The 57,671-nt window shown below is 73.1% G+C and carries 47 protein-coding genes and 1 pseudogene (2 of these 48 only partly in view); 13 read left to right on the top strand and 35 right to left on the bottom strand.

The annotated features are described in order from the left end of the window. The 3 genes in view from ASF78_RS15410 to ASF78_RS15400 are tightly spaced (at most 22 nt apart) and all read right to left on the bottom strand, a layout consistent with a single transcriptional unit that may run on beyond the window. Positions 1–1,690: the 5' portion of a [protein-PII] uridylyltransferase gene (locus ASF78_RS15410; RefSeq protein WP_056591294.1), read on the bottom strand. It extends 107 nt beyond the left edge of the window; only the first 1,690 of its 1,797 coding nucleotides appear in the window; it begins with the start codon at positions 1,688–1,690; its stop codon lies beyond the left edge, outside the window. A gap of 22 nt (positions 1,691–1,712) precedes the next feature. Next, complete coding sequence (locus ASF78_RS15405; protein WP_055922297.1) at positions 1,713–2,054, bottom strand: P-II family nitrogen regulator; 342 nt, start codon at positions 2,052–2,054, stop codon at positions 1,713–1,715. Beyond that, the gene (locus tag ASF78_RS15400; RefSeq protein WP_056591291.1) at positions 2,054–3,364 is read right to left on the bottom strand and encodes an ammonium transporter; all 1,311 of its coding nucleotides are present in this window, start codon (positions 3,362–3,364) and stop codon (positions 2,054–2,056) included. The genes ASF78_RS15405 and ASF78_RS15400 overlap by 1 nt, the downstream gene beginning before the upstream one ends. 224 nt (positions 3,365–3,588) lie before the next feature. On the opposite strand from ASF78_RS15400, the gene ASF78_RS22820 reads away from it, so the two are divergent. Beyond that, a complete protein-coding gene (locus ASF78_RS22820; protein WP_056591288.1) occupies positions 3,589–5,115 on the top strand; it encodes a hypothetical protein in 1,527 nt (508 codons plus the stop codon). A 16-nt stretch (positions 5,116–5,131) separates the two neighbouring features. Here ASF78_RS22820 and ftsY read toward each other — a convergent pair whose 3' ends face one another. From ftsY to pnuC, 20 genes are all read right to left on the bottom strand, one after another. Then, positions 5,132–6,295, bottom strand: a complete 1,164-nt coding sequence (ftsY, locus tag ASF78_RS15390) for a signal recognition particle-docking protein FtsY (RefSeq protein ID WP_056591286.1) — start codon at positions 6,293–6,295, stop codon at positions 5,132–5,134. 59 nt (positions 6,296–6,354) lie between these two features. Next, the gene (locus tag ASF78_RS15385; RefSeq protein WP_056591283.1) at positions 6,355–6,684 is read right to left on the bottom strand and encodes a hypothetical protein; all 330 of its coding nucleotides are present in this window, start codon (positions 6,682–6,684) and stop codon (positions 6,355–6,357) included. A 99-nt stretch (positions 6,685–6,783) separates the two neighbouring features. After that, positions 6,784–10,350, bottom strand: coding sequence for a chromosome segregation protein SMC (smc, locus tag ASF78_RS15380; protein WP_056591282.1), 3,567 nt, complete (start codon positions 10,348–10,350; stop codon positions 6,784–6,786). A 268-nt stretch (positions 10,351–10,618) separates the two neighbouring features. Next, positions 10,619–11,053: a nucleoside-diphosphate kinase gene (gene ndk / locus ASF78_RS15375; RefSeq protein WP_056591280.1), complete on the bottom strand. Its 435-nt coding sequence runs from the start codon at positions 11,051–11,053 to the stop codon at positions 10,619–10,621. Between the two features lie 20 nt (positions 11,054–11,073). Then, a complete protein-coding gene (locus ASF78_RS15370) occupies positions 11,074–11,478 on the bottom strand; it encodes a DUF4233 domain-containing protein (protein ID WP_056591277.1) in 405 nt (134 codons plus the stop codon). 10 nt (positions 11,479–11,488) lie between these two features. Further along, on the bottom strand, positions 11,489–13,189 hold the full coding sequence (locus tag ASF78_RS15365; protein ID WP_056591275.1) for an MDR family MFS transporter: 1,701 nt from the start codon (positions 13,187–13,189) through the stop codon (positions 11,489–11,491). Between the two features lie 50 nt (positions 13,190–13,239). Continuing rightward, positions 13,240–13,863: a TetR/AcrR family transcriptional regulator gene (locus ASF78_RS15360; RefSeq protein ID WP_056591272.1), complete on the bottom strand. Its 624-nt coding sequence runs from the start codon at positions 13,861–13,863 to the stop codon at positions 13,240–13,242. Between the two features lie 71 nt (positions 13,864–13,934). Beyond that, positions 13,935–14,642, bottom strand: coding sequence for a dihydroxyacetone kinase phosphoryl donor subunit DhaM (gene dhaM, locus ASF78_RS15355; protein WP_056591269.1), 708 nt, complete (start codon positions 14,640–14,642; stop codon positions 13,935–13,937). Then, positions 14,639–15,271 carry a dihydroxyacetone kinase subunit DhaL gene (gene dhaL, locus ASF78_RS15350; protein ID WP_056591264.1) on the bottom strand — a complete coding sequence of 211 codons (633 nt, stop codon included), beginning with the start codon at positions 15,269–15,271 and terminating at the stop codon, positions 14,639–14,641. Before dhaL ends, dhaM begins: the two co-directional genes overlap by 4 nt. Positions 15,272–15,323: 52 nt before the next feature. After that, positions 15,324–16,313 carry a dihydroxyacetone kinase subunit DhaK gene (gene dhaK, locus ASF78_RS15345; RefSeq protein ID WP_056591751.1) on the bottom strand — a complete coding sequence of 330 codons (990 nt, stop codon included), beginning with the start codon at positions 16,311–16,313 and terminating at the stop codon, positions 15,324–15,326. A gap of 177 nt (positions 16,314–16,490) precedes the next feature. Beyond that, positions 16,491–17,879: a folylpolyglutamate synthase/dihydrofolate synthase family protein gene (locus ASF78_RS15340; protein WP_056591261.1), complete on the bottom strand. Its 1,389-nt coding sequence runs from the start codon at positions 17,877–17,879 to the stop codon at positions 16,491–16,493. Beyond that, the gene (gene ileS, locus ASF78_RS15335) at positions 17,876–21,109 is read right to left on the bottom strand and encodes an isoleucine--tRNA ligase (protein ID WP_056591258.1); all 3,234 of its coding nucleotides are present in this window, start codon (positions 21,107–21,109) and stop codon (positions 17,876–17,878) included. The genes ASF78_RS15340 and ileS overlap by 4 nt, the downstream gene beginning before the upstream one ends. 245 nt (positions 21,110–21,354) lie before the next feature. Continuing rightward, a complete protein-coding gene (locus ASF78_RS15330; protein WP_235518616.1) occupies positions 21,355–23,091 on the bottom strand; it encodes a glycoside hydrolase family 9 protein in 1,737 nt (578 codons plus the stop codon). Further along, positions 23,088–24,542, bottom strand: a complete 1,455-nt coding sequence (locus ASF78_RS15325) for an AMP-binding protein (protein ID WP_056591252.1) — start codon at positions 24,540–24,542, stop codon at positions 23,088–23,090. Before ASF78_RS15325 ends, ASF78_RS15330 begins: the two co-directional genes overlap by 4 nt. Further along, entirely contained in the window at positions 24,529–25,158 is a 630-nt protein-coding gene (locus ASF78_RS15320) for a hypothetical protein (protein ID WP_156374189.1), read from the bottom strand. Before ASF78_RS15320 ends, ASF78_RS15325 begins: the two co-directional genes overlap by 14 nt. After that, on the bottom strand, positions 25,139–26,857 hold the full coding sequence (locus ASF78_RS15315; RefSeq protein WP_056591246.1) for a hypothetical protein: 1,719 nt from the start codon (positions 26,855–26,857) through the stop codon (positions 25,139–25,141). The genes ASF78_RS15320 and ASF78_RS15315 overlap by 20 nt, the downstream gene beginning before the upstream one ends. Next, positions 26,854–27,798, bottom strand: coding sequence for a hypothetical protein (locus tag ASF78_RS15310; protein ID WP_056591243.1), 945 nt, complete (start codon positions 27,796–27,798; stop codon positions 26,854–26,856). Before ASF78_RS15310 ends, ASF78_RS15315 begins: the two co-directional genes overlap by 4 nt. Further along, positions 27,795–29,390, bottom strand: a complete 1,596-nt coding sequence (locus tag ASF78_RS15305) for an AAA family ATPase (RefSeq protein ID WP_056591240.1) — start codon at positions 29,388–29,390, stop codon at positions 27,795–27,797. The genes ASF78_RS15310 and ASF78_RS15305 overlap by 4 nt, the downstream gene beginning before the upstream one ends. Beyond that, positions 29,387–30,454, bottom strand: coding sequence for an AAA family ATPase (locus tag ASF78_RS15300; protein WP_056591237.1), 1,068 nt, complete (start codon positions 30,452–30,454; stop codon positions 29,387–29,389). The genes ASF78_RS15305 and ASF78_RS15300 overlap by 4 nt, the downstream gene beginning before the upstream one ends. Then, positions 30,451–31,035: a nicotinamide riboside transporter PnuC gene (gene pnuC / locus ASF78_RS15295; protein ID WP_056591234.1), complete on the bottom strand. Its 585-nt coding sequence runs from the start codon at positions 31,033–31,035 to the stop codon at positions 30,451–30,453. Before pnuC ends, ASF78_RS15300 begins: the two co-directional genes overlap by 4 nt. Before the next feature lie 38 nt (positions 31,036–31,073). On the opposite strand from pnuC, the gene ASF78_RS15290 reads away from it, so the two are divergent. From ASF78_RS15290 to ASF78_RS15265, 6 genes are all read left to right on the top strand, one after another. Then, a complete protein-coding gene (locus ASF78_RS15290) occupies positions 31,074–31,745 on the top strand; it encodes an HAD hydrolase-like protein (protein ID WP_056591231.1) in 672 nt (223 codons plus the stop codon). Positions 31,746–31,799: 54 nt separating this feature from the next. Then, entirely contained in the window at positions 31,800–32,543 is a 744-nt protein-coding gene (locus tag ASF78_RS15285; protein WP_056591228.1) for a MerR family transcriptional regulator, read from the top strand. Positions 32,544–32,672: 129 nt separating this feature from the next. Then, positions 32,673–34,736 carry a PQQ-dependent sugar dehydrogenase gene (locus ASF78_RS15280; RefSeq protein WP_056591225.1) on the top strand — a complete coding sequence of 688 codons (2,064 nt, stop codon included), beginning with the start codon at positions 32,673–32,675 and terminating at the stop codon, positions 34,734–34,736. Positions 34,737–34,849: 113 nt separating this feature from the next. Beyond that, positions 34,850–35,533 carry a hypothetical protein gene (locus ASF78_RS15275; RefSeq protein WP_056591224.1) on the top strand — a complete coding sequence of 228 codons (684 nt, stop codon included), beginning with the start codon at positions 34,850–34,852 and terminating at the stop codon, positions 35,531–35,533. A gap of 82 nt (positions 35,534–35,615) precedes the next feature. Then, complete coding sequence (locus tag ASF78_RS15270) at positions 35,616–37,574, top strand: sensor histidine kinase (protein WP_056591748.1); 1,959 nt, start codon at positions 35,616–35,618, stop codon at positions 37,572–37,574. Continuing rightward, positions 37,571–38,221 (top strand): response regulator transcription factor, encoded by a 651-nt coding sequence (locus tag ASF78_RS15265; protein ID WP_056591217.1) that lies wholly within the window; start codon positions 37,571–37,573, stop codon positions 38,219–38,221. The genes ASF78_RS15270 and ASF78_RS15265 overlap by 4 nt, the downstream gene beginning before the upstream one ends. A 5-nt stretch (positions 38,222–38,226) precedes the next feature. On the opposite strand, the gene ASF78_RS15260 is transcribed toward ASF78_RS15265, so the two are convergent. From ASF78_RS15260 to ASF78_RS15210, 11 genes are all read right to left on the bottom strand, one after another. Further along, complete coding sequence (locus ASF78_RS15260) at positions 38,227–40,050, bottom strand: ABC transporter ATP-binding protein (protein ID WP_056591214.1); 1,824 nt, start codon at positions 40,048–40,050, stop codon at positions 38,227–38,229. Further along, the gene (locus tag ASF78_RS15255) at positions 40,047–41,888 is read right to left on the bottom strand and encodes an ABC transporter ATP-binding protein (RefSeq protein WP_056591211.1); all 1,842 of its coding nucleotides are present in this window, start codon (positions 41,886–41,888) and stop codon (positions 40,047–40,049) included. The genes ASF78_RS15260 and ASF78_RS15255 overlap by 4 nt, the downstream gene beginning before the upstream one ends. Before the next feature lie 43 nt (positions 41,889–41,931). Further along, positions 41,932–42,684 carry an SDR family oxidoreductase gene (locus tag ASF78_RS15250; RefSeq protein ID WP_056591208.1) on the bottom strand — a complete coding sequence of 251 codons (753 nt, stop codon included), beginning with the start codon at positions 42,682–42,684 and terminating at the stop codon, positions 41,932–41,934. A 42-nt stretch (positions 42,685–42,726) separates the two neighbouring features. After that, a complete protein-coding gene (locus tag ASF78_RS15245; protein WP_056591205.1) occupies positions 42,727–44,031 on the bottom strand; it encodes an aspartate aminotransferase family protein in 1,305 nt (434 codons plus the stop codon). A gap of 66 nt (positions 44,032–44,097) precedes the next feature. Then, complete coding sequence (locus tag ASF78_RS15240; RefSeq protein WP_056591204.1) at positions 44,098–45,252, bottom strand: ABC transporter substrate-binding protein; 1,155 nt, start codon at positions 45,250–45,252, stop codon at positions 44,098–44,100. Between the two features lie 71 nt (positions 45,253–45,323). After that, positions 45,324–46,085 carry an ABC transporter permease gene (locus ASF78_RS15235; protein WP_056591202.1) on the bottom strand — a complete coding sequence of 254 codons (762 nt, stop codon included), beginning with the start codon at positions 46,083–46,085 and terminating at the stop codon, positions 45,324–45,326. Then, positions 46,082–46,885 carry an ABC transporter ATP-binding protein gene (locus ASF78_RS15230; RefSeq protein WP_056591199.1) on the bottom strand — a complete coding sequence of 268 codons (804 nt, stop codon included), beginning with the start codon at positions 46,883–46,885 and terminating at the stop codon, positions 46,082–46,084. The genes ASF78_RS15235 and ASF78_RS15230 overlap by 4 nt, the downstream gene beginning before the upstream one ends. Continuing rightward, complete coding sequence (locus ASF78_RS15225; RefSeq protein ID WP_082495115.1) at positions 46,882–47,817, bottom strand: ABC transporter permease; 936 nt, start codon at positions 47,815–47,817, stop codon at positions 46,882–46,884. The genes ASF78_RS15230 and ASF78_RS15225 overlap by 4 nt, the downstream gene beginning before the upstream one ends. After that, positions 47,814–48,830, bottom strand: a complete 1,017-nt coding sequence (locus ASF78_RS15220) for a TIGR03842 family LLM class F420-dependent oxidoreductase (protein WP_056591198.1) — start codon at positions 48,828–48,830, stop codon at positions 47,814–47,816. The genes ASF78_RS15225 and ASF78_RS15220 overlap by 4 nt, the downstream gene beginning before the upstream one ends. A gap of 11 nt (positions 48,831–48,841) precedes the next feature. Continuing rightward, on the bottom strand, positions 48,842–50,260 hold the full coding sequence (gene hydA, locus ASF78_RS15215) for a dihydropyrimidinase (protein WP_056591197.1): 1,419 nt from the start codon (positions 50,258–50,260) through the stop codon (positions 48,842–48,844). 16 nt (positions 50,261–50,276) lie between these two features. Further along, positions 50,277–51,125 carry a nitrilase-related carbon-nitrogen hydrolase gene (locus ASF78_RS15210; RefSeq protein ID WP_056591196.1) on the bottom strand — a complete coding sequence of 283 codons (849 nt, stop codon included), beginning with the start codon at positions 51,123–51,125 and terminating at the stop codon, positions 50,277–50,279. A gap of 224 nt (positions 51,126–51,349) precedes the next feature. Between ASF78_RS15210 and ASF78_RS23110 the strand changes: the two are divergent. The 6 genes and pseudogenes from ASF78_RS23110 to cofD all read left to right on the top strand — a co-directional run. Next, a pseudogene (locus tag ASF78_RS23110) lies at positions 51,350–51,511 on the top strand (GntR family transcriptional regulator); the annotation flags it as partial. 262 nt (positions 51,512–51,773) lie between these two features. Continuing rightward, positions 51,774–52,766 (top strand): aminotransferase class I/II-fold pyridoxal phosphate-dependent enzyme, encoded by a 993-nt coding sequence (locus ASF78_RS15205; RefSeq protein WP_235518614.1) that lies wholly within the window; start codon positions 51,774–51,776, stop codon positions 52,764–52,766. Between the two features lie 365 nt (positions 52,767–53,131). Beyond that, positions 53,132–54,115, top strand: a complete 984-nt coding sequence (locus ASF78_RS15200; RefSeq protein ID WP_056591743.1) for a putative F420-0 ABC transporter substrate-binding protein — start codon at positions 53,132–53,134, stop codon at positions 54,113–54,115. Further along, the gene (locus ASF78_RS15195) at positions 54,112–55,131 is read left to right on the top strand and encodes a putative F420-0 ABC transporter permease subunit (RefSeq protein WP_056591193.1); all 1,020 of its coding nucleotides are present in this window, start codon (positions 54,112–54,114) and stop codon (positions 55,129–55,131) included. Before ASF78_RS15200 ends, ASF78_RS15195 begins: the two co-directional genes overlap by 4 nt. Beyond that, positions 55,122–55,892: a putative F420-0 ABC transporter ATP-binding protein gene (locus tag ASF78_RS15190; protein WP_056591190.1), complete on the top strand. Its 771-nt coding sequence runs from the start codon at positions 55,122–55,124 to the stop codon at positions 55,890–55,892. The genes ASF78_RS15195 and ASF78_RS15190 overlap by 10 nt, the downstream gene beginning before the upstream one ends. Continuing rightward, positions 55,889–56,845 carry a 2-phospho-L-lactate transferase gene (gene cofD / locus ASF78_RS15185; RefSeq protein ID WP_056591186.1) on the top strand — a complete coding sequence of 319 codons (957 nt, stop codon included), beginning with the start codon at positions 55,889–55,891 and terminating at the stop codon, positions 56,843–56,845. Before ASF78_RS15190 ends, cofD begins: the two co-directional genes overlap by 4 nt. Here the strand turns inward: cofD and ASF78_RS15180 are convergent. Continuing rightward, on the bottom strand, positions 56,842–57,671 hold the 3' portion of the coding sequence (locus ASF78_RS15180) for a putative zinc-binding metallopeptidase (protein WP_082495114.1). The gene runs 220 nt beyond the window's last position; 830 of the gene's 1,050 nt are visible here — the last part of the coding sequence; its start codon lies off the right edge, out of view; it ends in the stop codon at positions 56,842–56,844. The genes cofD and ASF78_RS15180 overlap by 4 nt on opposite strands.

Below are 57,671 nucleotides of genomic sequence, written 5' to 3'. Positions count from 1 at the left end.
CGTCGGCCTCGGTCAGCGCCCGGAGCAGCCCGAGCAGGTCCGGACGGTGGTCGACGGCGTCGAGCAGCCGGACCATCGTCTCCGGGTCCTCGTGGTCGGCCGTCGTGGCCAGGTCCGCGAGCGTCAGGTGCTCCCGGACGAGGCGGGTGACGTCCGCCGCCACCTGCTCGTCGAAACCCATGCGCAGCACGATCGGACCGGCCAGCCGTGCACCCTCGGTCGAGTGGTCACCGGCACCGGCCCGCTTGCCGATGTCGTGCAGGAGCGCGGCGAGCAGGAGCGTCTCCCCGTGCTCGACGACGCGCTTGTCCCGTCCGGCGCGTGCGACGGTCTCGACGAGGTGGCGGTCGACGGTGTGCCGATGGATCGCCGAGCGCTGCGGCCGGTTGCGGACGCCCGCCCACTCCGGGATCCACGTGGTCACCACACCGGCGAGGTCGAGCGCCTCCCAGATCGGCACCTGCGCAGGGCCGGAGCCCAGCAGCTGCAGCAGGTAGCCGCGGGCCGCCTTCGGCCACGGCGTCGGGAGGGACGGGGTGGCCGTCAGGCTCGCGACCGTGACGGGCGAGAGCGTCAACCCGGTCCGGGCGGCGGTGGCCGCGGCGCGCAGGGAGAGCAAGGGGTCCTCCGCCGGGCGCGCCTCGACGGCGAGCACGATCTCGCCGTCGTGCTCGACCAGGTCCTCGGCGATGGTCCGCAGACGGGGGGCCGTGCGTCGCCCGCGCACGAGCATCGACTTCATCGCCGGTCGCTGCAGCGCCTGGCGAGCGTTCCGGACGGTGGTGTCGAGCGCGTAGGAGATGACGCGTGCAGCCTCGGCGATGCTCGCCAGCAGGTCGTCGCGGTCGTCGAAGCCGACCAGGGCGGCGACCTCGTCCTGGTCCGCGAGCAGCAGCCGGTTGGTGTGCCGCCGCGTCACCACCTGGACCGTGTCGCGCACGTCGAGCAGGTGGGCGTACGCCATGTCGACCGCGCCGTGGGGCCGGTCGGTGAGCCAGGTCGCGGCGAGCGCGCTCAGCACGACGGCGTCGCGGATGCCGCCGCGCGACTCCTTGAGCTCCGGCTCGATGAGGTAGGCCAGCTCACCGTGGCGCTCGGCACGCTGCCGGGTGGAGGCCAGCAGCTCCGGCAGGCGCCGGCGCGCGGCCGACCGCCAGTCCTCCAGCAGCGCGGACTTGGCCCGGGCGATGACGAGGGCGTCACCCGAGACGGGCTGCAGGTCCAGGAGCCCGACGGCCGCCGGGAGGTCCTTCGACGCGACCTGGCGGCACTGCGCGAGCGACCGGACGGAGTGGTCCAGGTCGAGGCCCGCGTCCCAGATGGGGTACCAGAGCTTCTGCGCGAGGGCCGACAGTGCCTCGGTCGAGTGGCCGCGACCCTCGTGCACGAGCAGCAGGTCGAGGTCGCTGACCGGGCTCGCGTCGCCGCGCCCGACGCTGCCGACCGCCCCGAGCGCGATGCCCGACACGTCCTCACCGTCGGTCGCGAGCTCCCACTGCTCCCGGAGCCGGCCCACGACGAGCTCGACGATCGCGGCACGTCGGGCGATGCCGTCGGATCCCGGACCGGTCAGGCCGGCGGCGAGCTCGAGCCGCTCAGAGCGGAGGTCCCGCACCCCGATCGCGGGGTGCGGGACCTCGGGCGACCCGTTCGCGGCCGCGCCCCCCGCGGGCGGCCGTTCCTGTGTCATGTGTGTCTGGTGACCGTCCTGATCAGAGGGCGTCGTCGCCGTGCTCACCGGTGCGGACGCGAGCCACGTCCTCGACCGGGACGACCCAGACCTTGCCGTCGCCGATCTTGCCGGTCTGTGCCGCGCGCACGATGACCTCGGTCACGCTGGCCGCGTCCTCGTCGCTCACGAGCACGTCGATCTTGACCTTGGGAACCAGGTCGACCGTGTACTCCGCACCGCGGTAGACCTCGGTGTGACCGCGCTGACGGCCGTAGCCGCTGGCCTCGCTCACGGTCAGCCCACGGACACCCGCGGCCTCGAGGGCCGACTTCACGTCGTCCAGCCGGTGCGGCTGGATGACCGCCGTCACGAGCTTCGTCATCACTTCACCTCCGTCACGACGCGGGCGCCGACGCCCAGCGTCTCGTATGCGGTCTCAGCGTGGACAGCCAGGTCGATACCGCCGATCTCGGCCTCGTCGGAGACCCGCAGACCGATGGTCGCCTTGAGGATGAGCGCGATGACGTACGTCGCCGTGAAGCTGAACAGGATCGCGGCGAGCGCCACGATCGTCTGCGTGGCCAGCTGAGTGACGCCTCCACCGTAGAACAGACCGTTCTGCGCTCCGTCCGGGTACCAGGTGCTGTTGGTGTCCGTGGCGAAGAAGCCGATGAGGATGGTGCCGACCAGACCACCGACGAGGTGGACGCCGACGACGTCGAGCGAGTCGTCGTAGCCGAACTTGAACTTGAGGCCGACGGCGAGGGCGCAGAGCACACCCGCCACGATGCCGATCGCGATCGCGCCCCACGTGTCGACCGCAGCAGCGGCCGGGGTGATGGCGACGAGGCCCGCGACGATGCCGGACGCGGCACCGAGCGAGGTGGCGTGACCGTCACGCACCTTCTCCGTGGCGAGCCAGGCGAGCATCGCGATGCCCGTGGCGAGGAGCGTGTTGAGCCAGGCGCGACCGGCCACGTTGTCCGCGGCGAACTCCGACCCGGCGTTGAAGCCGAACCAGCCGAACCACAGGAGTGCGGCACCGAGCATGACGAACGGCAGGTTGTGGGGCCGCATGGCCTCCTTGCCGAAGCCGCGACGCGCACCGAGCACGATCGCCAGCACCAGGCCGGCCGTACCGGCGTTGATGTGGACGACCGTCCCACCGGCGAAGTCGATGGGGGTCGACAACCCTTCGGTGAGGCCGGTCGCGCTGAGCAGACCGCCGCCCCACACCCAGTGGGCGAGCGGCAGGTAGACGACCGAGACCCAGACGGCCGTGAAGACCAGCCAGGCACCGAACTTCATGCGGTCCGCGACCGCACCAGAGATGAGCGCGACCGTGATGATCGCGAAGGTCGCCTGGTAGCCCGCGGCCACCAGGAACGGCACACCCGACCCGGCCATCAGGCTCTGGTCGTCGGTGGCGCCCTGCAGGCCGAAGAACTCGAACGGGTTGCCGAGCCACCCGCCGCCGAGGTCCGAGCCGAAGACGGCCGAGTAGCCGTAGAGCACCCAGATGAGCCCGGCGACGCCGATCGCGCCGAAGCTCATCATCATCATGTTCAGCACGCTCTTGCCGCGCACCATGCCGCCGTAGAAGAACGCCAGCCCCGGCGTCATCAGCAGCACGAGGGACGCGGCGGTCAGCATGAACGCCGTGTTCCCGCTGTCCAAAGCGAATTCTTCCATCGAGATCGCCTCTCCACTCGCCAGCCGGGGGTGGCTGGTCGGGGATCACAGTTGACGAACGGGGTTTCCGTCAGAGGCGAAGGACGTTACGTCGGTGTGACAAGCCTCACCCGTAGGTAAACGTCTCGTTTCGTGGTGAGCAGACGTCCAGCAACCGGGGCGCTCCGGACGACCCGCGGAGCGTCCCGATCAAGGTCCGCGCCGGGTCTGTCGATGACCTCGGGGTGGCCCTCCCCGACGCGCGCGTCGCCTCTCCGTCCGTCGCCGTGCTCGCGTGGCTGACCCACTGGAGCACGTGCGCCGCCCTCGTCCTCCTGGTGGTCAACGACCACGTGCTCAAGGCCGCGTACGGCACCTGGTGGACCGGCAAGGTCTCCGACGTCGCGTGGCTGCTGGTCGCGCCGCCGCTGCTGGCCACCGCGCTGGGCGGTGCCGCGCACGTCGCCGGCGTCCGCCGAGCGACCGCGCGTGCGTGCGCGCTCGCCGGCCTCGTCCTGGCCGGCGCTGCCTTCGTGGTCGTGAAGTCGTCGGTGGCGGGTGCGGAGGCGGCGTCGTCGGTGCTCAGCGCCCTGGCCGGCCCGAGCGTCGTCCTCGCCGACGCGACCGACCTGCTCGTCCTGCCGGCGCTGGCGGTCGCCTGGGCGGTCGCGCGCGGAACCCGGACCAGCCGGGGTCGCGCACCCCGGGCCGCCCTGGTCCTCGTCCTGATCCCGGCGACCGTGCTCGCGACCGCCGCCACCAGCCAGACGCCTCCGGACGAGGCCATGCACGTCGTCGTCCTCGGTGACGTCGTCGCCGTCGGCGACTCCTCGTCGTACGACCCCGAGGGCGCGACCTGGCACCTGACGGACGACGGCGGGGCGCACTGGCAGAGGATCGCCGGAAGCTCGGACGAGGCCGGCCTGATCACCAGCCAGGTCGAGCGCGCCGGCGGCACCCAGCAGTCCGTGTGCGTACCGCCGGACGACACCCCGTGCTTCCGGGCCGCGGACCAGGGCCTCGGCGTCGACCGCAGCGACGACGCCGGCGAGACGTGGCAGGAGGACTGGGCCGTCACGGGCGACACGCTCGCCGGGCTGGAGCAGCGCTACGGGACGGAGCACCCCACCCTGCAGACCGTCGGCGTGGCGGTCCAGACGACGCCGGACGGCTACCGCGTGTACGCCGCCAACGCGGCCGACGGCGTCGCCGTCCGCGACGAGGACGGCACCTGGACCCGTATCGGGTTCACCTACCGGTCCGGCGACGAGGTGGTCGTGCCGCTCCCGGGCGAGCCGACCACCCTGCACCACCCGGTACCCGTGGGCATCGTGCTCCTCGCCCCGGCCGGACTGCTCACGCTCGCGCTGAGCCGGCGTCGCCTCCCCCGCTCGAGGCGGACCCACACCCGGTCCGGTGTCGGCGTCGTCGCCGCGGTCGTCTCCGCGCTCGCGGTGCTCGCGAACCAGTCGTGGGCAACCGTCGACGGCGTGGACGTCGGCGCGAACCTGATCTTCGGGTCCCTGATCCCGACCGCTGTCGTCGGCAGTCTCACCGTCGTGTCCGCGACGCTCATGGTCGCGGCGGCCACCGCGCGGGGCAGGCGCGTCGCCTGGCTGGTCGTCGCCACGTCGACGGGCGTCGCCGTCGCGATGTCGCTCGTGGCGCCGCTCGTCCTGGCCGGTCTCGTGTCCGCTGCGCTCGTGGCGGCCGGCGTCGTCGCGATCGCGAGGGTCGACGACGCGTCACCGGTCGAACCCCCGGCCACCTGACCGGGCTCGCTCCGGCTCAGCCCCCGAGCAGCGCGTCCACGAACGCCTGCGGGTCGAACGGGGCCAGGTCGTCCGGACCCTCGCCGAGGCCGACCAGCTTGACCGGGACACCCAGCTCACGCTGCACGGCGACCACGATCCCGCCCTTGGCGGTGCCGTCGAGCTTGGTGAGCACGATGCCCGTCACACCGGCCACCTCGCTGAACACCCGCGCCTGGTTCAGACCGTTCTGGCCCGTGGTCGCGTCGAGGACCAGGAGGACCTCGGACAGCGGCGCCTCCCGCGTGATGACACGGGTGATCTTGCCCAGCTCGTCCATCAGCCCGGCTTTGTTCTGCAGGCGGCCCGCCGTGTCGACGAGCACCACGTCGATCCCGTCGGCCTTGCCCGTGCGGACGGCGTCGAAGGCCACTGCGGCCGGGTCGGCGCCGTCGCGGTCGGACCGGACCGTGTGCACGCCGACGCGGGAGCCCCAGGTCTGCAGCTGGTCGGCGGCGGCGGCGCGGAACGTGTCCGCGGCACCGAGGACGACGGTCCGGCCGTCGGCCACGAGCACGCGGGCGAGCTTGCCGACGGTGGTCGTCTTGCCGGTCCCGTTGACGCCGACGACGAGCACGACCGCAGGGACGCGCGAGCCGTCGGCTGCCTCGCCGGGTGCGGTGTGGAGGCTGCGGTCCAGGGTCGGGTCGACGAGCGCGATCAGCTGCTCACGCAGGAGCGCGCGGACCTGTGCCGGGTCCTTGAGACCCTCGACCCGGACGCGGGTGCGCAGCGCGTCGATGAGCTCCCCCGTCGGGCCCGCGCCCACGTCGGCGAGCAGGAGCGTCTCCTCGAGCTCGTCCCAGTCGTCCTCCGTGAGGTGGTCCTTGGACAGGACCGCGAGCAGCCGGGCGCCGAGCGGGGACCCTGACCGCGAGAGCCGGTCGCGCAGCCGCGAGAGGCGTCCGGCGACGGGTGCGGGCACCTCGAGGACCGGCGGTGCCTCGACCTCCTCCGGGGGCGCCTCGACCGGGGGCGCCGTCGACTCGACCTCGGGGGCGGGAGTCGGCAGGTCGACCGGGGGCGGGGCCTCGTCCACGGCAGAACCGCGGCGCCGGCGGACGAGCAGAGTCGTCAGCGCGACGACGATGGCCGTCGGGATGCCGGCCGCCAGGAGGATCTCGAGCGTCTCGTTGGTCACCGGGACAGTGTGTCTGGCGGCGGGCTCAGGACGCGAACCGACGCGTCACGCGCGCGGGTTCAGCGGTCACGGTGGCCCGGCAGGACGCCGGTGGCCTTCTCCTTGGCACGCTGGAGGGTGGCCGCCAGGTCGTCGACCTGGAGGTACGCCTCGCCCTCGTCGACCGTCTCGCGCAGGAACTGCGCGAGCGAGAGGTCGACGGGCTCGACCGCGGCTGCGGCGGCCGCGGCCCGCTGCTCGGCGTCGGGGTTCTTGCGGCCCGCCAGGCCGCTGCGGAACGTGGCCAGGGGTGACTCCCGCTTGTCCTTCGCCGACGAGAAGATGCTCGCAGCGACCAGGACGGCTGCGGCGACGAGGACGGCAAGAAGGATCGCGACGAGGACAGCCATGGCACCAGTGTCCGCGCCGCGCGGCGGTCCGTCACCGCACGACGCACAGCGGGAGCCAAACGGCACACAATCTCCACAGGCCGACCGGGAGGGACCAGGTCAGACCGCGACATCCTCCCGCATGCGCTGGCTGATGACCGTGGTGACGCCGTCGCCACGCATCGTCACGCCGTACAGGGCGTCGGCGATCTCCATGGTCCGCTTCTGGTGCGTGACGACGATGAGCTGCGAGTCCTCCTGGAGCTCGCGGAAGATCTCGAGCAGCCGGCCGAGGTTGGCGTCGTCCAGGGCCGCCTCGACCTCGTCCATGACGTAGAACGGGCTGGGGCGCGCCTTGAAGATCGCCACCAGCAGCGCGACGGCCGTGAGCGAGCGCTCCCCGCCCGACAGCAGCGAGAGCCGCTTGACCTTCTTGCCGGCCGGTCGCGCCTCGACGTCGATGCCGGTGGTGAGCATGTTGTCGGGGTCCGTCAGGACGAGCCGACCCTCCCCGCCGGGGAACAGCCGCGGGAACACGACGTCGAACGCCGCGGCGGTGTCGCGGTACGCCTCCGCGAACACCTGCTCCACGCGCTCGTCGATCTCCTTGACGATCTCGAGGAGGTCCGCGCGGGACTTCTTCAGGTCGGCGAGCTGCTCCACGAGGAACTGGTGGCGCTCCTCCAGGGCGGCGAACTCCTCCAGCGCGAGCGGGTTCACACGCCCGAGCAGGGACAGCGCGCGCTCGGCGGCCCGGAGGCGCTTCTCCTGCTGCTCGCGCACGTACGGGACCGTGGTGGGGGCCTCCGGGTCGACCTCGGCTCCCGGCAGCGGGATGACCGGCACGTCCTGGTGCGGGCCGTACTCCTCGAGCAGGACGGCCGGATCGAGCCCCAGGTCGTCGACGGCGCGGGCCTGGAGCGCCTCGATCCGCAGGCGCTGCTGGGTGCGCGCGACCTCGTCCCGGTGGGCGACGTCGGTGAGCTGGGCGAGCTCGGTGGCGCGGACGTCGACCTCGGCGCGGGCGGCGCTGACCTCCCGGTCCCGTTCGCCGCGTGCCATCTCGGCGGCGTCGCGCTCGGCCGACGCACGGCGCAGCGACTCGTCGAGCACGACCAGCGCGCGGGTGGCCCCGTCGCGCACGGCCTCGGCGACGCTCGCCTGCCGCGACCGGGCACGCTCGCGCTCGGCGGCGCGCTCGCGGGCGACCCGCTCGGTCTGGGCGGCCCGCTCGAGGGACTCGGCGCGACCGGACAGGGCGCGTGCGCGCTCCTCACCGGTGCGCAACGTCAGCCGGGCCTCGGTCTCCCGGGCGCGCGCGGCGGTGGCCAGCTCCGCCAGCCGGTCCCGACGGGCGCTGCCCTCGACGATGGCCGCCTCGCTCTCGGCGGGCTCCACCTCGGCGGCGGCCAGCCGCTCGGCGAGCTCGGTGAGCTCAGCGGTGTCGGCCTCCAGCGTCCGCGACGCGGCCTCCAGCGACTGCTGCAGCCGCGCGGCCTCGGCGTTCGCCGCCCGGGCCGCCGAGCCGAGGTGGCCCAGCTGCTCCGCCACGGCGGCGAGCGCGGCGTCGGACTCGTTGAGCCGGTCGAGGGTGCGCTCGTGCGCGTCGCGTGCCGCGGTCAGCGCTTCCGTGGCGCCGGTGAGCTCGAACCGGACGCGCTCGGCGTCCGCCGTCGCCCTCGCCGCGCCCGAACGTGCCTGGTCGAGAGCCGACTGCAGGTGCAGGGCGCTGGGTGCCGTCGCGGAGCCGCCCGACGCGCGGTGCCGGGACAGCACGTCGCCGGTGCGCGTGGCGACGACGAGGTCCGGGCGGGTGGCGACGATCGCGCGGGCGGCGGCGAGGTCGTCCACCACGACGACGTCGGCGAGCAGGGTCTCGACGGCCGCGCGGACGTGCTCGGGGGCGCGGACGAGGTCGACCGCGCGGGCCGCTCCGGCCGGGACGTCCACGATCGGGGTGGAAGGGGCCGACGTGCCGCTGACCAGCAGCGTCGCCCGGCCCGCGTCCTCGGTGCGCAGGTAGCGGATGGCGTCGACGGCCGCGTCGACGGAGTCCACCGCCACGGCGTCGGCGACGGCACCCAGCGCGGCGACGATCGCCTCCTCGTTCTCCGGGTCGACCGCGAGCAGGGCCGCGACCGACCCGACGAGACCGGGCTGGCCGTCCGCGGCGAGGAGCGCACCGACCCCGTCCTTGCGCGTCAGGCTGAGCTCGAGGGTCTCGGCACGGGACTCCAGGGCGGTGCGCTCGCGCTCGGCGGCGCTCAGCTGCTCCTGCAGGGCGGTGAGCCGCTCGGTCGCGCGTTCGAGGGCCTCGACGGCGGCCTCGTGCTCGGCGTCGAGCCCCTCCTCGCCCTCCTCGACACCCGCGACCTGCGACTCCAGCACGGCGAACTGCGTCGTCGCCTCCTGGCCGCGCTGCTCGGCGGCGGTCAGCGACTCCCGGAGTCGTCCGAGCTCGGCCTGCGTCGCCTCGACGCGACTGCGGCGCGCAGCGACCTGACCGGCGAGCCGGGCGACGCCCTCGCGACGGTCGGCGGCGCCGCGCAGCGCGGTGGCGACCTCCTTCTCGGCGGCCGTCGCCTCGGCCTCGGCCTCCTGCCGCGCGGTGACGGCCGCGTCGAGGGCGGCCCGCGACAGCTCGACCTCGCTGGCCAGCTCGGCCTCCGCGGAGCGGACGCGCTCGGCCTGGGCGGCCAGGTCGTCGGGGTCCGACCCGCCGGTGCGCTCCGGCCCGGCGCTGCCGAGGAGACGGACCCGGTCGGCGGCCAGGGACGCCGTGCCGCGCAGGCGCTCGCGCAGCGACGAGAGCCGGTACCAGACCTCGCTGGCCTCGCTCAGGGCGGGTGCGGCCTCGGCGGCCTCGCGCTCGAGCGTCGCCAGGCGGGCGCGCGTGGCGGCCAGCGCGCCCTCCACCTCCTCGCGACGGACGCGCAGGGCGCTCTCGTCGGCGATCTCCTGCTCGAGCGTGGACGTCAGCTGCGCGAGGTCGTCGGCCAGCAGGCGAGCGCGGGAGTCGCGCAGGTCGGCCTGGACGACCGCCGCCTTGCGGGCGACCTCCGCCTGCCGGCCGAGCGGGCCGAGCTGACGCCGGATCTCCCCCGTGAGGTCGCCCAGCCTCGTCAGGTTGGCCTGCATCGCCTCGAGCTTGCGGAGCGCCTTCTCCTTGCGCTTGCGGTGCTTGAGGACGCCCGCCGCCTCCTCGATGAACCCGCGGCGCTCCTCGGGCGTCGCGCGCAGCACCGCGTCGAGCTGACCCTGGCCGACGATGACGTGCATCTCGCGGCCCAGGCCGGAGTCGGACAGCAGGTCCTGGATGTCGAGGAGCCGGCAGCCCTGCCCGTTGATCGCGTACTCGGACCCGCCGTTGCGGAACAGCGTCCGCGAGATGGTGACCTCGGAGTACTCGATCGGCAGGGCGCCGTCGGCGTTGTCGATGGTGAGCGCCACCTCGGCGCGGCCCAGCGGAGGGCGCCCGGCGGTGCCCGCGAAGATGACGTCCTCCATCTTGCCGCCGCGCAGCGACTTGGCGCCCTGCTCCCCCATCACCCAGGCCAGGGCGTCGACGACGTTGGACTTGCCCGAGCCGTTGGGCCCGACCACGCAGGTGACGCCCGGCTCGAAGTTCAGGGTCGTCGCCGAGGCGAACGACTTGAACCCCCGCAGGGTGAGGGTCTTGAGGTGCACCCACGAAGCCTAAGGCGCGCGCGACGCAGCCCCGGGGACGTCCACCCGCTCGGCGGTGCGGCTCAGCCGCGCGGGGACGCCGGATCGGGCACGTCGAGACGCTCCGCGAGGCGCCGTCGTGCGACGTCCCGGTCGCGCCCGCGGCCTCGCCCAGCTCGTGCACCCGGGTCAGCGCCGCGGCAGCCCCACGAACCAGGCGACGACCACGTCCGTGCCGAGCTCGGCGCAGGCGTCGGCGACCCAGTCCGCGGGGCGGCCGGTCATCGGCTCAGAGGGCGGGGAACCACAGGGCGATCTCGCGGGCCGCGGACTCCTCGGAGTCCGAGCCGTGCACCAGGTTCTGGATGACCTTCAGGCCCCAGTCGCGGCCCAGGTCACCGCGGATGGTGCCCGGCGCGGCGACGGTGGGGTCGGTGGCGCCGGCCAGGGAGCGGAAGCCCTCGATCGCCTTGTGGCCCTCGGCGACCACCGCGAGCACCGGGCCGGACCGCATGAACTCGATCAGCGGCGTGAGGAACGGCTTCCCGGCGTGCTCGGCGTAGTGCTCGGCGAGCAGGGCCTCGTCGGCCTGGCGGAGCTCGACCGCGACGAGCGTGTAGCCCTTGGCCTCGATGCGGCGGACGATCTCGCCCGACAGTCCGCGGCGGACACCGTCCGGCTTGACCAGGACGAGGGTGCGCTGCGTGGTGGGTGCGTCAGTCATGGGCTGAACCCTAACCTCGGCTACGGCCCGACCGCCCCCGGGTTCGCGGCGTCGTACTCGGCCCGCTCCCGGTCGATCCGGCCCCCGAGCCGCAGCGCGACGATCCACAGGATCACGAAGATGCCGCCCACGACGAACATCATCGGGATCACGAACCCGACCGCCAGCACGACCCCCTGCACGACCGACCCGGCCACGTAGCCGCCGGGGCGGGTCATGAGACCCGAGAGCACGATCAAGGTCACCGACAGCGCCCCGCCGACCCACCAGATCGCGGCGGGCTCGGCGAGCCGCAGGCCGTACGCCACGAGCGTCGCGAAGAACACCAGGACGGCCTCGAGGACGAGGATGGTCTGGGTGAACTGGGGCTTCGCGGGGCGCTTGCGGCGTACGGCCTGGCCGCCGTCCGGGACGGTGGAGCTCATGAGGGGAAGGTTACCGGCGGACGCCGGCCTCGATGTCGTCGGGTGCCGCGTCGCGCTGCGTCGGGACGTCCCCCGCGGACAGGTCGTCGACGACGACCGCGCCGTCGACCCGCTCGGAGGCGACTCCGGAGCCGTCGGCCGCGAGTGCCTCGCCACGGGCCACCATGCCGGCGACGTCGGAGAGCTTGACCTCACGCAGGAACAGGGCGAGGACGAAGCCGACGGCGACCACCGGCACGAGGTACCAGAACGAGGGTGCGAGGGCGTTGGTGAACGCGTCGATCACTCCGGTCTTCAGCGGCTCGGGCAGGGCCTGCACCGCGGCCGGCGTCAGGCTGGAGGCCTCGCCACCGGACCCTGCGGGCGCGCCGGCGAAGACCCCGGCCAGGTTGTCCGCCAGCTTGGTGGTGAACATCGTGCTGAACAGCGCCGTGCCGACCGCCGCACCGATCTCGCGGAAGAAGTTGTTCGTGCTCGTGGCCGTCCCGATCTCGTGCGGGTCGACCGAGTTCTGCACGGCCAGCACGATGGTCTGCATGACCAGGCCCATGCCGGCGCCGAGCACGAAGATCATGGCGCCGAAGAGCCACATCGACATGTCACCGGTGATCTGCGTGAGCCACGCGACGCCGCCGGTGGTGATGGCGAGGCCGACCACGGGGAAGATCTTGTAGCGGCCGGTCTTCGTGATCGCGATGCCGGAGCCGATCGCCGTGATCATGACACCGACCATCATCGGGAGCAGCAGGAAGCCGGACTCCGTGACGCCCGCGCCGGTCGACATCTGCAGGAACGTCGGCAGGAACGCCAGGGCGGCGAACATGCCCATGCCGAGGATGAGGCCGATGGCCGTGGCGATGGTGAAGGTCGGGTTCTTGAAGAGGCGCAGCGGCAGGAGCGGCTCCTCGGCACGCAGCTCGACCATGATGAACGCCGCGATCGAGACGAGCGTGCCGATCACCAGGGCGAGCAGGCCCGGGTCCGACCAGTCGTAGCCGCGGTTGCCGGTCCAGCTGTCCCAGCTGGTGGCCAGGACGAGGCCGGAGGTCGCGATCACCATGAAGAAGATGCCGGCGACGTCGATCTTCTTGCCGGACCGGTGGGTCGGGAGCTTGAGGGTGAACCAGGCCACCGCGAACGCGGCGAGGCCGATGGGGATGTTGATCCAGAAGCACCAGCGCCAGTCGGCGTGCTGCGTGAACAGACCGCCCAGGAGCGGGCCGATGACGGCCGAGATGCCGAACAGGGCACCCATCGGGCCCATGTACTTGCCGCGGTCCTTGGCGGGCACGATGTCCGCGATGATCGCCTGCGACAGGATCATCAGACCGCCGCCGCCGAGGCCCTGCACGCCGCGCCAGAACACGAGCTCACCGAACGACTGCGCGAACCCGGCACCGGCCGAGGCGATGGTGAACAGCCCGATGGCGATGAGGAACGGCCAGCGCCGGCCCCAGAGGTCACCGAACTTGCCGTACAGCGGCATGACGATCGCGATGGCCAGGATGTAGGCCGTCACGACCCAGCCCTGGTGCTCGACCCCGTTGAGCTCGCCGACGATGGTCGGCATCGCGGTGCCGACGATCGACTGGTCGAGCGAGGACATGAACATGCCCGCCATGAGCGCACCGAAGATGAGCCAGACGGTCTTGGGTGTCAGGTGGATCAACGGCTTGTCGGTCGCGGGAGCCGGTGGGGCTGCGGTGGCCATGCGGGAGGACCTCGTTCTGCGGGTGCGGGTGGGGGCGGTGGTTCGGGGGGTCAGTCGGTGAGGATGGAGCGCAGGTCGGCGACGACGGCGCTGACGTGCTCGTCCGCGGTGCCGGTGCCGCCGGCCGCGTCCCAGCGCATGAAGGTCGCGTGGGTCAGGAAGAGCAGGGTCGAGCCGACGATCTCGGAGGAAAGTGCAGCGTCGTCGGCTGTGCCCATCTGCAACCGCCGCTCGATCAGTGCCGAGAGCTGGCCCTTGTGCTGCTCCATCCAGGCGAGGTGCCGGGCGAACAGCCGCGGCTCCTTGGCGGCGAGCTCGAGGGCGCGTGCCACCCGCTGACGACCGATGGGGGCGTCGGTGAGGAACGAGCTCACCAGAGCCTGGAGGTCGGCGAGCAGGTGACCCGTGGGTCCGCCGGTCGCGAACTCCTCCGTCGCTGCCGAGTCGAGCGGCCACGGGGTGTGGCCGAGCACGGCGTCGTCCTTCGTCTCGAAGTAGTTGAAGAACGTGCGGGCGGAGACGCCGGCCTCCTCGCAGATGGCCTCGACCGTGACGGCGTCGAGTCCGTGCTCGGCGACGAGCCGGTGGGTCGCGTCGATCAGCGCCTCGCGGCGGGCGCGCTTCTTGCGCTCACGCAGCCCGAGGGCGGGTTCGTCGACCGATGAGTTCTGCACGAGGTGCAACTTTACACACACTGCAACTTTGCAGCGGACGCAAGTTCATGTGCAGTTGATCACAGCAACTGTCAGACTTCGCCGAAGCCGCCCTCGACCGCGGCGACGAGCGCGTCGCGGGCCTCGGCGGCCTGCGGTCCCTCGGTCTCGATGTGCAGCTCGACGCCCTGCTTGGCGCCCAGCTTCATCAGCTCCAGCACGCTCGCGGCGTTGGCGCCGTTGACCCGGACCCTGGCGTCGTACGCCGCGAGCATCCGCGCGACGACCGCGGCGGGGCGGGCGTGCAGACCGAGCGGGTTGCGCAGCACGGCCACCGCCCGGAGCACGCCGTCGTCGGACGATGCGCCGGCCTGCGCGGGCGACTCGGCCGCGTCCCCGAACGTCGAGCCCGCGTGCACCGCGGACGCCAGGACGCCTCCCAGGTCCGCTCCCCCGTGCGCCGTCACGGCAGCGGCGACGGCACCCTCCACGAAGGGCGCGTCCGCGAGGCGCACCCGCGAGGCGACGTCCTCGTCCAGCAGCTCCAGCACGGACTCGGTCGTGAGCACCGCCGATCCGAGGTCCGTCAGCACGACCGCGGAACGGCCGTCCTGCGTCGCCTCGACGAGCGCGCGCTCGACGGCCTCGTAGCTGGTCCCGAGCCCGCCGTCGTCCGTGCCTCCCGCGGCGATCAGCAGCACGCCCGGCGCCATCTGACCGGCGAGCTCGACCGCGCCCTGCGCGAGAGCGCGGGAGTGGGACACCAGGACGAGCGCGACAGGAGCGAGCTCGCGCGTCACGCGGCCGCCTGTGCAGCGGCCCGCAAGATCAGCTCCGTCGACCGGGCACCCGGGTCGAGGTGCCCGGCGGACCGCTCCCCGAGATAGCTCGCGCGGCCCTTCGTCGCCACGAGCGGGATCGTGGCCTCGGCGCCCTCGTGCGCGGCGTCGGCCGCCGCTGCGAGCACCTCGGCCGGTGACGCCCCGCCGTCTGCAGCCGTCACCGCGGCCTCCGTCGCAGGTGTCCAGGCGTCGACCATCGTCTTCTCGCCCGTGGTCGCCTTGCCGCGCGCGACGATCCCCTCGAGCGCCGCCTCGAGCAGCGCGACGACCCCGTGGCTGTCGAGCTGGGTGACGCCGGTGGCCTTCGCGGCACGCAGGTACGCCGTGCCGTACAGCGGGCCGGCGGCGCCGCCGACCGTCGACATGAGGGTCGTCGCGACGAGCCGGAGCACCTCACCGATGTCCGCGGGTTCCGCCGGGAGCGCGTCGAGCTTGGCGACGACCGCCGAGAAGCCGCGGAACAGGTTCTCGCCGTGGTCACCGTCGCCGATCTGCCGGTCCAGCTCGATGAGCTCCTGCCGGTGCTCGGTGACGGTCTGCGCCGAGCGACGCACCCAGTCGACCGCCCACGCCACGTCCAGCGTCATGCCCACGCTCCCTCGACCTGTTGGATCACCGTTCCGGCCACGTCCCTCGCAGTCACCACCGCAGGGCGGTCGTGTGCACAGGGGCGTCCCAGAGCGCGGTCAGCTCGTCGTCCAGGCGGAGGACCGTGACCGACGCACCCTGCATCTCCAGCGATGTCACGTAGTTGCCGACGAGCGAGCGGGACACCTCGACCCCTCGGCCCTCGAGCAACGCGCGGGCCTGACGATAGACCACGTAGAGCTCCGAGGCGGGGGTGCCGCCCATGCCGTTGACGAACAGCAGCACCTTCTCGCCGCCGGTCAGTCCCAGGTCGTCCGCGACGGGCGTGAGCAGCAGCTCGGTGATCTCGTCGGCGCTCGCCAGCGGGATGCGCCGACGGCCCGGCTCACCGTGGATCCCGATGCCGATCTCGATCTCGTCGTCGGGCAGGTCGAAGCTCGGCTTGCCCGCGTGCGGGACCGTGCAGGCGGTCAGCGCGACCCCCATCGAGCGCACGTTCGCGATGACCTTCTCCGCGACGGCGACGACGGCGTCGAGGTCGTCCCCGCGCTCGGCGGCCGCGCCCGCGATCTTCTCGACGGCGACCGTGCCGGCCACGCCACGGCGGCCCGCGGTGTACAGGGAGTCCTCCACGGCGACGTCGTCGTTGACCACCACGGTCCGGACATCGACGTCGTCGGCCACCTCGGCGGCCATCTCGAAGTTGAGCACATCGCCCGTGTAGTTCTTCACGATCGCCAGCACCCCCGCGCCCGCGTCGGCCGCCTGGAGGGCCGGGGCGATCTGGTCCGGGGTCGGCGACGTGAACATCGCGCCCGGGACGGCCGCGTCGAGCATGCCGACGCCGACGAAGCCACCGTGCAACGGCTCGTGCCCGCTGCCGCCCCCGCTGACCAGACCGACCTTGCCGGCCGACGTGCCGCCGGCGCGCGTGACGAACCACGGGTCACGGTGGATCGCCACCACGTCCGGATGGGCCGCCCCGAACCCGTCGAGCGACTCGGCCACGACGGTCTGCGGGTCGTTGATGAGCTTCTTCACAGCGGCCATCCCTTCCACCGGGCGCCCACGGCGGGGCCCGCGCGTCCGTCGCGACCTTCGACGTCCCGACAGGTCTCACCATGTTGTCGCTGCGAAGGGCCGTCAAGGGGAGGACGTGCGCCGTCGGTGCACGTTCGTGCACCGCCCGACGGGCGAACCGGACGGATGACCAGGACGTCAGGGACGGCCGAGCAGCCGCCGCGCCTCCGCCACGAGCAGGATCGAGCCGGTGACGAGCACGCCCGATCCTCGCTCGACCTCGCTCTCCGCCCGGGCCACCGCGAGGTCGAGCGCGTCGTTCAGCCGCTCGGCCACGTGCACCCGGTCCTCGCCGAAGATGTCGATGGCCACCTCGGCGAGGTCCTCGACCTCGAGCGCGCGCGTGTTCGACGCACGGGTGATCACCACCTCGGCGAGCAGCGGCTCGAGGAGCGACAGCATGCCCTCGGGGTCCTTGTCCGCCATCACGCCGACGACGCCGACGAGCCGGTGGAACTCGAACGCCTCCTCGATCGCGTCGACGAGCGCCTCGACCCCGGCGGGGTTGTGCGCGCCGTCGACGATGATCGTCGGGCTGCTGCGCACGACCTCCAGCCGGCCCGGCGAGTCAACGTCGGCGAACGCGACCTCGACGACGCCCGGGTCCAGCGCCCGGCCGCCCGTGAGGAGCGCCTCCGTCGCGGTCAGGGCGAGCAGGGCGTTGTGCGCCTGGAACTCGCCGTGCAGCGGCAGGAAGATCTCCGTGTAGGTGCCGCCGAGCGTCTGCAGCGTGATGAGCTGGCCACCGACGGCCACCTGACGCTCGCCGACCTCGATGTCCACACCCTCGCGCACGACGCGTGCGCCCTTCTCCGCCGCGGCGGCCAGCACCACGCCCTCGACGTCCTCCTGCTGGGCGGCCAGGACCAGGGTCGCGCCGTCCTTGACGATCCCCGCCTTGACCGACGCGATGTCGAGCAGGGTGTCGCCCAGGTAGCGCTCGTGGTCCATCGAGATCGGCGTGATGATCGCGACCTCGCCGTCGGCGACGTTCGTCGAGTCCCACAGACCGCCCATGCCGACCTCGACCACGGCCACGTCCACCGGTGCGTCCGCGAACGCCGCGAAGGCCATCACGGTGAACACCTCGAAGAACGACAGCTGCGGCTTGCCCTCCGCCGCGGAGCGCTGGTCGACCAGGTGCACGTACGGGGCGACGTCCTGCCACACCTCGACGAACCGCTCGTCGCTGATGGGCTCACCGTCGATGACGATGCGCTCGTTCACACGGGACAGGTGCGGGCTCGTGAACCGGCCCGTGCGCAGGCCGTGCTCCCGGACCAGCCGCTCGACCATGCGCGACGTCGACGTCTTGCCGTTGGTGCCCGTGACGTGCACGACCCGGTACGCCTTCTGCGGGTCGCCGAGCAGCTCCATCACGGCGAGCGTCCGGTCGAACGTCGGGTCGATCTCGTGCTCGGGGGCGCGCGCCAGGATGCCGCGGTACACCTCGTCGGCGGCCGCCCTGGCCTCCTTCTCCGCCTCCGAGCGCAGGTGGTCGGCCCCTCCGTGCTCACGCGGGCTCATGCCTCGTACCCTCCGGCGTCGACGGCTTCGACGGAGGCCTGCAGCGTCGGCCCCGTCTCGATCTCGACCGAGAGCGCCAAGGTCTCGCGGGCGATCGTGTCGCGGTGCTGCTCGACCGCGGCGACGTGCTCCGTGGGGACGTCGAGCGTGAGCAGGATCCGGTCCCCCACCTGCAGCCCGGCGGCCTTGCGGGCGTCCTGGACCACGCGCACGACGTCCCGGGCGTAGCCCTCGGCGCGCAGCTCGTCGTCCAGCGTCAGGTCGAGCACGACGAAGCCGCCACCGGGCAGGACCGCCGCAGCACCGCCCTCGCCACCCACCACGGTCGTCAGCTCGTACTCGCTCGGCTCGAGCGCCACGTCGCCGTCGTCGGTGGTGACCACGACCGCGTCCCCGTCCACACGCCAGGACTCGGCCCGCGCCGCCTTGATGACCGCCTGCACACCGCGGCCCAGTCGCGGGCCGGCCGCGCGGGCGTTGACCGCGAGGCGCTGCGTGATGCCGAAGCGCTCGGCCGTGCCCGCGTCGGCGGTCACCAGGTCGACGCGCTTGACGTTGAGCTCGGCCGCGAGCAGGTCGCGGTACGGCGCGAGGGCGTCCGCGTCACCGACCGCGACGGTCAGCGACCGCAGCGGCTGCCGGACGCGCACGCCCGCGGCCTTGCGCAGACCGAGCGCGGTCGACGTCACCGCACGGACCTGGTCCATCGCGGCGACGAGCGTCTCGTCGGCGGGCGCGAGGTCCACCTCCGGCCAGTCGGTCAGGTGCACGCTGCGTCCACCCGTCAGGCCCCGCCAGACCTCCTCGGTGACCAGCGGCGCGAGCGGAGCCATGACGCGCGTGAGCACCTCGAGGCTCGTCCAGAGCGTGTCGAACGCGTCGGCGTCCTCGGCCCAGAAGCGGTCGCGCTGCGTGCGCACGTACCAGTTGGTCAGGACGTCGAGGTGCTCGCGGACGCTCTCGCAGGCCGCCGAGATGTCGTAGGCATCCAGCTGCTCCGTGGTGCGCGCCACCAGGTCCCGCGTGCGCGCCAGCACGTACCGGTCCATGGGCGCGAGCGTGGCCGCACGCGCGGCGTCGACCGGCGTCGCGACGTACCCGGTGCCACCGTCCGCCGCCCCCGCGTAGAGCGTGAAGAAGTAGTACGTGCTCCACAGCGGCAGCAGCACCTGGCGCACGCCGTCGCGGATGCCGTCCTCGCCGACGATGAGGTTGCCCCCGCGCAGGATCGAGCTCGACATGAGGAACCAGCGCACGGCGTCCGAGCCGTAGACGTCCCACATCTTCGCCGGGTCGGGGAAGTTCCGCAGCGACTTGCTGGCCTTGCGGCCGTCGTCGCCCAGCACGATGCCGTGGCACAGGACGTTGCGGAACGACGGGCGGTCGAACAGCGCCGTGGCCAGCACGTGCAGCGTGTAGAACCACCCGCGGGTCTGCCCGATGTACTCGACGATGAAGTCGCCCGGGTAGTGGTGCTCGAACCAGTCCGCGTTCTCGAACGGGTAGTGCACCTGCGCGAACGGCATCGAGCCCGAGTCGAACCACACGTCGAGCACGTCCGGGATCCGGCGCATGGTCGAGGCACCCGACGGGTCGTCCGGGTTCGGGCGTGTCAGCTCGTCGATGAACGGGCGGTGCAGGTCCGGCTCGCCGGCCTCGTTCGTCGGCACCCGCCCGAAGTCCGCCTCCAGCTCCGCCAAGGAGCCGTACACGTCCACGCGCGGGAACGCGGGGTCGTCCGAGACCCACACGGGGATGGGCGTGCCCCAGTAGCGGTTGCGGCTGATCGACCAGTCGCGCGCATTCGACAGCCACTTGCCGAACTGGCCGTCCTTGATGTGCTCCGGCGTCCAGGCGATGTCCTGGTTGAGCTCGACCATGCGCTCGCGGAACCCGCTCACGCGCACGAACCAGCTGGTGACCGCCTTGTAGATCAGCGGGTTCCGGCAGCGCCAGCAGTGCGGGTAGGAGTGCTCGTACGTCTCGTGGCGCACCACGACCGCGCGCTGGTCCGCGGGGACGCGCGCGAGGGGGCCGGTGCCGGCCTTGAGGTCCGCGATGATCGGCTTGTTGGCGTCGAACACCAGCTGGCCGACGTAGTCCGGCACCTCGGTGGTGAACTTCCCCTGCGAATCCACCGGCACCACGGGCACGACCCCTGCCGCGTCGCACGCGACCATGTCGTCCTCGCCGAACGCGGGCGCCAGGTGCACGATGCCCGAGCCGTCCTCCGTGGTCACGAAGTCGGCGAGCAGCACCTGGTGCGCGTTCTCGCGGCCGGCGAAGTAGTCGAAGGGCGGCGTGTAGCGGCGGCCCGCCAGGTCCCGACCCGTGACGGTGGCCACGACGGTGGCCTCTCCGAGCTCCTTGGCGTACGCGCCCAGGCGGGCGGCCGCGAGCACGACGCGCTCCCCCGCGAGCGCCGAGTCGGGTCCCGGCTCGACGGTCACGTAGTCGACGTCCGGCCCGACCGCGAGCGCCAGGTTGCTCGGCAGGGTCCACGGGGTCGTGGTCCACAGGAGCGCCAGCTCGCCGGTCTCCAGCCGCAGACCGACCGTGAGCGCGGGGTCCTGGCGCGACTGGTAGACGTCGTCGTCCATGCGCAGCTCGTGGTTGGACAGCGGCGTCTCGTCGCGCCAGCAGTACGGCAGCACGCGGTAGCCCTCGTACGCCATGTCCTGGTCGTAGAGGCGCTTGAACGCCCAGATGACCGACTCCATGAAGGTCACGTCGAGCGTCTTGTAGTCGTGGTCGAAGTCGACCCAGCGCGCCTGCCGCGTCACGTACTCGCGCCACTCGCCCGTGTACCGCAGCACCGACTCGCGGCACGCCCGGTTGAACGCGGCGAGCCCCATCTCCTCGATCTGCGAGGTGTCCGTGATGCCCAGGAGGCGCTGCGCCTCGAGCTCGGCCGGCAGCCCGTGCGTGTCCCACCCGAAGCGGCGCTCGACGCGGCGGCCGCGCATCGTCTGGTAGCGCGGCACGACGTCCTTGGCGTACCCGGTGAGCAGGTGGCCGTAGTGCGGCAGGCCGTTGGCGAACGGGGGGCCGTCGTAGAAGACGTACTCGTTGCTGCCGTTCTCGCCGGCCTCGCGGGCGTCGATCGACGCCTGGAACGTGCCGTCCTCCGCCCAGGACGCGAGGACGTCCTGCTCGAGGGCGGGCAGGTCCGGCGACGCGGGCACGGACGAGTCGGGGCGGTGCAGCGGGTAGCGCGGTGCGGCAGTCACCGTCGGTTCTCCTGGTCGATCTCGCTCACGGCCGCGAGGACGACCACCCCCGGGACGGGGACGACCGCGGTACCACCTCGCTTGCCGGCGTCCCCGGGGGGTCGTCGACCACTCTCAGCGGCTGTGACGGGCCTGCCCCGTCCGGTTCTACTGGGGCCTCTCGCGAGACCTGTTCTTCCGGAGGCTCACCGGTGATGGCCGGGTCGACGCCTGTGCCGCCCAGGATACCCGGACGTCCAGACGATTTACCCGCCGAGGTACGACGCGACCCACGCGAGGGCGGAGTTCCAGTTGATCGTCATCTCGTTCACGCCGTACGCGCCGATGTCGTCGACGAAGCAGCGCTGCGCCGGACTGCCTGCGAGCGCCGCCGAGACGGGGTCCGGGCAGTCCGAGTTCGGGCCGCCCGAGACCGTGCCGCGCGGCGGGTGCGGGAGGGCCGGGTCGAGCTGGTGGGAGTACCAGCGGCTGTGCTGGTTGCGGACGTCGCGCGTGCCGTACCCGGTGACGTAGGAGACGCCGAGGGCGTTGCGGCCGAACAGGTAGTCGACGCCCTCGAGGACGGCGTCCCGGTAGGTCGGGTCGCCCGTGATCTCGTGCGCCGCCGCGAGCACCGCGAGGTTGTTGAGGAGCAGGCCGTTGGAGCCCCAGTCGTAGCGGCCGGTCGTCGGCACGTACGGGTGGCCGAAGGGCTGCGTGGCCTGCTGGTCGACGAGCGCGTCGGCAGCCTGCACGACCGACGCCCGGACGGCGTCACGCTCCGGCAGCGGGCTCGCGACCGTGGCCAGCTGGAGGCGCGACCAGGCCGCGACGTGGTTCCAGTCGAAGCCTTCGGGCCGGAACACGGGGGCGTAGGGGTTCGCCCGCAGGTCGGCGGCGTACCGCTCGTCGCCCGTCGTCAGGTAGAGCTCCGTGGCCGCCCACAGGAAGTCGTCGTCGAGGTCGGCGTCGTCGTAGGGGCCAGACCCGGCGTTCGCGAGGACGTTCGTGTCGGGCGCGAGCAGCACGGGGTGCTCCTGGGCAGCGTCGTACGCGTCCCGGGCCGCGGTGCGCAGGAGCGTCGCGAACGCCTCGTCGTGCGGTGCGAGCACCCGGGCGCCCTGCGCGGCGACGGCCGCGAGGTTGAGCGTCGCCGCCGTCGACGGCCGGTGCAGGTACCGCGGCTGCGGGTCGTCGGCGGGCAGCATCGGAAGCCCGACCCAGCGCTCGTCGGACACCTTGTGGTGCACCAGGCCCGCGTACCGCTCCCCCGCCGGGACGCGCATCCGGAGCATCCAGTCCAGCTCCCAGCGCGCCTCGTCGAGCACGTCGGGCACGCCGTTCCCGCGTTCGGGCACGCGCAGGGAGCCGTCGCCCAGCGCGTCCGCGGTCCCCGCCCGCAGCGCGCGCTCGTACAGGCCGAGGAGCTGCGCGACGGCGATGCCGCCGTTGACGACGTACTTGCCCTGGTCGCCCGCGTCGTACCAGCCACCCGTCACGTCGAGGGCGTACCCGCCGGTCCAGCCGTCGTACAGGTCGACGCCGTCCGCGGTCGTCGCGTGACCCGCCGGCAGGCACGGGACCGCGCCGTCGCCACGGTTGGGAGCGACGTCGACGTGACCCGCGGCCCGCCCGTAGCCGGGGCCGAGGAGTGCCTCGTCGATCGCGATGCCGCTGCGCTGGCCGTAGAACACGACGAGGGAGTCCCCGCGCAGGTCGTCGTAGAGGCCCTCGTCGATGGCGAACGGGTCGGACGTCGCGCCGTCGGCCTCCAGGACGAAGCAGCCGGCCTCCCGCACCGCGTCGAACCTGACCACGTGCACGTCCAGCCCGGCCGACGGGTCGTGGCCGCGTGGCTGCGACTCGCCCTCCGCCACGACGACGCCGTCGCGCCGGAGCCGCCACGGCACCGGGTCGGTCGCGTCGGTCACCAGCGTGGCGGCCTTGGGGCCGTCGGGCAGGTAGCCGACCTGGTTGACCCGCATCCGCGGCACGTCTGTCACGAGTCCTCCTGAGCATCCGAACGGAAGCGGCGTGGCTTGCCCGGGCCGAGCGTCGACGGGTCGGTGACGACCTCGACCCGGACCGGACGGTCGAGCCAGCGAGCGATCGCGTCACCTGCAGCCGCCGGGTCGACGGTCACGCCCACCAGAGGCAGCGCGGTCAGCCGGACAACTCCGTCGGCCGCCTGGACCAGCTCCCACCCGGCCAGGCCGTACGCCTGGAGCAGCTGGGTCGCGTCGATCGACGAGTGCCACGACCCGTCGGCCGCGAGGAAGCGCACGGGCGCCCGGCCCTGCAGCCCGACGAGCACCGTGCCGCGGTGGTCCCGGACCAGCGCAGCCGTGTCACCGGTGCGGTAGCGCAGGAGCGGCAGGTAGGGGTTCTCGTCGACGGTCACGACGACCTCGCCGCGCTCGCCGTCCGGCACGGACCGGCCCTGGTCGTCGAGGATCTCGACCCACACCCGGCGCGGCACGACGACGTGCCCGTGCCCATCGGTCGACGCCGCGATCGGTCCCGTCTCGCGCAGCCCGTACAGGTCGACCACCGGGCAGCCCCACCTGGCCGCCACGGCGTCGCGCACGGCCGGCGGCAGGTCCGTCGCCCCGTTCACGACCGCCACCGGGTGCAGGTCCAGCCCGTCGCGCGCCAGGTCGAGCAGCTGCAGCAGCGGGAGCGTCGACGTGCTGATCACCTGCGGGTCGGCCGCCGCCAGGAACCGCTCGCGGTCACCGGCCGACCGCCACACCGACGGGTCCAGGTTGACCCGGGCCATCACCGGGACGGGTGCGTCGGACGGCCCACCGAACGCGGTCATCGCCGACACGTACGTGAACGACGCCCGCTGGTCGACCAGGTTCACCAGGCCGAGACGGTCCGGGTCCGGCGGCCAGTCGGCACCCGTCGAGGCCACCAGGTGCTGGAGCAGGACCAGGTCCGCGGCCACCGACACCGGGTGCAGCGGCACGTTCAGCGCGGCGCCGGTGTGGCCCGAGCTGCTGCCCTCCAGGACGCGGTCCAGGGGCACGTCGAGCGGCACGTGTGCCGCAGCGTCCGTGAGGTCGGCGCGGGTCGTCGTCGGCAGGTCCTGCAGCGGCGTCGTGGGGCCGCTGCGCCCCTCGCGCGCGGCGCGTCTCCAACGCGGGACGTCGGCGTGGACGCGGGCGACCAGCTCGGCGACCCAGGCCGGCTCGACGGTCGGCGTGGCCTGCTGGGCGAGCCTGGCGCGCGTCCGCTCGAGCACCGCCAGGTCGGCGGCGTCGAGACGATCTCCCGTCGCGTGCACCCAGGCGGGGGCATCGGGGCGTCCTCGCCAGGCGTCGACGCGGGCCAGACCGTCGCGGTCGAGCGTCGGCCAGCGTTCCGCGTCCGTCAGCGCCACCGAACCCATCGCCGCGTACTCGCCGAGCGCCGGGTCCGGGACCGGCGCCGTCCCGTCAGTAGTTCGCATACTGCGCCGCCGCCTCCTTCGCCCGCTGCTCCGCGAGCGCCCGAGCGAGCTCCTCGGCGCGTGCGACCTCGACGGCCATCGACTGCGCGACCTTGCGCTGGTAGGCCGAGCTGACCGCGAGCCAGCGGTCGTCGGCCGTCTCGGCGCGCTCACCCGCGGGCAGCACCCCACCGAGGCGGCAGAACGCTCGGGCCAGCTCCTCGCGCGCGACGTCGTCCTGCACCCACTCGCGGTCGGGACGCTGCCCGGCCAGGACGCGCTGCACACCCTCGACGACGCGCAGGAACCAGCCCGTTCGCCCGCCGGCACCCGCTGCCGCCGCTCGGACCCCGGGCGCCTCGTGCACCGCCGGGTCGAGCACCAGCCAGCAGACCAGTCCCACCAGCGGCGCCCGGTGGGCAGTCTTCAGGTCCGTGTCGAGCGCACGCAGCACCCGCCGGTCGAGGACGGTGCCGTCGAGGGACACGGCGACGTCCGCGACCAGCGCGGACGCGCTCACGGTCGGCTCGACGAGGTCGGGCGGCGCGAGCGCCAGGCGGTGCACGAGGGTGGCCAGCGCCGGCCCGTCGGGCTCACCGCCGCGCACCCGCTCCAGGTCATCGGGTCGACGATCCACGGTCACCACCCCAGGTGCTCGCGGCCATCCGGCGCACGAACGTCATCAGGTCCTCCTCGGTGACCACGCTGTGCACGGCGTAGCCGTCGGCCAGGTCCTCGAATCCTGCCGCCCACTCGGGGCTGACCTGGAGCGCCAGCGTGCCGCCGCCGTCCGCCGCGCGCAGGGCGTCCCCGGCCGTCGGGTCGGCGGGCTGCCCGTACTGCTGGAACATCGTCGAGATGCCGTCGTCCGAGATGACGGCGATGTGGGTCGGGCCGCGCCGCGTGGGTGCGTCGCCCGTGGCGGGGTCGCCGAGGTGGGTCCGGCGCAGCAGGTCGAGCGGGAAGGCCGTGGACCCGCCGAAGTACGCGACGACGGCCCGCAGCACCGCGTCCGCGTCGCGCGTGAAGCCGTCCGTCCCCGCCACCTGGCCGGGGCCGCTCCACGTGGTGGCCTGCACCCGTGCACCGGCGCGCAACGCCGAGAGGGCGAGGATCGCGCCCGCCAGCGCGATGGGCGCGCGCGTCCGGCGCGGGTCGGGCATCGAGCCCGACGAGTCCAGGTACAGGTCGAGGTCGACCGGGCGGACCTCGACGGACTCCTCCGGGTCGTCCAGGTACGCACGACGCACGGTCGTCATCCCGGGCACCACGACCGGCGACGCCGCCATCGTGCCGGTCCAGTCGACGGTGGACAGGTCGTCTCCGACCTCCCACGGCTCGAGCCCGGCGAGCAGCTCGTCGGACCGCCTCGGCCGTGGCCGGCTCGGGAACGGCACCAGGTGGCGGGCCGCGTGCTCCCGGTACCAGCTGACGGCGACCTGCTCCGCGGTGGTCGCGAAGCCGAGCGACTGGAGCACAGAGTGCAGCGCCCCCGGCATCAGGGCGTTCCCCGTGGCCACCCCGGGGGCCGGGTCCGGGGTGGTCTCCTCGACGAGCGCGGCACCGACGACCCGCGGGTCCCGGGACGGATGGATCGCGGGTGCACCCAGGGTCGGGTCCGTGGCGACGCCGAACGGCACCGACCCGTCGCCGCCCGCGGGGCCACCGCACGCGACGACCGGCCGCGGCCGCTCCGCCCGCAGCTTCTCGACGGGGATCGTGGACCGCACGAGCAGCGCGAACCCCGCGGCACCGCCGACCGGGTCGCGGGTGTAGGCCCGCACGAGCCGGGAGCAGAGCATCGCCTGGTCGTCGAGCGTGGCGTTGTCGCCGACGAGGGTGCCGCGCGGCAGCCCCCAGAGGATCTCGTTCGTGCGCAGGACCAGGAGCATGAGGGTGTCGTCCGGGTCGGGCGGCCCGACCGCCGCGGACAGCGCCGCACGGTCCACCCCGAGCTGGCGCTGCAGCCGGTCGTTGATCAGCAGGTCGCACCAGAGGTTGGAGACGAGGCCGACCAGGTGGTCGAGGTCGACGAGACCGATCTGGATGCGCGCGGCGATGCGCACGTGCGTCGCCAGGTCCACCGGCGCCAGCAGGTGGTGGCCGATCTCGTGGGCGAGGACCGCGAGCGCGTGCTCCTCGACGTGCCGCTCCCGCACCACCGTCAGGTCGACGTGCACCTCGACGTCGTCGAGCGAGTACCACGCCCACGACGGCATGCCGCAGGGTTCGGTGTGCAGCACCGGGGCGTGCAGGCGCGAGGTGCGGCCCCAGGTGGCGAGCGCGGCGGGCCAGGTCTCGCGCCAGCGCCGCTCGAGGTCCGCGAGGGGCGTCACGACGCGACCCGCACCACGTCGACCCAGTACGAGTGCCGACGGCTGACGACCACGACCCGCGGATCACCTCCGGCCGCGGACCACCCCGTGACCTCGTCGTCCCACGGGACGGGAAGCCTCCGTGCCGCAGCGCGCTCGGGCACGTCGGTCGAGTCGAGCCGCACGACGGCGCTGCCGTGCAGGTCGGCCAGCACCGCCCAGCACTCGTCGTCGGCCCGCACGTGACAGCCCCAGGGGGCACCGGACGAGACGCGCGGCACGGCGAGCCAGGGACCGCCGAACCCGCGGAAGCCGCCGACGCGCCGCAGCACCCCCGCGGTCTGCTCGCGTCCCGGCCACCACCACGGGTCCGCGGTGTGCGCGGCGACCGCGGCGTCGGGCGAGGTGCCCGGCGGCAGCCCGAGGGCGGCGACGGCGAGCGGTGCGGGGAGCCGGGCAGCGGCCGCGAGCGCGGCGGAGCGGAAGCGGACGGCCCCGGCACGCCAGGTCGCGACGAGGACGGTCGTCCGCAGCTCGTCGACGTCGTCGGTGGGCGGTGCGGCGGCGAGCAGACCCGCGAGGAGGGTGCGGTCGGCGCTGCGCTCGACGGTGCGGGCGGACGCGACGAGGAGCGGCACGACCACGTCGGGTCTCGCGCGGACGAGCGCGGCCGCGCGGGGCACGACCTCCAGGACGGCTGCACGCTCCGCGGTGCCGGCGCGCCACCGGCCGCGCGCGGCGAGGTCGGTCGTTGCCGTCAGCAGTGCGCGTCCGACCTGCGGGTCGAGGTCGCCGTCGTCGGCCAGCCCGTCGACGACGGTCGCCACGTCCACGACGGAGGCGCGCACGACCTCCGGGTCGCCGCAGCGTGCGACGGCTGCGCCGAGCGCGTCGTCGACGAACGCGCGGTCCAGCGCCACGAAGCGGCCGAACGCGGTCGCCCGGTCGAGCACCGCTGTCACGCGCCGCTCCAGCGCAGCCACGCGAGGTAGCCGGAGTACCGCTGGTGGGCGTACTTCAGGGCGAGGGCGTCCTCATAGAGGCTGCCGTGCAGCTTGGTGGTGTCCTGCCAGCCTGCGAGGATCCCCTCGATGTGGGCGAGGCGGCGACGCACCTCCGCCTCCGGCAGCCCGTCGAGCCCGGCGTGGAGCTCGGTGAGGACCGCCCCGACGGGGTCGTCCGTGTCCAGCCCCTCCGCGTCGTAGAGCACGCACGCGCTGTCGAACAGGTCCCGCAGCCACGAGACGCGGTCGATCCGCATCGCCTCGCGGGCCGGGTCCTCGAACGACGGCGACGCCAGGTCGGGCTGCAGCTTGTCGTGCAGGACGAACGGCAGGACCGCGCGCAGGTCGTCGAGCCCGACCTCGGGCTGCCCGCGGAAGTACGCCATCGCCTTGGCGTAGAGCACGAGGGACTGCAGGGCCCGCACGGACAGCCCGTTGAGCGTCTGCGCACCGATGTCCGCCCGCAGGTCACGGCCGGTGTCCTGGGCGAGGATCCGGTGCGGGTCCTCCCCGGCGAGCCGGACCGTGTCCTTGGTGCGGTACTCCAGCTGCACTGCGCCGCGCTCCGCGAGCTCGAGCTGCGACGCGAAGTACTCCAACCGGCGTCGCACGTGCTGCGGCACGGGCACGGCGACGACCTCGCGGTGCATCCGGTCGTGCTCGTCGGCGTCGAACACGACCGCCGGCGGGACGTGCTCCTCGGGCCGCAGCCGGCGCTCCGCCCGGTCGACGAGCTCGCCGACGAACCGGGAGTTGAACGACAGGGCCTTCACGACGACGTCGATGCGGTCGCGCAGCGCGTCGACGACCTGGAACGTCCCGCCGCCGGCGTCGTCGTTCGCGGTGAGGTACCAGGCCGCGGCGCCCGTCTCGTAGACCTGGTCGAAGACCTCGACGTACCCGTCCGCGAGCACCGTCAGCAGCGCCGACTGGGTGCGCGTCGGGATGCGGTTGTACTCGTCGACGATCTTCACGCGGCGCCCCAGCCACGACCGCCAGGCGACGTCGATCTCCGCGAGGCTCTTCGCCGCGACGAGGTCGCTCGGCAGCGGTGTGCCGAACATGTCCTGGACCGTGAGCTGCGGGTGGCCGTGCTGCATCGCCCGCCGCACCTCGCGCACCGGGTAGCCCGCGAGGACGCCCATGAGCACGGCGCTCGCCGTCTTGCCGCGCCCGGGACCGCCGACGAGCAGGCAGCGACCGCGCACGGCGAACGTCAGCAGCGGGAGCAGGACGAACGACGAGTACGACTGGTCGGTGGGCAGGTCCACCTCGGCCTTGGAGTCGCCGAGCCGGAAGCGCGTGCGCGGACGGTCCGGGTCGTGGAACTCGACGTCGTAGTGCGGGCTGATGATGCCGTGATTGACCATCCAGAAGTACGCCTGGCGCAGCTTCTCGTCGAGCGCGGGTCCGACGTTCCCGGTCTGCGCGTCGGCGCCGGAGAAGAGCTGGTCGACGTCGAGCTCCAGGCGGGCGCGCGGCGCTCCCGTGCCTGCCCGCGTCGGGGCGGCGGAGACCTGCGCGAACGTCTCGGCGGGGTGCGTCGTCACGCGCCCGAGTCTGGCAGAGCCAGGGCCGCGACCAGGTCGGGGACCACCTCGTGGCGCTGCTCCATCGGCTCGGCGACCCACCGTGGCCGGTCCCGCAGCGGCTCGACCAGGGCCAGCGCCTGCGCGAGCCTCTCGTCGGGGGTCCCCCGCACCTCCGCCCACGGGGCGCCCTGCGCCGCGAGGACCTCCCGGAAGCGGTCCTGCATCGCGTGCCGGAGGTGCTCGCCGTCGCGCAGGCCGTCCTGGACGAACGGGATCTCGTCGCCGGTCAGGAGGTAGAGGTCGGGGACGCGGGCCGCGGCGAGGGCCTCGACCGACGGCGACGGTCCGCCGACGTAGCGCTCGTGCCAGACCGCGGTCGCGAGCACGTCGGTGTCGCACACGAGCAGCGGGACGGGCGTGCGGGCGGCGGCGTCGTCCTCGAGGCGCGCCTGCTCGCGGGCGATGAGGTCGAACTCCGCGGGGTGCCACGGCGCCTCGAAGCCGCCGGGTCGGACCTGGGACCACTCGCGCCCGAACTCCGCGACCGTCGGCAGCCCGAGGTGCGCGGTCAGGGCCTCGGCGAGCGTCGTCGTGCCGGTCGACTCGGCACCGATGACCACGACGCGTCGCACGAACCACGCGCGTACCGCAGCGGGCAGCGCCCACCAGTACCCGGCCGGGTCCGCACGGACGGCTCGCGCGCTGACCGGTGTCCCCACCCGGGCGGGGTCGACCTGCACCCAGCGCGCACCGAGGCGGCGGGCGAGCTCCTCGCCGTAGTCGTCGGAGCTGAACAAGGTGTCGACGGGGGCGTCCAGGAGGTCCTCGATGATCGCGGTGTGCGCCCGCCAGGCGGTCTCGCTGGCGTAGTCGACGGGCTCGTCGTCGAGGCCCGCGACGACGTGCGCACCGGGAAGCTCGTCGAGCAGCCACCGTGCCCGGAGCTCGGCCGGAAGGCTCTCCTGCGAGGACCCGAGGACCAGGACCGTGACGCGGTCGCAGCGGGCGAGCGCCGCCCGGACTAGCGCGAGGTGGCCCGCGTGCGGCGGGTAGAACTTGCCGATCACGAGGCCGTGACTCATACCGGGACCGCCACGGGCGAGGGCTCGGGCACGAGGGCCCGCCGCCAGTCGCGCCACCCGAGCACGCACAGCCCGATGAACCCGGCGTACAGGACGGCGGTCAGGACGAGACCCTGGCTGGCGTAGAGGCCGACGAGGACGACGTCGGTCCCGATCCACACGGCCCAGCTGCCCAGCCACTTGCGGCCCAGCATGACCTGCGCGACCAGGCTGGACGACGTCGTCAGCGCGTCCCAGAACGGCGCCGCGGAGCTCTCGGTGGAGGACAGCAGGAGAGTCAGACCCACCGTGCACGCGGCGACCACCGCCGCGCCCGCCGGCCACACCCACCACGGGGTCCGGGTGACGGCGAGCGCGCGACGATCCGGCCCGCCCCGCACCCACCAGACCCACCCGAGCACGGCGAGCCCGGCGAAGACCACCTGGAGCCCCGCGTTGGCGTAGAGGCCGGCGTCCGTGAACAACCAGAGGAACAGCAGGTTGTTCGCGATGCCGACGGGGAAGTTCCAGACGTTCTGCCGGGTGGCCAGCCAGACGCACACGGCGCCGCTGACGAACCCGAGGACCTCGACCCAGCTCACGACCGCACACCCTACGGGCGTGGGAGAGGATCGAGGGTGTGACCTCACCCCTCGTCCTGGTCGACCTCGACGGCACCCTCATCGACTCCATCCCCGGCATCACCGCGTCCCTGGGCGTCGCGTTCCGCCGGTGCGGCCTGCCGGTCCCGACAGCCGCGGAGCTCCGCGGCTTCGTCGGGCCGCCGATCGGCGACAGCATGCGGGCGCACGGCGTCCCGACCGACCGCATCGAGGAGGTCGTGGCGGCGTACCGCGAGGACTTCGGGGCGACGGGCATGCACGACGCGACGGTCTTCGACGGCATCCCGGCGCTGCTGGCCGACCTGCGCGCGGCGGGGTGCCGGCTGGTCGTCGCGACGTCCAAGCCCGAGGTGTTCGCCGTGCCGATCTGCGGGGAGCTCGGCCTCACCCCGCTCCTCGACGGGATCTTCGGCGCACCGCTCGACGAGTCCGGCACGAAGGCGGACGTCATCGCCCGGGCGGTGGCGGCCGAGCCGGTGCCGCCCGAGGCCGCGCTGATGGTCGGGGACCGGGAGCACGACGTGCACGGCGCACGCGAGAACGGCATCGACTGCGTCGGGGTGACCTGGGGGTACGCGGCGCCGGGCGAGCTCGCGACCGCCGGTGCGGTGGCGGTCGTGGACACCGCGGACGAGCTGCGCCGCACGGTCCTCGCGCGACTCGACGAGGGAACCTCGCCCAGGGCTTGACCTTGACGCTGCGTCAACTCCTACCGTGGATCAGGAACACGAGAGGAGGGGCACATGGAGGCCTCGATCCAGGAGGCGGCCCGGCTGACGGGCACCACCAGCCGCACGTTGCGGCACTACGACGCCATCGGGCTGCTCGAGCCCAGCCGCGTCGGCGACAACGGCTACCGCTGGTACGACGACCGCGCGCTGGTGCGGTTGCAGCGGATCCTGCTGCTGCGCGGGCTCGGGCTCGGGCTGCCGGACATCCGGCGCGTGCTGGAGCGCGAGCAGGACGAGACCGCCGCCCTGCGCCACCACCTCGACTGGCTGCGCAGCGAGCAGCGACGACTGGAGCGGCAGGCCGCGTCGGTCGAGAGAACGATCACCGCACGGGAGAACGGAGGGCCACTCGTGGCCGAGGACATGTTCGACGGTTTTGACCACACGCAGTACAAGGACGAGGTCGAGCAGCGCTGGGGCACGGACGCGTATGCGTCGTCCGACGCCTGGTGGCGCGGCATGAGCGACGACGAGCGCGCGGTGTGGAAGGCGGACACGGCGCGGCTCGCCACCGCCTGGGGCGAGGCGGCCGAGGCCGGTACCGACCCCGTCTCCGACGAGGCGCAGGAGCTGGCGCGGCGCCACGTCGCGTGGCTCGGCGGCGTCCCGGGCACGCCCGGGCCGGTGAAGGAGTACGTGCTCGGGCTCGCCGACCTGTACGTCGCGGACGAGCGGTTCGCGGCGAACTACGGCGGCGTCGCCGGCGCGACGTTCGTGCGCGACGCGCTGCACGAGTACGCGGCGCGGAACCTTTAGGTAGCGCACGCGGGGAGGCCGGTCGGGCCTCCCCGCGTGCGGGTTGTCGTCGGGTGCGACAGAGTGACACCCGGCGATGACTGGACCGTCGCCCAGGAACCTCCCCGACGGTGTGGCAGGAGCAGACCCATGCGACGGAACCCCCTCCGGATCCCCGCGGCGGTCGTCGCCGCGCTCGTGCTCGTCGTCACGCTCGCCGGGCCTGCTCCGGCCGCGGTCGTCGCCGGTCCGGCCACGATCACGGGTGTCGGCTCGGGCCGGTGCCTGGACGTCAACGGCGGGGCGACGGCCGCGAGGACCGGCGTCGCGATCCGCGACTGCACCGGTGCCGCCAACCAGGCCTGGACGCTCACCACGAACGGCGAGCTGCAGGTCTACGACACCGCTACCTGCCTCGACGTCGCCGGTCAGGACACCACCGCACCCGCGGTCGTGCAGATCTACCCGTGCAACGGCGGCGCCAACCAGAAGTGGCGCCTCCAGACCAACGGCACGATCGTCGGCGTGCAGTCCGGGCTCTGCCTCGACGTCACCGGCCGCGGCACCGCCAACGGCACCGCGGTCGGGATGTGGACCTGCAACGGGCAGACGAACCAGAGCTGGACCACGACGCTGCGCACCGCCGACACGACCGCACCGACGGTCCCCGGCAGTCCCCGGGTCAGCAACCTGACCTGCAGCTCCGTGACGTTCGCGTGGAATGCCTCCACCGACGCCGTGGGCGTCGCGTTCTACGACATCTACCACGACGGCCAGCTCATGACGTCGGTCAGCGGGAGCACGCTGTCGACCAGCCTCCCCGTCGTCGCCGGTGCGGTGTGGGGTCTGTACGTGAACGCTCGCGACGCGGCGGGCAACGTGTCGCAGGCCAGCACCACGGTGACGATCACGGTCCCGCAGTGCCAGGCCGACACGCAGGCACCCAGCGCCCCCGGGCAGCCGACCGCCACCGTGTCGGGCACGACCGTGACGCTCAGCTGGGCGGTGGCGACCGACAACGTGGGGGTGCGGACCTACGAGGTCCGCCGCGGCGGGACCGTCGTGGGCACCGTCGCCGGAAACCCGCCGGTCACGTCGTTCATCGACAGCGGCCTGGCGGCGAACACCGCCTACTCCTACGCGATCGTCGCGAAGGACGCGCAGGGCAACACGTCCGCGGCGAGCGCGTCGAGGACCGTGACCACCGGCTCGGCGTGCGCGTCGGCGGTGTGCGGCGTGCAGCAGGTGGGGACCGAGACCGACATCCCGTGGGGCCTCGACACGCTCCCGGACGGCACGGTCCTGTACGCCCGGCGCGACGCGCACGACGTGATCCGGCTCGACCCGGCCACCGGCGCGAAGACGAACGTCGGCACCGTGCCGAACGTGCAGAGCACCGACGGCGAGGGCGGCCTGCTCGGCCTCGCCCTGTCCCCCACGTTCGCCACGGACCAGTGGGTGTACCTGATGCACACCTCCCCCACCGACAACCGGATCGTGCGGATCAAGCTGGTGAGCAACGCGCTGGTCACCAGTACCGAGCAGGTGCTGCTCAGCGGGATCCCGCGCAACAAGTACCACGACGGCGGACGCCTGCGCTTCGGCCCGGACGGGAAGCTGTACGCCGCGACCGGCGACGCGCAGAACGGCGACTACGCGCAGAACACCTCGAACCTCGCCGGGAAGATCCTGCGCCTCAACCCCGACGGGACGGTCCCCTCCGACAACCCGTTCGGCAACTACGTGTGGAGCTACGGCCACCGCAACCCGCAGGGGATCGCGTTCGACTCCCAGGGCCGGCTGTGGGAGCAGGAGTTCGGCAACTCCGTGATGGACGAGACCAACCTCATCGTCAAGGGCGGCAACTACGGCTGGCCCGCCTGCGAGGGGACCGTCGGAACCTGCGGGACCGCGGGGTTCATCGCCCCCAAGCGGACGTACCCCACGTCGGAGGGGTCGTGCTCCGGGATCGCGATCGTGCGCGACGCGCTCTACGTCGCCTGCGCCCGTGGCGCCCGGATGTACCGCGCGGTCATCAGCGGGTCCTCCCTGACGAACGTGCAGACCTTCTTCAGCGGGACGTACGGTCGGCTGCGGACGGTCGAGCCGGCGCCGGGCGGCGGGCTGTGGCTGACCACGACGACGACCGGGGACAAGGACAGCGTGCCGAACAACAGCAACGAGCGGATCTTCCGGGTCACGCTCGGCGGGTAGCGGCACCTGCCCGGCTCGGCGGGCGTCGCGCCCTGGTGCCCGGGACGCGCGCCCGCCGACGCTCGTCGGGAGATCGCCGGTGAGTCCACCGGCGCCGACCCGAAGGAGCACCGATGTCCAGCACCACCGTCGAGCCGTCCGCCGGCCAGACCCGTCGATCCGTCCCCGGCACGAGCCGCGCGTGGGCCTGGACCGGGGTCGCCGCGGGGGCCCTCGGCCTGGCGACCATCCAGGCGTCGCTCGCGGCGTCCGTCGACTGGGAGAAGACCCAGGGCGACGCCGCCGCGATGCTTGCCGACGCCGCCGGCAAGCAGTCCTCGTTCCTCGTGTTCCACGTGCTCGCCGCCGCGTGCGCCGTGGTGATCCCCGTCTTCGCGGCCGGCCTCAAGCGCCGGATCGACCAGCGCACCCCGGACGCCTCCCTGCACGGGACCGTGGCGGCCTGGGGGCTCGTCCTCGTCTCGGTCGCACTCCTGCTCGGCAGCGGCCTCGACACGCAGTTCTCGCTGGCCCTGTCCGACCCGGACGTGCTCGTGCCCGAGTCCGCCGCGTTCTACACCGACTGGGTGGCGACCATCTCGTGGCTCTGGCTCGGCGCGGGGCTCTCCGGCATCGCCGTGGCCGTCGCCGCCTTCCGGCACTCGGCCGCGCCCCGCTGGATCGGCGCCGTGAGCGTCGTCCTCGGCGGGCTCACCCTGATCGCCGGCCTGTCGCCCCTGCAGTACATGGCCGGGTTCACCGGGCCCGTCTGGCTGCTGGTCGTCGCGCTCGGGTTCGCCCTCGGCGACCGACGCTGACGTGCCAGCGCTCCACGCCCCCGCGAGGTTCACCCTCGCGGGGGCGTACCGCGCCGACGGACGCACCCCCTACGGTGGCGCCATGACGGTGGCCGCCGACGACGCCCGACGCACCGGGCACCCTCGGCTCGCCGTGGTCGTCGCCGCCGTGACCTGGGTGGTCACCCTCGCCGCCGTCGTGCTGCGCGTCGCGGCCCGCGTGCCGATGGACCCCGACCTGCTGTTCTTCGTCGTCGACGCGATGGTCGGCGTGGTCTACGGGACGGTGGGTGCCGTCATCCTGGCCCGCCGGTCGCACCCCGTCGGCTGGCTCGTCGCCCTCGCCGGGGCGGGTGGCGCTCTCGCCGCGCTGGGCAGCGCCTGGGCGACGTACCAGTCCGGCCACCCGACCCTCCCCGAGCTGCCGGTCCTGACCGCGACCGTCAGCTGGGCGTGGGTGCCCGGCACGCTCGCGCTCTTCCTCGTCGTGCCGTGGCTGGTCCGGGACTCCCCGTTGTCCCGTGGCGCCTGGACCGGGATGGCCGCGGGTGCCCTGCTGACCCTCGCCCTGACGGCCCAGCGCCTGCTGCTGCCCATGGCCGACAACACCACGCTCCTGGCGGGGGTCGTCGCCCTCGGCCTGGTCACCGCGGCGGCGACCGGCTGGCGGTACCGGCGCGGACCCGTGCGCGAGCGGCCCGGGCTGGGGCTGCTCACGGTCGGCACCGCGCTCATGGCGCTGTCGTTCGTGCCCCTCCTGCTCGTCGACTCCCCGCCCGAGATGATCTTCGCCGTGCCCCTGACGCACCTTGCGTGCCAGGCGCTGTTCCCGGTCGCGCTGCTGGTCACCGTGCTGCGGAACCGGCTCTGGGGCATCGACCTGGCGGTCAGCCGGGCAGCCGTCGCCGGTCTGCTCACGCTCGGCCTCGCGCTCGTGTACACCCTGGTCGTCCTGGCCGCGACGGTCGTGGTGGGCGGCGGGGCGGTCGCCCAGGTGATCGCGACCGTCGGCGTCGCGGTGGCGGTGCAGCCCGTGCACTCCTGGCTCGGTCGCCGCGTCCGCGCGCTCGTCTACGGCGAGTCGAGCAGCCGCGCCGCGCTCCGGGTCGGCCGCCAGCTCGCCGTCGGCACCGGCACCGAGGAGCTCCTCGGCGGGCTGACGGCCGCGGTGGCCGAGTCGCTGCGGCTCGAGTCGGTGACGGTGGCCGGCGACGAGCACACCGCCCAGTGGGGCACACCGACATCGACCCCCGTGCACCGCATGCTCGAGCACGCGGGCCGCCCGATCGGGTCGCTCGCCGTCACGGTGCGTCCCGGGGAGCGCCTCGACACCCGGACCGGCGAGTCACTCGACCACCTGCTGCCCGTCGTCGCCGCCGGGCTCGCCCTGGTGCAGGGCGCTGCGGACCTCGAGCGTGCGCGCGACGCCGCGACGCGTGCGCGGCTGGCCGAGCGCCGGCTCATCCGCCGGGAGCTGCACGACGGGATCGGTCCGTGGCTGTCGGGGCTGCGGCTCGGGCTCCAGGGCGCCCGGAACACCCTGACCCGGGACCCGGCGGCGGCCGACACGATCCTGGACGCCCTCCAGGCCGAGGTCGAGCAGCGCGTGCAGGACGTCCGGCTGCTCTCGCGGAGCCTCCTGCCGCCGCTGCTCGACGAGGAAGGGCTCGGCCCGGCCCTGCGCGAGCTCGCCCGACGCAGCACCGAGGGTGGTTTCGACGTGCGGCTCGACCTGTCCGACGGCACCGCGGACCTCGACCCGCGGGTCCGCGCCGCCGCCTACGCGATCGTCAGCGAGTCGGTCGTCAACGCGTCCCGGTACAGCGGCGCCGACGGCTGCACGGTCGGCGTGACCGTCCAGGACGGCGCACTCGTCGTCACCGTGGTCGACCTCGGCAGCGGCATCGCCGTCGGGTCGCCGTCCGGGGTGGGCATGCGGTCGATGCGGGAGCGTGCCGACGAGCTCGGTGGCGTCGTCACGGTCGAGGCCCACGCGCCCGGCGGCACCCGCGTGCACGCCGTCCTGCCCCTCGACCCCGCCCTCGTCCGGAGCCGCCCGTGACCATCAGTGTCGTGGTCGTCGACGACCACCCCGTGTTCCGGATCGGGATGGCCGCGCTGCTCGACTCGCTGGCCGGCATCCGCGTGACCGGGCAGGCCGCCGGCGCCGGGGAGGCCGGACCCCTGCTCGCCTCCGGGATCGCGGCCGACGTCGTGCTCATGGACCTCGACCTCGGCGACGGGTCCGGCATCGACCTCACCCGTGAGCTCCTGCGCGACCGCCCGGACCTGCGCGTGCTCGTCGTCACCATGCACGAGGACGACGACGCCGTCGTGGCGGCCGTCCGCGCCGGGGCACGCGGGTACCTGGTGAAGTCCGCGCCGCCCGACGCCGTCGAACGCGCGGTCCGAGCCGTGGCGGCGGGCGAGATGATCCTGTCGCCCGCCGTGGCGCAGCGGGCGATGGCCTACGTGCTCGGCGGCCGGACAGCCACGCGCCTGCCGTTCCCGCAGCTGACCGACCGGGAGCGCGAGGTCCTCGACCTGGTCGCTGCCGGGCTCGACAACGAGACGATCGCCCGGCGCCTCGGGCTCAGTCCGAAGACGGTGCGCAACCACCTCGCGAACGTGCTGGCCCGGTTGGGGCTGCCCGACCGGTCGGCCGCGATCGTGCGGGCTCGCGAGGAAGGGCTGGGCACGAGCGGCTGAGTCCGCTACGTCGTCCGGCGCAGTGAGCGCTGCCAGTCGGCGTGCAGGTCCGCGAACCTGCCGCCGGAGGCCACCAGGGCGACGGGCGAGCCGTCCTCGACGATGCGCCCGTCCTCGATGACCAGCACCCGGTCCGACCCCATGACCGTCGACAGCCGGTGCGCGATGACGACGGACGTGCGGTCGGCGAGCAGCGTCTGCAGCCCGACCTGCACGAGCGCCTCCCCCGGGACGTCCAGGGAGCTGGTCGCCTCGTCGAGGATGAGGAGCGCCGGGTCCGCCAGGAACGCGCGCGCGAACGACACGAGCTGGCGCTGCCCGGCCGAGAGCCGCACCCCGCGCTTGTCCGCCTCGGTGTCGTACCCGTCCGGCATCGCCGCGATGAGGTCGTGCACGCCGACCGCCCGAGCGGCCGCCTCGATCTCCTCCGCGGTGGGCTCGGGCTTACCGAGCGCGATGTTCGCGCCGATCGAGCCCGAGAACAGGTACGCCTCCTGGGTCACCATCACCACGGCCCGCCGCAGGTCGCCCGGCTCGATCTCGCGCAGGTCGAGCCCGTCGAGACGCACGGCCCCCTCGCGGACGTCGTAGAACCGGGCGAGCAGCTTCGCGATGGTCGACTTGCCCGCACCCGTCTCGCCGACGAGCGCGATCGACTGGCCGGCCGGGATGTGCAGGTCGACGTGCGGCAGGACCGTCGGCCCCGTGCCGTACCCGAACTCGACGTCGTCGAACCGGACGTCGCCGCGCGCCTGGGCCAGCCGCCGCGGGTGCACCGGCTCCGGGACGGTCGGCTCCTCGGCCAGCAGCGCAGCCAGCTTCTCGAGAGCAGCGGTCGCCGACTGGAACGAGTTGTAGAACATGCCGATCTGCTGCAGGGGGTTGAAGAACCGGCGTGCGTACAGCACGGCCGCGACGAGCACCCCGACCTCGATCCCGCCGTCGAGCGCACGCAGGCCACCGACGAGCAGCACCGCGGCGACCGTCACGTTGCCGATCAGCGTGAGCCCGGTGTCGAAGACGCCGTTGAGCCGGATCGACGTGGCGTTCGTGTTCCGGTAGTCCTCCGCCAGCTCGCCGTACACCCCGCGCGCCTGGGGCTCCCGACGGAACGCCTGCACCGCGCGGATGCCGGTCATGGTCTCGACGAACCGCACGATGAGCCGTGCTGCCGCCGTCCGCTGCTTGCGGTACTGCACCTGGGAGCGCACCTGGAACCAGCGCGTGAGGAGGACGCCGGGCACGACCGCGATGAGGAGCACGAGCCCACTGCGCCAGTCGAGGAGCACCAGCGACACCGCGGTGAACACCATCGCCAGGACGCCCGACGCGAGCGTCGTCACGCCCCCGTCGAGGAGCTCGCGCAGCGCGTCCACGTCCGAGGTCTGCCGCGAGATGATCCGGCCCGACGTGTACTTCTCGTGGAACTCCAGGCTGAGGCGCTGCGTGTGCCGGAACACCCGGCGGCGCAGGTCGAGCAGCATCGTCTGGCTCACGCGGGCGGACGCGCGGACGGTCGCGGCGGTCAGCAGCCCGCCCAGGAGCGCAGCCGCGAGGTAGGCGGCGGTCGCGAGCGTGATCGGTCGGGCGTCGCCGCCCGTGAGCGCCGGGAGCGCCTGGTCGATGCCGTAGGCCACGAGCGCGGGCCCGGCGACGGCCGCGAGCTGCGCCCCGACGACCAGGGCGGCGGTCCCCCACGCGGCGCCGGCGACCGGACGCAGCAGCGACCGGAGCAGGCCGAGCGACCGGCGGCGGATGCGTCGGGACTCGACGGAGGTGCTCTGCTCCTCGAAGTTCTCGGAGGTGGCCGACGTGACAGGCGCGCTCACGGTCGCACCTCCGCGAGCTCGTCGGACTCCGCGTCGTCGGTGCCGTCCGCATCGTCCAGCGCCGACAGCGCGGTGAGCACGTACCGGTAGTGCGGGTGCGTGGACAGCAGGTCGGCGTGCCGGCCGACGCCGGTGATCCGGCCGTCCTCGAGCACCGCGACCCGGTCGGCCAGCGCGACGGTCGAGGGCCGGTGCGCGACGACGAGGGTGGTGGTCCCGGTGAGCATCGCGCGCAGCCGCGCGGTCACCGCGGCCTCCGTCGTGACGTCGAGCGCCGAGAGCGGGTCGTCGAGCAGCAGGACGCGCGGACGGACGGCGATCGCGCGGGCCAGGGCGATCCGCTGCCGCTGCCCGCCGGAGAGGCTGAGCCCTTCCTCGCCGATGATCGTGTCGAGCCCGTCGGGCAGCCGGTGAGCGAACCCCGCACGGGCGACGTCGAGGGCTTCGGCGACGAGGTCGTCGGCGGCCTGCCCGGTCAGGTCCGTGCCGAGCAGCACGTTCTCGCGGACCGACGCCGAGAACAGGATGGGGTCCTCGAACGCGATCGACACGGCCGCGCGCAGGTCCGCGCGACTCACGTCGCGCACGTCCACCCCGTCGATCCGGACGCTGCCCGCGGTGACGTCGTAGAGCCGCGGGACCAGCTGGAGCAGTGTCGTCTTGCCGCTGCCGGTGAGCCCGACGAGCGCCATGGTCTCCCCCGGCTCCAGCACGAGGTCGATCCCCGCGAGGATGTCCGACGAGGCGGTGCGTGAGTGCGCGAAGTGGACCCCGGACAGCTCCACGCGAGAGCCCGCGGGGTCCGCGCCAGGCAGCGCGACGGGGTCCGCGGGATCGCGCACGGCCGAGCCCGTGTCCATGACCTGCAGGTACCGGTCGGTCGCGGCCTTCGCGTCGAGCGTCATCGCCAGCAGCATGCCGAGGCGTTCCACCGGGCTGTTCACGACGGCCGCGGTGGCGAAGAACGCGACCAGGGCGCCGACGCTCAGCTGGCCGCGGGACACCAGGACGACCCCGATCCCGAGCGACAGCGCCAGGATCGTCTCCGGGATGGCGCTCAGGGCGAACGACACCCGGGACTGCGTCCTCGCCTTGTGCACCTCGACCGAGCGCAGCGCGTCGGCCTGCCGCACGAAGTCGTCCAGCGCGTGCTGGCCGCGGCCGAAGGCCTTCAGGACGCGGATGCCGTGGACCGACTCCTCGACGGTCGTCGCCAGGTCGCCCGCCTGGTCACGGGCCTGCCGGGCGACCACCTTGTAGTCCTCCCGGAACCGGAAGCCGAGCCAGATCATGGGGACCGCGCCCGCCAGGTACACGAGGCCGAGCACCCAGCTGGTCGCGAGCATCAGGGCGACGCCGACGAGGACGGTCGTCGCGCTGACCGCCAGCATGACCAGCCCGAACACCGTCCACCGCCGGATGGTGCCCAGGTCCGACATGATCCGCGACAGCAGCTGCCCTCCCGACCAGCGGTCGTGGAACTCCACCGGCAGGTCGAGCAGGTGCTGGAACAGGTCGGTGCGCATGTCCCGCTCGACCGTCGTACCCGGCGTCAGGATCAGCGCGCGGCGGCACCAGACGAGGAACGCCTCGAGCACGCCGAGCCCCAGGATGACGAGCGCACCCAGGATCACCCCGCGCTGCGACCCCTCCGTCAGCAGCGGGCCGTTGACGATCACGCGCAGGACCTGCGGGACCGCGAGCGCAAGCAGGGAGGCGCCGAGGGCCGTCAGTCCGCCGAGCGCGATCCGCGGGAGCGCAGGTCGCGCCCAGCGACGCAGGCGCAGGAGCACCTTGGTGGTGGACTCGGGAGGTCGTGCGGGTGGAGCAGAGGGCACGCCTCCACCCTACGGAGGACCTCCGACAGTTGCCCGGTCGATCTCAGGTCCGCACGATCCGGTTGTTGCTCGCCTGCGCGCGCGGGCGGACCACCAGGAGGTCGATGTTGACGTGCGCCGGCCGGCCGAGCGACCACGCGATCGCGTCGGCGATGTCGTCCGCGACCAGCGGCTCGTACCCGGCGTACACGGCCGCGGCCCGCTCGCTGTCCCCGTCGAACCGCACCATCGAGAACTCCTCGGTGGCCACGGCGCCCGGCGCGATCTCGATGACCCGGATCGGCTCGCCGAGGATCTCCCAGCGCAGCGTCGTCGCGAGCATCCGCTCGGCGTGCTTCGCGCCGACGTACCCGGCACCGCCCTCGTAGGTCCCGTGCGCCGCCGTCGAGGTCACGACGACGATGTCGCCGCCGTCGCCGTCGCGCAGGTGCGGGAGCAGCGCCTGGGTGACCCGCAGGGTGCCGAGCACGTTGAGCTCGTACATCTGGCGCCAGTGGTCGAGCTGGGAGGACTCGACCGGGTCCAGCCCGAAGGCGCCGCCCGCGTTGTTGACCAGCGCGTCGAGCGGGCCACCCTCGGCCACCTCGGCGGCCAGCCGCGCGACGTCGGCGTCGTCGGTGACGTCGGCGACGATCGTGGTCGCGCCGGTCTCGTCGGCCAGTGCGGCCAACCGGTCCGCGCGGCGGGCTGTCGCGACGACGTCCCAGCCGTCGGCGCGCAGGCGGCGGACCGTCGCGGCACCGATCCCGGAGGACGCGCCCGTCACCAGGGCGCGTCGGGGCGTGCTCGTGCTCATGCGGAACTCCAGGAGTGTGTGGTGGTGGGGCTGGGCAGCAGGCTAGGCGACCTCGGCGAGGACCTCGGTCAGCAGTCCGAGACCGGTCGCGGCCTCGTCGGGCGTGACGACGCAGGGCGGTACGACGTGCACCCGGTTGTCGGCGAGGAACGGGAGCAGCCCGCGGGCCAGCGCGCCCGCCTTGATCCGGCCCATGGTCGCGGCGTCGACGGGTTCGCGGGTCTCCTGGTCCTGGACCAGCTCCACGGCCCAGAACACGCCGAGCCCGCGCACCTCACCGACCAGCGGGTTCGTCGCAGCCAGCTCCGCGAGCCCGGGGCCGAGGACGTCGCGGCCGATCGCGGCGGCGTTGTCGACGATGCCCTCGTCGGCCATGGCGTCGAGCGCGGCGACGATCGACCCCATCGCCAGCGGGTGGCCGGAGTAGGTGAGCCCGCCGGGGAACACCCGGTCGTCGAACGTCTTCGCGATGGGCTCGCTGAGGATCACGCCACCCGCGGGGACGTAGCCGGAGTTGACGCCCTTGGCGAAGGTGATGAGGTCGGGCACGACGTCGAACGAGTCGAACGCGAACCACTGGCCGGTCCGTCCGAACCCGGCCATGACCTCGTCGAGGATGAGCAGGATCCCGTACCGGTCGGCGATGGCCCGGACGCCGGCCAGGTAGCCGGGCGGCGGGACGAGCACGCCCGCGGTGCCGGGGATGGTCTCGAGCAGGATCGCCGCGACCGACGTCGGACCCTCCGCCTGGATCACGCGCTCCAGGTGGTGCAGCGCGCGCTCGGACTCCTGCTCGGGCGTGGTCGCCCAGAACTCCGACCGGTACAGGTACGGGCCGAAGTGGTGCACGTGCGCGCGGGCGTACTCGTTGGGCACGCGCCGCCAGTCCCCCGTCGCGACCACGGCCGCACCGGTGTTGCCGTGGTACGAGCGGTAAGCGGACACCACCTTGTCGCGGCCGGTGTGCAGGCGGGCCAACCGGATCGCGTTCTCGTTGGCGTCGGCCCCGCCGTTGGTGAAGAAGACGCTGGTGAAGCCGTCCGGCGCATGGCTGAGCACCCGCTCCGCAGCGCGGCCGCGCGTGAGGTTCGCCGTCGCCGGCGCGACGGTGGTCAGCGTCGCCGCCTGCTCCTGGATCGCCGCCACCACGCGAGGGTGCTGGTGGCCGATGTTGGTGTTCACCAGCTGGCTGGAGAAGTCCAGGTACCGGCGACCCGCGTGGTCCCACACCGTCGAGCCCAGCCCACCGGCGATGACCAGCGGGCTCAGGTGCGCCTGCGCCGACCACGAGTGGAAGACGTGGTCGCGGTCGAGACGCAGCGCGGTGGCGTCGTCGTCGGTGGTCATGGTGTCTCTCCTTCTGGTGCGAACCCGCGCGCGGGCGCCGTTGCGAACGCCCGCGCGCGGAGGTGCTCAGTTGCCGCCGGCCTCGAGTGTGACCTCGATCGGCTCGAAGTCGTCGCCGGACACGTCGACGCCCTCCTCCTTCAGCTCGGCCAGTGCCTGCTCCACGTACTCGTTGGTGTACGCCTCGGCGTCGGGCTCGGTCGTGATGACCGTGGCGCCCTGGTCGTTCTTGGTGGTGAGGGCGACGTCGACGGTCTGTGCCCACGCGTCCTCGTCGATCATGCCGATGCCGTCCGGGGACGGCCAGATCAGCTTGTTGATCTCGTTGGTCTGCCACAGCTGGTGGCTGTTGCCCAGCTGCGAGCCCTGGGCCACGACGATGTCCCGGGCCTCCTCCGGGTTGTCGCGTGCGTAGATCCATCCCTTGAGGCTCGCCTTGATGAACTTGACGGTCGTGTCCTGGTACTCCTCGTCGGACGCCAGCTTCTCCGAGTTCGCCCAGATCGCGTCCTGGAGCATGGCCGTGCCCTCGTCGTTCCAGTTGATCGCCGTGAAGTCGTCGGCCGTGTACAGCTCGCCCGTGTCGGGGTTCTCCGCCTCGAGCAGCTGCGCGTACTCGTTGTAGGTCATGGCCTGGGCAGCGTCGATGTCCCCCGCGAGGAACGCGTTCATGTCGAACTGCTGCTGGACCAGCGTGACGTCGGTGGCCGGGTCGAGGCCCGCCTCCGTCATGCCCGCGAACAGCTCGAACTCGTTGCCGTAGCCCCAGTTCCCGACCGTCTTGCCCTCGAGGTCCGCCGCCGTAGAGATGCCCTTGTCAGCGAACGAGACCTGCAGGGTGCCGGACTTCTGGAAGATCTGCGCGACGTCGGTGATCCCGGCGCCCTGCTCCCGCGACGCGAGCGCCTTGGGCACCCACGCGATCGCGTAGTCGACCGAGCCGTCGGCCAGCACCGACTGCGGCACGATGTCGGTGCCACCCTCGACGATCTGCACGTCGAGCCCTTCGTCGACGTAGTAGCCCTGGTCGATCGCCGCGTAGTAGCCGGCGAACTGGGCCTGGGTGAACCACTGCAGCTGGAGCTTGACGGGGATGAGCACCTCGGAGCTCATCGAGGGCTCCTCCTCGGCCTCCCCGCCGCTGTCCGAGCTGCATCCCGCCAGGACGAGCGCCGCGGCGACGCCGACCGCGCCCCACGCAGTACGCCGGTTGAGTCTCATGATCAATCCTCTCTCTGCTGGTTGGCCGTCCGGCCACGGATCCGGCCTGGCGTCGCTGGCAGGCGGACGTTCTAGCCCCCTTGGCGCCGCGCGACGGCGCGCTCGAGCGCGAGGGTCGCGAGGTAGAACACGAGACCGAGCAGGATGGCCCCGAGCACGAACGCCCACGCCCGGGCGTAGGCGCTGTTCGACGCGGCGGACGTGATGCGCGACCCGAGCCCGTTCTGCAGCCCGCCGAAGTACTCGGCGACGATCGCGGCGATCACGGCCGTCGACGACGCGATCCGCAGCCCGGTGAACAGGTACGGCAGCGCGCCGGGGATCGTCACGGTGCGCGTGATCTGCCGGGGCGTCGCCGCGTACGCCTTGAGCAGGTCGCGGTGCACCGGCTGCACCTGCCGCAGGCCGCGCAGCATGTTGACGAACACGGGCGCGAAGACGACGACCGACACCACGAGCCGCCGCGGGGTGGTCGACGTGGTGCCGAACATCGTGTTCAGCGCGGGTGCCAGCGCGACGATCGGCATGACCGACAGGGCCGCCGCGGTCGGCGACAGGAGCGTGTCCGCCATCCGGCTGCGCGCCGCGACGATGGCGGCGCCGACGGCCACCACGCTGCCGACCACGAGCCCGACCAGGACGTTCATGCCCGTGGCCAGCGCGGCGGACCAGACGAGCGGCAGGACGAGCAGAAGCTGCTCGACGATCGCGGTCGGGCTGGGCAGCAGGTACGGCTTGATGCCCGCCCCGACGACGAACGCCTGCCAGAGCAGCAGCGCGACGACCCCGAGCAGGACGGGGGCGAGCCAGCGACGGACGGCGGAGGCGGTCATCGCAGGTCTGTCCCTCTGGAGACCCCTCTGGCCGTGACCGGGGTGCCGTGCAACGCCTCGCGCACGGCGGTGACCGCCGCGAAGAACGACGCGTCCTCCCGCAGCCCCTCCCCGCGCACGTCGCCGAGCGCGATCGGCACGACCGCGCTGATCCGGCCCGGACGTGGGGACATCACGACGACCCGCTGCGACAGGAACACGGCCTCGGGGATCGAGTGCGTGACGAACACGACGGCCGCGCCGCTCTCCGCGCAGATCCGCACGAGCTCGGTCTGCATCCGCTCGCGGGTCATCTCGTCGAGCGCCCCGAACGGCTCGTCCATGAGGAGCAGGCTGGGCCGCTCCGCGAGCGATCGCGCGATCGCGACGCGCTGCTGCATGCCGCCGGACAGCTGGTGCGGGAAGTGCCCGGCGAAGTCGTCGAGGCCGACGAGCGACAGCAGCTCCTTCGCACGCACCGCACGTTCGGCCTTGCCGACGCCGTGCAGCTCCAGCGGCAGCTCGACGTTCGCCGTCACGGTCCGCCACGGCAGCAGGCCCGCCTGCTGGAACGCGATGCCGTAGTCCTGCGCCTCGCGGGCCTGCTGCGGGGTCTTGCCGAACACGGCGAGCGTGCCGGTCGTCGGGGTGTCGAGGTCGGCGATCAGGCGCAGCAGCGTCGACTTGCCGCAGCCCGACGGTCCGATGAGCGAGACGAACTCGCCCGCGGCGACGGTCAGGTCGATGCCGTCGAGGGCGACCACCTCGCCGGACCGAGACGAGAAGACCTTGCCGACGCCCGTTGCCTCGACGGCGTTCATGAGACCTCCGCGTAGCGGTAGCGGCCCAGGCCGAGCCCGAGCAGGGACACCAGGCCGGCGGCGACCAGACCGAGCAGCGCGGCCGCGGCGATCGCCGCCCACGGCTTCGCGGGGTCGCCGCTCGCCGACTGCGCGTAGCTGATGATCAGTCGCCCGATGCCGCCCTTCGTGCCGGTCGACACCTCTGCGACGATCGCGCCGACCACCGCGGTCGCCGCGCCGAGCCGCAGCGCGGGCAGCAGGTACGGGACGCTCGCCGGGAGCCGCAGCGAAAGCATCGTGCGGTTCCAGCTGGCCGCCTGCGCGCGGAACAGCTCGACCTGCGCCGCGGGCGGCGACTGGAACCCGCGCAGCGCACCGATGGTCACGGGGAAGAACGCCAGGTAGCTCGCGATGAGCGCGACCGACATCCACCGCTGCCACTCGAACGTCCCGATGTGGATGCGCCCACCCCAGCCGACGACCAGCGGCGCGAGCGCGATGAGCGGCACCGTCTGGCTGAGCACCACCCACGGCACCAGCGCGGACTCGGCCATCTGCCAGCGCTGCATGAGCGCCGCGAGCAGCAGCCCGCCGATCGACCCCACCAGCCAGCCCGCGAGCGCGACCCGCAGCGTGAACCAGCACGCCGAGAGCATCGCGCTCAGCACCGTCGGCGATCCGGTGGCCGACGTCTCCGGCTGGAGCACGCGGTCCACGATGTCCCAGACGTGCGGCATCGCCAGGTCGTCGGTCCGCGGCAGCACGCTCGCCTCGCCGAGGTGGCCACCCGCGTCGGGCACGACGACCTTGACCAGCTCCCAGAGCGCGGCGAGCAGCAGGACCGCGAGCACCGCGACGAGGATCCGTCGGCCCACCGTCGACCGCTCGCGCGGCCGGACGGGCACCGGAGCAGTGCGCTCCGGCGCGAGCGTGGTGGCCAGATCGGTCATGCGGTGGCCACGACCGGCGTCGCCAGGGCGGGGATGACGTGCTCGCCGTAGACGCGCATCGTCTCCTCCTTGTTGTCGTGCTGGAGGTAGCCGGCGAACTGGGTGACGCCGAGGTCGCGCAGGGCCTCGAGCCGTTCGACGTGCTCCTGCGCGTCGCCGAGGATGCAGAACCGCTCCACGATCTCGTCGGGCACGAACGCCGCGTGGGTGTTCCCGGCACGGCCGTGCTCGTTGTAGTCGTAGCCCTGGCGGCCCGCTATGTAGTCGGTGAGCGCCTTCGGGACGGACGAGTCGGCTCCGTAACGGGCGACGATGTCCGCGACGTGGTTGCCGACCATGCCCCCGAACCAGCGACACTGCTCCCGCATGTGCTGGCGGTCGTCACCGATGTACATCGGCGCGGCCACGCAGAACTTCACCGCGTCGGGGTCCCGCCCCGCCTGCTCGGCCGCGTCGCGCACCACCTTGATCGTCCAGGCGGCGATGTCCGGGTCCGCGAGCTGGAGGATGAACCCGTCGCCCACCTCGCCGGTCAGCTTGAGCGCCAGCGGACCGTACGCGGCGACCCAGATGTCGAGCGTCGAGCCCCGTGACCACGGGAAGTGCACCTTGGCGCCGTTGACCTCGACGGCCCGGTCGTTGGCCAGCTCGCGGATCACGTGCACCGACTCGCGCAGGGTCGCCAGGTTCGACGGCCGCCCGTGCAGGGTCCGCACCGCGGAGTCGCCGCGGCCGATCCCGCAGATCGTGCGGTTGCCGTACATCTCGTTGAGCGTGGCGAACAGGGACGCGATGACCGTCCAGTCCCGCGTCGCCGGGTTGGTCACCATGGGCCCCACCATCACCTTGCGGGTGGCCGCGAGGATCGCCGAGTAGATGACGAACGGCTCCTGCCACAGCAGGTGCGAGTCGAACGTCCACACGTGGCTGAACCCGTGCGTCTCGGCCAGGCGGGCCAGCTCGACCGTGCGCGAGGCGGGCGGGTTCGTCTGCAGGACGACGCCGAAGTCCATGGGGTGCCCTTCTACAGGAGGTACTGGGACAGGCCGCGCGGCACGTACTTCCCGTGCCCGGCGCGTCCGCGGTAGCCGGTCTCGTCCACCACGACGGTCCCCCGCGAGAGGACGACGTCGACGTGCCCGTCGATCTCGTACCCCTCCCACGCCGAGTGGTCCATGTTCATGTGGTGCGTCTTGCCGACGCCGATCGACGTGTGGCCGGCCGGGTCGTAGACGACGACGTCGGCGTCGGCCCCCGGCGCGATGACGCCCTTCGTCCCGTACAGCCCGAACATCCGCGCGGGGGTGGTCGAGGTGAGCTCAACCCACCGCTCCAGCGTGATCTGCCCCGTGACGACCCCCTGGTACATCAGGTCCATGCGGTGCTCGATCGAGCCGATCCCGTTGGGGATGGCCCGGAAGTCACCGACCCCCAGGTCCTTCTGGCCCTTCATGCAGAAGGGGCAGTGGTCGGTGGAGACCATCTGCAGGTCGTTGGTCCGCAGCGCCTGCCACATGTGCTCCTGGTGACCCTCGGCCCGGGAGCGCAGGGGTGTGGAGCACACCCACTTGGCGCCCTCGAAACCTGGTGCTCCCAGCTGCTGCTCGAGGCTGAGGTACAGGTACTGCGGACACGTCTCGCCGAACACGTTCTTCCCGTTGTCGCGGGCCCACGCCAGCTGCGCGACGGCCTGCTTGGCGCTCACGTGCACCACGTACAGCGGGGCGTTCGTGACGTCGGCCAGCATGATCGCCCGGTGCGTGGCCTCCTCCTCGAGCTGCCAGGCGCGCGCGATGCCGTGGAAGTACGGGTCGGTCTTGCCCTGCGCGACGAGCTGCGCGGCGAGCACGTCGATCGCCGGGCCGTTCTCGGCGTGCATCATCGTGAGCAGCCCGAGGTCGGCCGCCTTCTGCATGGCCCGCAGGATCTGCGCGTCGTCGGAGTAGAAGACGCCCGGGTAGGCCATGAACAGCTTGTAGCTGGTCACCCCCTCGGCGACGAGTCCTTCCATCGCCTTGAGGGAGTCCTCGTCGACGCCGCCGACGATCTGGTGGAAGCCGTAGTCGATCGCGCAGTTCCCGGCCGCCTTGTCGTGCCAGGCCCCGAGCCCGTCCATCACCCGCTCGCCCGTGCGCTGCACCGCGAAGTCGATGATCGTCGTCGTCCCGCCCCACGCCGCGGCGCGGGTGCCCGACTCGAACGTGTCCGACGCGTTGGTGCCGCCGAACGGGAGCTCCATGTGGGTGTGCGCGTCGATGCCGCCCGGGATGACGTACTTCCCGGTCGCGTCGATGACCTGGTCGACGCTCGCGGCGAGGTCGTGGCCGAGCAGCGTCGAGCCCGGGCTGAGCACCGCGGCGATGGTCTCGCCGTCGATGAGCACGTCGGCGGCCGTCCGCCCGGTCGCGCTGACCAGGGTCCCGCCCGCAATGAGGGTCGTCATGAGAGTGCCTCCTCGCTCACGGAGCCACGATCGGGCCGTAGGCGTCCGGGCGACGGTCGCGGAAGAACTGCCACCGCTCCCGCACCACGCGGATCTGGTCGAGGTCCAGGTCCCGCACGATCAGCTGGTTCTCGCTCGACGAGCCGACCTCGCCGACGTAGTTGCCGTCCGGTCCGACCGCGTACGACGAGCCGTAGAAGTTGACGGCCTCGTCGCCGTACTCGTTGTCCTCGAGCCCGACACGGTTGTTCGCGACGACGAAGATCCCGTTGGCCACCGCCGCGGCGGGCTGCTCGATCTCCCACAGCTTGTTCGAGATCCCGGGGGCCGTCGCATTGGGGTTGAACACGATCTGTGCCCCGTTGAGGGCCAGGACCCGCCACCCTTCCGGGAAGTGCCGGTCGTAGCAGATGTTCACGCCGATCGTCCCGACGGCCGTCTCGAACACCGGGTATCCGAGGTTGCCCGGACGGAAGTAGAACTTCTCCCAGAACTTCGGCAGGTTCGGGATGTGGTGCTTGCGGTACTTGCCGAGGTAGCTGCCGTCGGCGTCGATCACCGCGGCCGTGTTGTAGAGGACGCCGGGTTGCTCCTCCTCGTACACGGGGAGCACCATGACGATGCCGAGCTCCTTGGCCAGCGCCGCGAACCGCTCCGTCGTCGGACCCGGCACCGACTCCGCGTAGTCGTAGTAGGCGGTGTCCTGCGTGATCCCGAAGTACGGGCCGTAGAACAGCTCCTGGAACGCGATGATCTGCGCACCCTGCGAGGCGGCCTCCCGCGTCCAGTCCTCGTGGAGCGCGATCATCGACTCCTTGTCGCCCGTCCAGGTGGCCTGGGTGAACGCGACGCGTACGACGGTCATAGGGCTCCTCCGTTCGTCTCATCTCGACCGGCCTCGGAGCCCTACGCGGCGCCTGAGTGCCCGTTCTTGGCACCGTAGCCTGGAATGTGACTGTCCGGGTTGAACATTTCTGCGCTGTTACTGATCGGTACCTCGACGCGAACATCGGCGCCGTCCACGTAAACATCTGAGCCTTCTCGCCGACGGCCTCCGCGGCCTCGGCTGCGACGTGCATCCTGACCCGCATGGACCTCGCCTCCCACGTCGACGACCGCAGCCCCCGCGGCATCGCGGCGACCGTGGCGCGACTCGTCCGCGGCGGTGACCTGCGGCCCGGTGACCGGCTCCCGACCGTCCGCCACCTCGCCGCCGACCTCGGCGTCAGCCCGGCGACCGTCAGCGGCGCCTGGCAGGCGCTCTCGGCCGTCGGCATCGTGATCTCCCGCGGTCGCGCTGGAACCGTCGTCCTCCCTCCGCCGGCGAGCTGGCTCCCGCCCCGCTACCGCGAGCTCGCCGGTGGCGCGCCCGCCCGGCTCGACCTGTCGACCGGCACCCCCGACCCCGAGCTGCTGCCGCTGATCGGTCCTGCCCTGTCCCGCGTCGCGGCTCCAGAGACCCGCTGCCGACACCGGTGCCTACGTCACCTCACCCGTCGTCCCCGCCCTCGAGGTGCTGCTGCGGGACTCGTGGCCGTTCGCACCGCAGCGCATCACCGTCGTCGACGGGGCTCTCGACGCCATCAGCCGAACCCTCGAACGCGTCGCCGGCTACGGCTCCCGCATCGCCGTGGAGGACCCCGGCTTCCCCCCGCTGTTCGACCTCGTGGATCAGCTCGGGCTCGAACGCGTCCCCGTCACGCTCGACCGGCACGGGATGCGACCCGACGCGCTCGACCGGGCGCTCGACGCCGGGGCGGGCGTCGTCGTCGTGCAGCCGCGCGCCCACAACCCGACCGGCGTGAGCATGACCTCCACGCGCGCCCGTGAGCTCGCCGCCGTCCTGCGCCGGTACGACGCCCTCGTCGTCGAGGACGACCACTCGGGCGAGATCGCGTCCGCGCGCGACGTCAGCCTCGGGTCGCTCCTGCCCGACCGGGTCGTGCACGTGCGCTCCTACTCGAAGTCCCACGGCCCCGACCTGCGCATCGCCGCTGTGGGCGGACCCGCCTCCGTGCTCGACGGTCTGGTCGCCCGCCGCATGCTCGGCCCCGGCTGGACCAGTCGCCTCCTCCAGCACGTCCTCGTCGACCTGCTCACCGACAGCACCGCCATCGAGGCCGTCGCGCACGCCCGTCGCGTCTACCACGCCCGCCGCCGCGCCCTCCGCGACGCCCTCGCCACGCACGGCCTCGCGATCGAGCCCGGCGACGGGATCAACGTCTGGCTCCCGGTGCACGACGAGCGCACCGCGCTGGTCCGACTCGAGGCAGCCGGCATCCGCGTGGCGCCGGGCACCCCGTTCTCCGCCGACGGAGGTACGACCACCCTCAACCCGTCATCGGAGGACGACGCCGCCGAGCGAGAAGGGACGAGCCACACCCCGGTGAGCGCCGACACCCGCGAGTCCGCACGTCCCGGTGACCACGTCCGGGTCACCGTCGGCCTCCTCGGCGTCGAGGTGGACGACGTCGCTCGCGCCCTGGCACTCGCCGCCGCACCCTGACGGCGGCACAGCCGTCGGGTCAGCTCAGCACCCGTGCGTGAGCGTGAGCGTGAGCGTGATCCGGGACCTCCCCGAGCCCCGGATCACCGCCCACACCACTGTCGAACATGTGTTCGATCCTAGGCCACTCGGAGCAGGACATCAAGACCCGACGGCGACGAGCGCAGGTCGTCCACTGCGACCGCGGCCCACTTGCCGACACACCACCCCCCAGGCCTACTCTGTGCCCGGAACCCTGCCGGCTGTGGCCGGGTCGCGCCGCCCGGACGTGGGCGGCCCTCCGGAGGTGCGACGTGCACCCCACCCCGACGCCGAGCGACGTGCTCGCGCGCCCCGCACCGCAGAGCCCCGGAGCCCTCATCCCGATGCCCAGGATCCGTCCCGTCCTCCTGACCGCCGTCGCCGCCCTGGCGCTCACGGCGTGCTCCGCCCAGAGCACACCGGAAGCAGGACCGACGGAGCCCGCGAGCGCCACGTTCGCCCCGGTGACCCTCGACAACTGCGGCACGGAGGTCACGATCACCGCGCCGCCGTCGAAGGTCGTCACCATCAAGTCGACCGCGACGGAGATGCTCCTGGCGCTGGGGCTGGAGGATGTGCTCATCGGCACGGCGTTCGCGGACGGTCCGGTGCCGCAGGCCTACGAGGCCGCGTTCGCGGGCGTCCCGGTGGTCTCGGACAAGGTCCCCGGCCAGGAGGCGCTGCTCGCGCTGGAGCCCGACTTCGTCTACGGCGGCTGGGAGTCGAACTTCTCGGCGGACGGCGCCGGCGACCGCGCTGCGCTGCACAACCTCGGGATCACCACGTACGTCTCCCCCGCGGCGTGCAAGGAGGCGGGCTACATGCCCGACCCGCTGACGTTCGAGGAGGTCGCCGACGAGATCCGTGAGGTCGCGGCGATCTTCGGGGTGCCGGAGCGGGCGGAGGAGCTGATCGCGGAGCAGGAGGCGACGCTGGAGGCCGTGCAGCAGCCGGCCGACGAGACGACCGCGCTCTGGTACAGCTCCGGGACGGACACCCCGTACGTCGGGGCGGGCATCGGTGCACCGCAGATGATCATGGACGCGGCCGGACTGACCAACATCTTCGCGGACGTGCACGACAGCTGGACGTCGGCCGGCTGGGAGCAGGTCGTGGCGGCCGACCCGGACGTGATCGTGCTCGTCGACGCCGCCTGGAACACCGCGGACAAGAAGATCGCCCTGCTCGAGGCCAACCCGGCGACGAGCCAGCTCACGGCCGTGCGGGAGAAGCGGTACCTCCGCGTCCCGTTCGCGGCGGGCGAGGCCGGGGTCCGCAACGCCGACGCGGTCGCGTCGCTCAGCGACCAGCTGACCGAGCTGGGGTGAGACGCCGCACGCCTCTGTCGCTGCTGGTCCTCGCGGGGCTGGCGGCGCTCGTCGTGACGGTCCTGGTCACGGTCACGATCGGCCCGGCCGACCTCGGGGTCGCGGAGGTCGCGCGCAGCATCGCGGGCCACCTCGGCCTGCCCGTGGAGGCCGTCCCGCGGCTGCACGACGCGATCGTGTGGGACCTGCGGCTCCCCCGCGTGCTCACGGCAGCCGCTGTGGGCGCCGGGCTCGCGATCGCGGGCGCGGTGATGCAGAGCCTGACGCGCAACCCGCTGGCCGACCCGTACCTGCTCGGACTCTCGTCGGGTGCGTCGCTCGGCGCGGTCGCCGTGCTCGTCGTCGGTGTGAGCCTGCTGCTGCCGGTCGCCGCGTTCGCCGGTGCGCTGCTGGCCCTCGTCGCGACCCTCGCCCTCGCCCGTTCGGGGAGCACCCTGTCCCCAGGCCGGACGGTCCTGGCCGGTCTCGCGGTGTCACAGATGGCCGCCGCGGGGACCAGCTTCGTCATCTTCTGGAGCTCGACGGGCGACTCCTACCGGGAGATCCTCAACTGGCTCCTGGGCTCGCTGGCGGGCGCGACGTGGGGGTCGGTCGCCATCGCGGGCATCGCGGTGGTCGTCGTCGGCACGGTCCTCGTGCTCAGTGCGACGCGGCTCGACGCGTTCGCGTTCGGGGACACGTCGGCGGCGGCCCTGGGCATCGACGTGGACCGCACGCGCTGGACCCTGATGACGGTCGTCGCCCTGCTCACGGGGGCGATGGTCGCGGTCAGCGGCGCGATCGGGTTCGTCGGCCTGATCCTGCCGCACGCCGTCTCGTCGCTCACCGGGCCCGCGCACCGCCGGCTGCTGCCCGTCGCCGCGCTCAGCGGTGCCGTGTTCCTCATCTGGGCGGACACGCTCGCCCGGACCGTCTTCGACCCGCGCGAGCTGCCCGTCGGCATCGTCACCGCCCTCATCGGCGTCCCGGTCTTCGCGTTCCTGCTCCGCCGCGGGAAGGGGTCGGCATGGACCTGACCCTCGACGGCGTCGGCACCCGCCTCGGAGGACGCTGGGTGGTCGACGGGATCGACGCGACCCCGCCGGCCGGCCACCTGACCGGACTGCTGGGGCCGAACGGAGCCGGCAAGACCACCCTGCTGCGCCTGGTTGCCGGGCTGCTGCCGCCCGAGAAGGGTGCGGTGCTGGTCCACGACACCCCGGTGCACGAGCTCTCGCGCAGGACGCGGGCCCGCCAGATCGCCCTGCTGGAGCAGGAGTCCACCAGCACTGTCCCGCTGACGGTCCGCGAGGTCGTGTCGCTCGGCCGGATCCCGTACCGGAGCCTGTGGGGCACCGACCCCGACGACGCGGCGGTCGACCGTGCGCTGGTCAGCGCGCAGGCGGACCACCTCGCCGAACGTCCCTGGTCCTCCCTGTCCGGTGGCGAGCGGCAGCGCGTGCAGATCGCCCGGGCGCTCGCGCAGGAACCCGAGCTCCTGCTCCTCGACGAGCCGACCAACCACCTCGACGTCAGCGCACAGCTGAGCCTGCTGGCGTTCGTGCGCGACCTGGGCACGACGACGGTCGCCGCCCTGCACGATCTCAACCTCGCGGCCGCGTTCTGCGAGCACGTGCTCGTCCTCGCGGACGGTCACCTCGCGGCAGCGGGGCACCCGCGCGAGGTGCTGACACCGGACCTCCTGCGCGCGGTCTACGGCGTCGAGGCCGACATCCTGGAGCACCCGCGCACCGGCCGGCCGGTCATCGCGTTCCACGAGCCGACGAGGTCCCCATGAAGATCACCGTCCTGTCCGGCGGCGTCGGCGGCGCCCGCTTCACCCGCGGCCTGCTGAACCTGGTCGGCGAACGCGCCCACATCACCGTCGTCGCGAACACCGGCGACGACATGTGGCTGCACGGCGTCCGCGTCTGCCCCGACCTCGACACCCTGATGTACACGCTCGGCGGTGCGGTCCACGAGGAGCAGGGCTGGGGCCGGCGCGACGAGAGCCGGCGGACCAGCGACGACCTCGCCGCGTACGGGCTCGGCTGGGAGTGGTTCACGCTGGGCGACCTCGACCTGGCCACCCACCTGGCCCGCACCGCGCTGCTCCGCACCGGGCTGCCGCTGTCCCGGGTCACGGCCCGCCTCGCCGAGCGCTGGGCACCGGGCGTGACGCTGCTGCCGATGACCGACGACGAGGTCGAGACGCACGTCGTCACCACCGACGGCCGGGAGCTCCACTTCGAGGAGTGGTGGGTCCGCCACCGGGCCGCGCTCCCCGCCGCGCGGTTCGTCCAGACGAACCTGGCGACGGCCACCCCCGCGCCCGGCGTCCTCGCGGCCATCGCCGACGCCGACGTGGTCGTCGTCCCGCCGTCCAACCCGGTCGTCTCCGTCGGGACGATCCTCGCGATCCCCGGCATCCGCGACGCGATGCGCACGACGGCCGCGCCGGTGGTCGGCGTCAGCCCCGTGATCGGCGGCGCACCCGTGCGCGGGATGGCCGACGTGTGCCTGACCGCGATCGGCGTCGAGACCAGCGCGCTCGCCGTGGCGCGGCACTACGGCCGACGGCCCGACGGTGTGCTGGACGCCTGGCTCGTCGACGACCGGGACGCCGACGCTGCCGACGCGCTGCGGTCGGAGGGCTGGCTCGCGGGTGCCGCGCCGACGCTCATGACCGACGTACCCACGACCGCCCGCATCGCTGCCGACGCGCTCGCCCTGGTCGGCGCACTGCCCTAACCGAGCGGCCGCTCCACGCGGGACGCCGTGACGACCCGGTGCACGAAGTCGAGCTTGCGGGCCACGGGCGCCGCGATCGTGAACGGGTACAGGTCGCTCTTGCCCATCGCGCGGTTCACGCGGTTGAGGAACGTCGAGACCGGTAGCCAGTCGGCGAGGATCTCCGCCATCGTCGCGTCCGCGTAACCGGTCCGCGGGCGCACCTCCCCATCGGCGATCTGCGGCACCCCCTCGACCCGGATGCTCATCTGCCCGCCGGCCGCGGTCTGCAGCGTGCTGGTCAGGTGCAGGTAGTGCGCGAAGCACTCCGCGAAGTCCTCCCACGGGTGCATCGTGGCGTACTCGGAGATGAAGCTCTCCGCCCAGTCGTGCGGCGCGCCCGTGCGGTAGTGCCGGGCGATCGCGTCGCGGTACGACGTGCGCTCGTCGCCGAAGATCGTCCGGCACTCGTCGATCCAGCCGGTCTGCTCGACGAGGATCCACTCGTAGTAGTGCCCGACCTCGTGCCGGAAGTGCCCGAGCATCGTCCGGTACGGCTCGCCGAGCCGGATCCGCAGCGCCTCACGGTGCGCGTCGAGCGACTCCGCCAGGTCGATCGTGACGATCCCGTTGGCGTGCCCGATGGTGACGCGCGCGCCGTCGGACCGCGACGACAGCAGGTCGAAGCCGAGCCCACCCGCCCGCTCGTACCAGGGGGTGATCGGCAGCCCGAGGTCCGCGAGCTGGACGAGCAGCCGCCGCTTGTCGCCCGACGCGGTCGCGAGCTTCTCGAGCGCGAGGGTGTCGTCGTTGCCCGGCCGCGTGCGCGTGAGTCTGCACGAGATGC

Source organism: Cellulomonas sp. Leaf334 (genome assembly GCF_001424195.1).
GTDB lineage: Bacteria > Actinomycetota > Actinomycetes > Actinomycetales > Cellulomonadaceae > Cellulomonas.
Note: the sequence above shows the minus strand (reverse complement) of the source record. Positions and strands in the feature narration are given on the sequence as shown.

Excerpts from the sequence above, each read along its gene's own strand:
- ASF78_RS15240 (WP_056591204.1), bottom strand. The coding sequence starts at position 45,252 with ATGAGACTCAACCGGCGTACTGCGTGGGGCGCGGTCGGCGTCGCCGCG.
- ASF78_RS15405 (WP_055922297.1), bottom strand. The coding sequence starts at position 2,054 with ATGACGAAGCTCGTGACGGCGGTCATCCAGCCGCACCGGCTGGACGAC.
- ASF78_RS15280 (WP_056591225.1), top strand. The coding sequence starts at position 32,673 with ATGCGACGGAACCCCCTCCGGATCCCCGCGGCGGTCGTCGCCGCGCTC.
- ASF78_RS15370 (WP_056591277.1), bottom strand. The coding sequence starts at position 11,478 with ATGAGCTCCACCGTCCCGGACGGCGGCCAGGCCGTACGCCGCAAGCGC.
- dhaL (WP_056591264.1), bottom strand. The coding sequence starts at position 15,271 with ATGACGCTGGACGTGGCGTGGGCGGTCGACTGGGTGCGTCGCTCGGCG.
- hydA (WP_056591197.1), bottom strand. The coding sequence starts at position 50,260 with ATGACGACCCTCATTGCGGGCGGGACCCTGGTCAGCGCGACCGGGCGG.
- ASF78_RS15340 (WP_056591261.1), bottom strand. The coding sequence starts at position 17,879 with ATGAGCCCGCGTGAGCACGGAGGGGCCGACCACCTGCGCTCGGAGGCG.
- ASF78_RS15245 (WP_056591205.1), bottom strand. The coding sequence starts at position 44,031 with ATGACCACCGACGACGACGCCACCGCGCTGCGTCTCGACCGCGACCAC.
- ASF78_RS15285 (WP_056591228.1), top strand. The coding sequence starts at position 31,800 with ATGGAGGCCTCGATCCAGGAGGCGGCCCGGCTGACGGGCACCACCAGC.
- ASF78_RS15275 (WP_056591224.1), top strand. The coding sequence starts at position 34,850 with ATGTCCAGCACCACCGTCGAGCCGTCCGCCGGCCAGACCCGTCGATCC.
- ASF78_RS15365 (WP_056591275.1), bottom strand. The coding sequence starts at position 13,189 with ATGGCCACCGCAGCCCCACCGGCTCCCGCGACCGACAAGCCGTTGATC.
- ASF78_RS15200 (WP_056591743.1), top strand. The coding sequence starts at position 53,132 with ATGCCCAGGATCCGTCCCGTCCTCCTGACCGCCGTCGCCGCCCTGGCG.
- ASF78_RS15325 (WP_056591252.1), bottom strand. The coding sequence starts at position 24,542 with ATGCGAACTACTGACGGGACGGCGCCGGTCCCGGACCCGGCGCTCGGC.
- ASF78_RS15225 (WP_082495115.1), bottom strand. The coding sequence starts at position 47,817 with ATGACCGATCTGGCCACCACGCTCGCGCCGGAGCGCACTGCTCCGGTG.
- ASF78_RS15220 (WP_056591198.1), bottom strand. The coding sequence starts at position 48,830 with ATGGACTTCGGCGTCGTCCTGCAGACGAACCCGCCCGCCTCGCGCACG.
- ndk (WP_056591280.1), bottom strand. The coding sequence starts at position 11,053 with ATGACTGACGCACCCACCACGCAGCGCACCCTCGTCCTGGTCAAGCCG.
- ASF78_RS15270 (WP_056591748.1), top strand. The coding sequence starts at position 35,616 with ATGACGGTGGCCGCCGACGACGCCCGACGCACCGGGCACCCTCGGCTC.
- ASF78_RS15210 (WP_056591196.1), bottom strand. The coding sequence starts at position 51,125 with ATGACCGTCGTACGCGTCGCGTTCACCCAGGCCACCTGGACGGGCGAC.
- cofD (WP_056591186.1), top strand. The coding sequence starts at position 55,889 with ATGAAGATCACCGTCCTGTCCGGCGGCGTCGGCGGCGCCCGCTTCACC.
- ASF78_RS15385 (WP_056591283.1), bottom strand. The coding sequence starts at position 6,684 with ATGGCTGTCCTCGTCGCGATCCTTCTTGCCGTCCTCGTCGCCGCAGCC.
- ASF78_RS15300 (WP_056591237.1), bottom strand. The coding sequence starts at position 30,454 with ATGAGTCACGGCCTCGTGATCGGCAAGTTCTACCCGCCGCACGCGGGC.
- ASF78_RS15250 (WP_056591208.1), bottom strand. The coding sequence starts at position 42,684 with ATGAGCACGAGCACGCCCCGACGCGCCCTGGTGACGGGCGCGTCCTCC.
- ASF78_RS15230 (WP_056591199.1), bottom strand. The coding sequence starts at position 46,885 with ATGAACGCCGTCGAGGCAACGGGCGTCGGCAAGGTCTTCTCGTCTCGG.
- ASF78_RS15400 (WP_056591291.1), bottom strand. The coding sequence starts at position 3,364 with ATGGAAGAATTCGCTTTGGACAGCGGGAACACGGCGTTCATGCTGACC.
- ASF78_RS15235 (WP_056591202.1), bottom strand. The coding sequence starts at position 46,085 with ATGACCGCCTCCGCCGTCCGTCGCTGGCTCGCCCCCGTCCTGCTCGGG.
- ASF78_RS15190 (WP_056591190.1), top strand. The coding sequence starts at position 55,122 with ATGGACCTGACCCTCGACGGCGTCGGCACCCGCCTCGGAGGACGCTGG.